General features: G+C 30.6%; 52 protein-coding genes and 1 other annotated feature (2 of these 53 cut by a window edge). Of the genes, 46 read left to right on the forward strand and 6 right to left on the reverse strand.

Annotated features, from left to right (window positions below; genetic code table 11):
* The 12 genes from ACWOBP_RS00255 to ACWOBP_RS00310 all read left to right on the forward strand — a co-directional run.
* Nucleotides 1-136: the 3' end of an aminotransferase class V-fold PLP-dependent enzyme gene (locus tag ACWOBP_RS00255; protein WP_455336961.1), read on the forward strand. The gene continues 1,439 nt to the left of window position 1, outside the view; 136 of the gene's 1,575 nt are visible here — the last part of the coding sequence; the start codon falls outside the window, past its left edge; the stop codon is at nt 134-136.
* Nucleotides 136-354, forward strand: a complete 219-nt coding sequence (locus ACWOBP_RS00260; protein WP_003144942.1) for a DNA-dependent RNA polymerase subunit epsilon — start codon at nt 136-138, stop codon at nt 352-354. The genes ACWOBP_RS00255 and ACWOBP_RS00260 overlap by 1 nt, the downstream gene beginning before the upstream one ends.
* A complete protein-coding gene (gene rnjA, locus ACWOBP_RS00265; protein ID WP_455336962.1) occupies nt 347-2,017 on the forward strand; it encodes a ribonuclease J1 in 1,671 nt (556 codons plus the stop codon). Before ACWOBP_RS00260 ends, rnjA begins: the two co-directional genes overlap by 8 nt.
* Nucleotides 2,018-2,019: 2 nt before the next feature.
* Entirely contained in the window at nt 2,020-2,688 is a 669-nt protein-coding gene (gene sdaAB, locus ACWOBP_RS00270) for an L-serine ammonia-lyase, iron-sulfur-dependent subunit beta (RefSeq protein ID WP_455336963.1), read from the forward strand.
* Nucleotides 2,689-2,699: 11 nt separating this feature from the next.
* Nucleotides 2,700-3,572, forward strand: coding sequence for an L-serine ammonia-lyase, iron-sulfur-dependent, subunit alpha (gene sdaAA / locus ACWOBP_RS00275; RefSeq protein ID WP_455336964.1), 873 nt, complete (start codon nt 2,700-2,702; stop codon nt 3,570-3,572).
* Nucleotides 3,565-5,574, forward strand: a complete 2,010-nt coding sequence (gene recG, locus ACWOBP_RS00280; RefSeq protein ID WP_455336965.1) for an ATP-dependent DNA helicase RecG — start codon at nt 3,565-3,567, stop codon at nt 5,572-5,574. The genes sdaAA and recG overlap by 8 nt, the downstream gene beginning before the upstream one ends.
* Nucleotides 5,575-5,583: 9 nt before the next feature.
* Nucleotides 5,584-6,219 (forward strand): class A sortase, encoded by a 636-nt coding sequence (locus ACWOBP_RS00285; protein ID WP_455336966.1) that lies wholly within the window; start codon nt 5,584-5,586, stop codon nt 6,217-6,219.
* Nucleotides 6,212-7,204 carry a phosphate acyltransferase PlsX gene (gene plsX / locus ACWOBP_RS00290; RefSeq protein ID WP_455336967.1) on the forward strand — a complete coding sequence of 331 codons (993 nt, stop codon included), beginning with the start codon at nt 6,212-6,214 and terminating at the stop codon, nt 7,202-7,204. The genes ACWOBP_RS00285 and plsX overlap by 8 nt, the downstream gene beginning before the upstream one ends.
* Complete coding sequence (locus tag ACWOBP_RS00295; RefSeq protein WP_294683610.1) at nt 7,204-7,434, forward strand: acyl carrier protein; 231 nt, start codon at nt 7,204-7,206, stop codon at nt 7,432-7,434. The genes plsX and ACWOBP_RS00295 overlap by 1 nt, the downstream gene beginning before the upstream one ends.
* Before the next feature lie 219 nt (nt 7,435-7,653).
* Complete coding sequence (locus ACWOBP_RS00300; protein WP_455336968.1) at nt 7,654-8,964, forward strand: isochorismatase family protein; 1,311 nt, start codon at nt 7,654-7,656, stop codon at nt 8,962-8,964.
* Between the two features lie 123 nt (nt 8,965-9,087).
* Entirely contained in the window at nt 9,088-10,254 is a 1,167-nt protein-coding gene (locus ACWOBP_RS00305; protein WP_455336969.1) for an ATP-grasp domain-containing protein, read from the forward strand.
* 11 nt (nt 10,255-10,265) lie between these two features.
* Nucleotides 10,266-11,348: a hypothetical protein gene (locus ACWOBP_RS00310; protein WP_455336970.1), complete on the forward strand. Its 1,083-nt coding sequence runs from the start codon at nt 10,266-10,268 to the stop codon at nt 11,346-11,348.
* Nucleotides 11,349-11,446: 98 nt separating this feature from the next.
* Here ACWOBP_RS00310 and ACWOBP_RS00315 read toward each other — a convergent pair whose 3' ends face one another.
* The gene (locus ACWOBP_RS00315; protein ID WP_455336971.1) at nt 11,447-11,959 is read right to left on the reverse strand and encodes a hypothetical protein; all 513 of its coding nucleotides are present in this window, start codon (nt 11,957-11,959) and stop codon (nt 11,447-11,449) included.
* A gap of 4 nt (nt 11,960-11,963) precedes the next feature.
* Nucleotides 11,964-12,308: a winged helix-turn-helix transcriptional regulator gene (locus tag ACWOBP_RS00320; protein ID WP_294681213.1), complete on the reverse strand. Its 345-nt coding sequence runs from the start codon at nt 12,306-12,308 to the stop codon at nt 11,964-11,966.
* 172 nt (nt 12,309-12,480) lie between these two features.
* Between ACWOBP_RS00320 and ACWOBP_RS00325 the strand changes: the two genes are divergently transcribed.
* The 9 genes from ACWOBP_RS00325 to mnmA all read left to right on the forward strand — a co-directional run bounded on the left by ACWOBP_RS00325 (nt 12,481) and on the right by mnmA (nt 20,265).
* Nucleotides 12,481-13,071 (forward strand): nitroreductase family protein, encoded by a 591-nt coding sequence (locus tag ACWOBP_RS00325; protein WP_455336972.1) that lies wholly within the window; start codon nt 12,481-12,483, stop codon nt 13,069-13,071.
* A gap of 241 nt (nt 13,072-13,312) precedes the next feature.
* The gene (gene tsaE, locus ACWOBP_RS00330) at nt 13,313-13,765 is read left to right on the forward strand and encodes a tRNA (adenosine(37)-N6)-threonylcarbamoyltransferase complex ATPase subunit type 1 TsaE (RefSeq protein WP_455336973.1); all 453 of its coding nucleotides are present in this window, start codon (nt 13,313-13,315) and stop codon (nt 13,763-13,765) included.
* Entirely contained in the window at nt 13,759-14,427 is a 669-nt protein-coding gene (gene tsaB, locus ACWOBP_RS00335; protein ID WP_455336974.1) for a tRNA (adenosine(37)-N6)-threonylcarbamoyltransferase complex dimerization subunit type 1 TsaB, read from the forward strand. Before tsaE ends, tsaB begins: the two co-directional genes overlap by 7 nt.
* Complete coding sequence (gene rimI, locus ACWOBP_RS00340) at nt 14,411-14,863, forward strand: ribosomal protein S18-alanine N-acetyltransferase (protein ID WP_455336975.1); 453 nt, start codon at nt 14,411-14,413, stop codon at nt 14,861-14,863. Before tsaB ends, rimI begins: the two co-directional genes overlap by 17 nt.
* Entirely contained in the window at nt 14,850-15,890 is a 1,041-nt protein-coding gene (gene tsaD, locus ACWOBP_RS00345; RefSeq protein WP_455336976.1) for a tRNA (adenosine(37)-N6)-threonylcarbamoyltransferase complex transferase subunit TsaD, read from the forward strand. The genes rimI and tsaD overlap by 14 nt, the downstream gene beginning before the upstream one ends.
* Nucleotides 15,891-15,979: 89 nt before the next feature.
* Nucleotides 15,980-16,789, forward strand: a complete 810-nt coding sequence (locus ACWOBP_RS00350; RefSeq protein ID WP_455336977.1) for a phosphotransferase family protein — start codon at nt 15,980-15,982, stop codon at nt 16,787-16,789.
* A 30-nt stretch (nt 16,790-16,819) separates the two neighbouring features.
* Nucleotides 16,820-17,881, forward strand: a complete 1,062-nt coding sequence (locus ACWOBP_RS00355; RefSeq protein ID WP_455336978.1) for a hypothetical protein — start codon at nt 16,820-16,822, stop codon at nt 17,879-17,881.
* Nucleotides 17,882-18,028: 147 nt separating this feature from the next.
* Nucleotides 18,029-19,150, forward strand: a complete 1,122-nt coding sequence (locus tag ACWOBP_RS00360; RefSeq protein WP_455336979.1) for a cysteine desulfurase family protein — start codon at nt 18,029-18,031, stop codon at nt 19,148-19,150.
* Between the two features lie 2 nt (nt 19,151-19,152).
* Nucleotides 19,153-20,265: a tRNA 2-thiouridine(34) synthase MnmA gene (mnmA, locus tag ACWOBP_RS00365; RefSeq protein WP_271965772.1), complete on the forward strand. Its 1,113-nt coding sequence runs from the start codon at nt 19,153-19,155 to the stop codon at nt 20,263-20,265.
* A 78-nt stretch (nt 20,266-20,343) separates the two neighbouring features.
* Here mnmA and ACWOBP_RS00370 read toward each other — a convergent pair whose 3' ends face one another.
* Nucleotides 20,344-20,712, reverse strand: coding sequence for a PH domain-containing protein (locus ACWOBP_RS00370; protein WP_314091096.1), 369 nt, complete (start codon nt 20,710-20,712; stop codon nt 20,344-20,346).
* 151 nt (nt 20,713-20,863) lie between these two features.
* On the opposite strand from ACWOBP_RS00370, the gene ACWOBP_RS00375 reads away from it, so the two are divergent.
* From ACWOBP_RS00375 to ACWOBP_RS00405, 7 genes are all read left to right on the forward strand, one after another.
* A complete protein-coding gene (locus ACWOBP_RS00375; protein WP_455336980.1) occupies nt 20,864-21,496 on the forward strand; it encodes a helix-hairpin-helix domain-containing protein in 633 nt (210 codons plus the stop codon).
* Nucleotides 21,497-21,498: 2 nt separating this feature from the next.
* Entirely contained in the window at nt 21,499-21,960 is a 462-nt protein-coding gene (locus tag ACWOBP_RS00380; RefSeq protein ID WP_003145233.1) for a ComE operon protein 2, read from the forward strand.
* Nucleotides 21,961-21,962: 2 nt separating this feature from the next.
* The gene (locus tag ACWOBP_RS00385) at nt 21,963-23,888 is read left to right on the forward strand and encodes a ComEC/Rec2 family competence protein (RefSeq protein WP_455336981.1); all 1,926 of its coding nucleotides are present in this window, start codon (nt 21,963-21,965) and stop codon (nt 23,886-23,888) included.
* Complete coding sequence (gene holA, locus ACWOBP_RS00390; protein WP_455336982.1) at nt 23,888-24,868, forward strand: DNA polymerase III subunit delta; 981 nt, start codon at nt 23,888-23,890, stop codon at nt 24,866-24,868. The genes ACWOBP_RS00385 and holA overlap by 1 nt, the downstream gene beginning before the upstream one ends.
* Before the next feature lie 70 nt (nt 24,869-24,938).
* Nucleotides 24,939-25,589: a DUF998 domain-containing protein gene (locus ACWOBP_RS00395; RefSeq protein ID WP_455336983.1), complete on the forward strand. Its 651-nt coding sequence runs from the start codon at nt 24,939-24,941 to the stop codon at nt 25,587-25,589.
* Between the two features lie 185 nt (nt 25,590-25,774).
* Nucleotides 25,775-26,860, forward strand: a complete 1,086-nt coding sequence (locus tag ACWOBP_RS00400) for an aminotransferase class I/II-fold pyridoxal phosphate-dependent enzyme (protein WP_455336984.1) — start codon at nt 25,775-25,777, stop codon at nt 26,858-26,860.
* Between the two features lie 12 nt (nt 26,861-26,872).
* Nucleotides 26,873-28,054 carry a MalY/PatB family protein gene (locus ACWOBP_RS00405; RefSeq protein WP_455336985.1) on the forward strand — a complete coding sequence of 394 codons (1,182 nt, stop codon included), beginning with the start codon at nt 26,873-26,875 and terminating at the stop codon, nt 28,052-28,054.
* A gap of 96 nt (nt 28,055-28,150) precedes the next feature.
* On the opposite strand, the gene rpsT is transcribed toward ACWOBP_RS00405, so the two are convergent.
* A complete protein-coding gene (rpsT, locus tag ACWOBP_RS00410) occupies nt 28,151-28,393 on the reverse strand; it encodes a 30S ribosomal protein S20 (protein ID WP_003145397.1) in 243 nt (80 codons plus the stop codon).
* Nucleotides 28,394-28,770: 377 nt separating this feature from the next.
* Between rpsT and ACWOBP_RS00415 the strand changes: the two genes are divergently transcribed.
* The 10 genes from ACWOBP_RS00415 to rplT all read left to right on the forward strand — a co-directional run bounded on the left by ACWOBP_RS00415 (nt 28,771) and on the right by rplT (nt 41,197).
* Nucleotides 28,771-29,298, forward strand: coding sequence for a QueT transporter family protein (locus ACWOBP_RS00415; RefSeq protein ID WP_299322633.1), 528 nt, complete (start codon nt 28,771-28,773; stop codon nt 29,296-29,298).
* A gap of 126 nt (nt 29,299-29,424) precedes the next feature.
* A complete protein-coding gene (locus tag ACWOBP_RS00420) occupies nt 29,425-30,162 on the forward strand; it encodes a MerR family transcriptional regulator (protein WP_455336986.1) in 738 nt (245 codons plus the stop codon).
* Between the two features lie 88 nt (nt 30,163-30,250).
* Nucleotides 30,251-30,383: a sequence feature (ribosomal protein L10 leader region), on the forward strand.
* 32 nt (nt 30,384-30,415) lie between these two features.
* On the forward strand, nt 30,416-30,916 hold the full coding sequence (gene rplJ, locus ACWOBP_RS00425; protein ID WP_003146331.1) for a 50S ribosomal protein L10: 501 nt from the start codon (nt 30,416-30,418) through the stop codon (nt 30,914-30,916).
* 52 nt (nt 30,917-30,968) lie between these two features.
* Complete coding sequence (gene rplL / locus ACWOBP_RS00430) at nt 30,969-31,331, forward strand: 50S ribosomal protein L7/L12 (protein ID WP_003146330.1); 363 nt, start codon at nt 30,969-30,971, stop codon at nt 31,329-31,331.
* Nucleotides 31,332-31,484: 153 nt separating this feature from the next.
* Complete coding sequence (locus ACWOBP_RS00435; protein ID WP_455336987.1) at nt 31,485-32,081, forward strand: class I SAM-dependent methyltransferase; 597 nt, start codon at nt 31,485-31,487, stop codon at nt 32,079-32,081.
* A 141-nt stretch (nt 32,082-32,222) separates the two neighbouring features.
* On the forward strand, nt 32,223-36,038 hold the full coding sequence (gene rpoB / locus ACWOBP_RS00440) for a DNA-directed RNA polymerase subunit beta (protein ID WP_455336988.1): 3,816 nt from the start codon (nt 32,223-32,225) through the stop codon (nt 36,036-36,038).
* Nucleotides 36,039-36,109: 71 nt separating this feature from the next.
* On the forward strand, nt 36,110-39,790 hold the full coding sequence (gene rpoC / locus ACWOBP_RS00445; protein WP_294682174.1) for a DNA-directed RNA polymerase subunit beta': 3,681 nt from the start codon (nt 36,110-36,112) through the stop codon (nt 39,788-39,790).
* Between the two features lie 235 nt (nt 39,791-40,025).
* On the forward strand, nt 40,026-40,553 hold the full coding sequence (gene infC, locus ACWOBP_RS00450) for a translation initiation factor IF-3 (RefSeq protein WP_003145601.1): 528 nt from the start codon (nt 40,026-40,028) through the stop codon (nt 40,551-40,553).
* A gap of 26 nt (nt 40,554-40,579) precedes the next feature.
* Nucleotides 40,580-40,774, forward strand: coding sequence for a 50S ribosomal protein L35 (rpmI, locus tag ACWOBP_RS00455; protein WP_003145690.1), 195 nt, complete (start codon nt 40,580-40,582; stop codon nt 40,772-40,774).
* A gap of 63 nt (nt 40,775-40,837) precedes the next feature.
* Nucleotides 40,838-41,197 (forward strand): 50S ribosomal protein L20, encoded by a 360-nt coding sequence (gene rplT / locus ACWOBP_RS00460; protein ID WP_003144917.1) that lies wholly within the window; start codon nt 40,838-40,840, stop codon nt 41,195-41,197.
* A gap of 104 nt (nt 41,198-41,301) precedes the next feature.
* Here the strand turns inward: rplT and ACWOBP_RS00465 are convergent, their stop codons facing one another.
* Nucleotides 41,302-42,120 (reverse strand): phosphotransferase, encoded by an 819-nt coding sequence (locus tag ACWOBP_RS00465; protein ID WP_455336989.1) that lies wholly within the window; start codon nt 42,118-42,120, stop codon nt 41,302-41,304.
* Between the two features lie 377 nt (nt 42,121-42,497).
* On the opposite strand from ACWOBP_RS00465, the gene yaaA reads away from it, so the two are divergent.
* From yaaA to ppc, 5 genes are all read left to right on the forward strand, one after another.
* A complete protein-coding gene (gene yaaA / locus ACWOBP_RS00470; RefSeq protein ID WP_003144994.1) occupies nt 42,498-42,713 on the forward strand; it encodes a S4 domain-containing protein YaaA in 216 nt (71 codons plus the stop codon).
* On the forward strand, nt 42,703-43,839 hold the full coding sequence (gene recF / locus ACWOBP_RS00475) for a DNA replication/repair protein RecF (RefSeq protein ID WP_455336990.1): 1,137 nt from the start codon (nt 42,703-42,705) through the stop codon (nt 43,837-43,839). The genes yaaA and recF overlap by 11 nt, the downstream gene beginning before the upstream one ends.
* 40 nt (nt 43,840-43,879) lie before the next feature.
* Entirely contained in the window at nt 43,880-45,796 is a 1,917-nt protein-coding gene (gyrB, locus tag ACWOBP_RS00480) for a DNA topoisomerase (ATP-hydrolyzing) subunit B (RefSeq protein ID WP_294681793.1), read from the forward strand.
* Between the two features lie 16 nt (nt 45,797-45,812).
* A complete protein-coding gene (gene gyrA, locus ACWOBP_RS00485) occupies nt 45,813-48,260 on the forward strand; it encodes a DNA gyrase subunit A (RefSeq protein ID WP_371452751.1) in 2,448 nt (815 codons plus the stop codon).
* Nucleotides 48,261-48,761: 501 nt separating this feature from the next.
* Nucleotides 48,762-51,452: a phosphoenolpyruvate carboxylase gene (gene ppc, locus ACWOBP_RS00490; protein ID WP_455336991.1), complete on the forward strand. Its 2,691-nt coding sequence runs from the start codon at nt 48,762-48,764 to the stop codon at nt 51,450-51,452.
* Nucleotides 51,453-51,735: 283 nt separating this feature from the next.
* On the opposite strand, the gene ACWOBP_RS00495 is transcribed toward ppc, so the two are convergent.
* Nucleotides 51,736-53,586 (reverse strand): glycoside hydrolase family 13 protein, encoded by a 1,851-nt coding sequence (locus ACWOBP_RS00495; RefSeq protein ID WP_455336992.1) that lies wholly within the window; start codon nt 53,584-53,586, stop codon nt 51,736-51,738.
* A gap of 333 nt (nt 53,587-53,919) precedes the next feature.
* Between ACWOBP_RS00495 and glgB the strand changes: the two genes are divergently transcribed.
* The 3 genes in view from glgB to glgD are tightly spaced (at most 27 nt apart) and all read left to right on the forward strand, a layout consistent with a single transcriptional unit that may run on beyond the window.
* Nucleotides 53,920-55,773, forward strand: coding sequence for a 1,4-alpha-glucan branching protein GlgB (gene glgB, locus ACWOBP_RS00500; protein WP_455336993.1), 1,854 nt, complete (start codon nt 53,920-53,922; stop codon nt 55,771-55,773).
* A 27-nt stretch (nt 55,774-55,800) separates the two neighbouring features.
* Nucleotides 55,801-56,973 (forward strand): glucose-1-phosphate adenylyltransferase, encoded by a 1,173-nt coding sequence (locus ACWOBP_RS00505; protein ID WP_455336994.1) that lies wholly within the window; start codon nt 55,801-55,803, stop codon nt 56,971-56,973.
* Between the two features lies 1 nt (nt 56,974).
* On the forward strand, nt 56,975-57,671 hold the 5' portion of the coding sequence (gene glgD, locus ACWOBP_RS00510; RefSeq protein ID WP_455336995.1) for a glucose-1-phosphate adenylyltransferase subunit GlgD. Its footprint extends 419 nt past the window's final position; only the first 697 of its 1,116 coding nucleotides appear in the window; the start codon lies at nt 56,975-56,977; its stop codon lies beyond the right edge, outside the window.

Genomic DNA, 57,671 nt, shown 5'->3' on the forward strand with positions numbered 1-57,671 from the left:
TATTTTTATTCATTACAAGAGTTCATACTTACAAGAAAGAAACATTATACAGTTTTCATTTATAAATATTAACACAACAAAAAATGAAATAGATTACACATTAAATATATTAAAACAAATGATAGGAGATTATTAATGGCAGTATTTAAAGTATTTTACCAAGAAAATTCAAAAGAGATTCCAGTAAGGGAGAACACTCAAGTATTATATGTTGAAGCTGATGGAGTACCAGCAGTTAGAAAATATTTAGATGATAGAAACTACAATGTTGAACTTGTTCAAGAATTAAGCGAAGCATACTTAGAGTTTGAAAAACAATCTGAAGACTTCAAAGTGGAGAAAGTTAATGGATAAGATCATTAAGAAAAATGAAGTAGGTGTAGCTGCCATTGGTGGTCTAGGGGAAATTGGAAAAAACACCTATGCAATCCAATATCGAGATGAAATAGTTATTATCGATGCTGGAGTTAAGTTTCCTGGAGATAATATTCTAGGAATTGACTATGTAATTCCAGACTACTCGTATATTGAGAAAAATGTTGATAAAATTAAAGCATTAATAATTACTCATGGTCACGAAGATCACATCGGGGGATTACCATTTTTACTTAGAAAGGTGAATTTACCAATTTATGGTGGGCCCTTAGCTATAGGTCTAATAAGATCGAAATTAGAAGAACATAATTTATTAGCTAAAGCTGAGTTGAATGTAATTGATGAGGATACAGTATTAAGTTATAAATATCTTAAAGTTTCATTCCACAATACAACTCACTCAATTCCTGATTCATTTGGGGTAATAGTAAATACTCCCCAAGGGAATATTGTTCATACTGGGGACTTTAAATTTGACTTTACACCAGTTGGTCAAGGAACTAACCTACATAAAATGGCAGCGATTGGTGAACAAGGTGTATTATGTTTACTATCTGACTCAACGAACTCAGAAAGAACTGAGTTTACCCAAAGTGAAAAAGAAGTAGGGAAAACAATTTCTAATATACTTCGTAAAGAAAAACACAGAGTAATTTTCGCTACTTTCGCTTCTAACGTATATCGTGTAAAACAAGTAGTAGAAGCATGTATTGAACACGGAAGAAAGATAGTAGTATTTGGGCGTTCTATGGAAAAAGCTATTAAAATAGGAACAGAATTAGGATATATTAAAGCACCTAAAGAAACGTTTGTTAATAGTAAATATCTAAACCAAGTAGATCCTAATAAATTACTTATTTTATGCACAGGTACTCAAGGTGAGGAGCTTGCAGCACTAAGTAGAATAGCTAACGGAACGCACAAGAAGATTACAATTATGCCGACTGATACTGTAATTTTTGCAAGTTCAGCTATTCCAGGAAATACATTATCTATAAACAAAAACATTGATTTATTATCAAAACTTGGTGCTAATGTCATTACATCAAGTGTAAATAATGTGCATACGTCAGGGCACGGTTCAAAAGAAGAACAAAAATTAATGTTTAGACTTATTAAACCTAAGTATTTTATGCCTATTCATGGTGAGTATAGAATGCAAGTAATTCATGCTCAAACAGCTGCTGAGTGTGATATTCCGCTAGAAAACTCATTTATTATGGAAAACGGTGAAGTATTAGCTTTAACTAGTGATAGTGCTAGGATAGCTGGTAAGTTTGATGCATCTGATGTGTATGTTGATGGGCTTGGAATAGGAGATATTGGTAGTGTTGTAATTAAAGATAGAAAAGAGCTTTCAGAAGAAGGGGTTATTGTGGTTTCTATTGCAATTGATTTTAAAAATAAAAAATTAATGAATAATCCAGATGTAATTAGCCGTGGATTTGTTAATGTTAATGAATCAACAGAGTTATTTGTAAAATCTAAGGAAGTTATTAAAGAAACAGTAGAAACAGTATTAACTACTGAAGAATGTGGTGTTTATCAAATAAGACAACAAATATTAGAAGCCTTAGGACAATTTTTAGAAAGTGAAATAGGAAGAAAACCTGTTATATTACCTACAATATTGGAGGTGTAAATATGAAATACAGAAGTGTATTTGATATTATAGGGCCTGTGATGGTAGGCCCATCAAGTTCACATACAGCTGGTGCAGTGCGTATTGGTTTATTTACAAGATATATCTTTGGTGAACAACCAGAAAATGTAAAAATAACATTATATGGTTCATTTAAAGAAACGTATAAAGGGCACGGAACTGACATAGCATTAATAGGTGGATTATTAGGGTATAACACGTCTGATAAACGTATAAGAACGAGTATGGAAGATGCAAAATTAGCAGGAATGGAGTTTGAATTTATAGAAAGTGGAATCGAACACATTCATCCTAATACTGCGAAAATAGAAGTTGAAGCAGGTAAACATAGTCTAGATCTTATTGGGAAATCAATAGGTGGAGGAAAGATGGTAATATTCGAACTTCTAGGTTTCGATGTGAATTTATCAGGAGATTTTCCTAGCTATTTCATATTTTATAAATTTAAAGATGATACTAAGAAAAATCTTTCAGTAAAAATTGAAGAAATATTCGGTGATTTAAAAGTAAGTGAGATGTATTCTAGTTCTATTCTAGAGGGAATAAACTTATTAGTAGTAGAATCACAAAAAGAATTAACTGAAGATAAGATTAAGAAATTAACTGAACTAGATTATATTAATGAAGTAAAATTTGCAGATAGATTGTAGAGGGAAGCAGGATGTTTACTAGTTTGGCAGAAATAGTTGAAAAATCAAAATTAGAAAATAAACCAGTTTCTGAATTAATGATAGAACAAGAAATTGAAGTGAATGGTGTTACACGTTCTGCAGTTGAAAAACTAATGAGAAGAAACTTAAATGTAATGATGCAAGCTGTCGAAGAAGGTCTGGCAGGTGTGAGTTCAAAAACAGGGCTTACTGGAGGAGATGCGAAGAAGCTACAAGAATATATAGATAGCGGTAAGTCAATTACGGGAAGTGATTTTCTTAATGGTGTTGCAGCAGCAATTGCAACTAATGAGGTTAATGCTTCGTTAGGTTTAATTTGTGCAACTCCGACTGCCGGTTCGGCTGGAGTTCTTCCAGGTTGTATTCACGCACTTAAACAAAAATTCAATATTGATGAAGAAACGCAATTAAAAATGTTATTTACAGCCGGAGCTTTCGGTTTTGTAGTAGCGAATAATGCTTCATGCTCTGGTGCAGAAGGTGGTTGTCAAGCAGAGATAGGTTCAGCAAGTGCAATGGCAGCGGCAGCTATTGTCGAAGCAATGGGCGGGGATGCTGAGATGAGTGCTCATGCATTCGCTATAGCATTAAAAAATATGCTTGGTCTTGTATGCGATCCTGTAGCAGGGTTAGTAGAAGTACCTTGTGTGAAAAGAAATGCAGCAGGAGCTTCAACAGCACTTATGGCTGCCGACTTAGCATTGGCAGGTATAAAGAGTAGAATCCCAGCAGATGAAGTACTAGAAGCAATGTATAAAATAGGATTAGAAATGTCTGCAACATTAAAAGAGACTGCCAGAGGAGGTCTTGCAATCACAAAAACTGGAGAAAAATATAGGAGTTTATTATTCGGTAATGATTAATATTTTAGAAAAATCAGTAGAAACTATAAAAGGTGTTGGAAAGAAATATTTACAGACTTTAAACGAACTAGAAATTTATACTATTCGTGATGTTCTGTATAATATTCCTTATAGAGTATCTAGTTCTACTGATTTTTCTTCTTCTGTAAAAGACAATGAAAAAGTCATAACAACTGGAAAGGTAGAAACTAGAGTTAGTACCCAGTTCTATGGAAATAAGAGAAGTAGGTCATTTTTCACATTATCAACTTCTTCTGGTAGTATAAAGATAGTATTTTTTAATCAACATTACTTGAAAAAAAATTTAATTGAAGGTAAAGATGTAGTTGTAAAAGGAACTTACAATGCTGTGAATAATACAATAACAGCATCGAGCGTAAGTTTCAACGTTGTTGATGAAAATCCTAAAGGTGATGCTATTGAAGTTTTTTATCATCTCAAACAAGGTATAACGCAGAAAAAATTTATCAAGTTAGTTGAAGAATCGTTTAATATGATAGATGGTGAAAATGTTATCTTAGATTTAGTTCCTGAAAACTTCAAAGGAATTTGGAAATTAGATAAGATTTTATATACGTTACACTATCCAAAAAATTCTGAGGAATTTGATAAAGCGAAGAAGATGTTTGCTTTTCATGAGTTGTTTAATTACCAGTTAAAATTACAGCTTCAAAATATAAATAGCAGGATAGAAGATAATAGATATTGTGTTGGAGTAAATAAAAAAGATATCGATGAATTTAAGAACAGTTTACCTTTTACGTTAACGGGAGCTCAAAGTCGTGTTATTGATGAAATAGTAGAAGATTTAAATAATCCTTATAAGATGGATAGATTATTGCAAGGGGATGTTGGTAGTGGTAAAACTGCTGTAGCTGCAGCGACTTTATATGCAACGATAAAAGCAGGTTATCAGACAGCGATTATGGCGCCAACTGAGATATTAGCAAATCAGCACTTTGAAACATTTTTTGAATTTTTTAAAGATTTGAATATCTCTGTAGCTCTCTTGACTAGTAGCACTCCTAAGAAAGAAAGAAATACTATTTTAAGTTTACTTGAGGTTGGTGAGATAGAATTATTAATTGGAACTCACTCTTTAATTCAAGAAGATGTGAAATTCAATAATTTAAAATATGTAATTACCGATGAACAACATCGATTCGGTGTAAAACAACGTCAATTATTAAGCAATAAAGGAGAAGCTGTTAATTCATTAATGATGACCGCGACTCCGATACCACGTAGTTTGGCAATTACTTTAATTACAGATATTAAAGTATCTACAATTGATGAGTTACCGGCTGGTAGAAAAAAAGTTCAGACTTATAAAGCTACAAATAAGAGTTTTTATAAAGTTCTAGATAATATTCGTATGGAACTCGATAATGGAAGACAAGGTTATGTAGTTTGTCCATTGATTGAAGAATCTGAGAAGATGGATCTGCAAAATGTAGAGGAAACATATGAGAATATTAAAAACTATCTACCAGACGACTATAAAATTGCAATTTTACATGGTAAAATGAATAATAAAGAAAAAGAGGCAATTGTAGAGAGGTTTCTAAATAAAGAAATACATATACTTATTTCCACTACTGTTATAGAGGTTGGAGTAAATGTCCCGAATGCTACGTTTATGATAATAGTTGATGCTCATCGCTTTGGATTAGCTACATTACATCAGTTAAGAGGTCGTGTAGGAAGAAGTAAGTTTCAATCATACTGTATATTAGTAACGGATTCTAAAAGTGAACGTATAGATATAATGTGCTTAGAAAATGATGGTTTTAAAATTGCTGAATTTGACTTAAAACAACGTGGACCAGGTGATTTTTTTGGTACAAAACAAAGCGGCGTACCAAGTTTTAAAGTTGCTGATTTAATTAATGATGTCGATTTAATGTATCTAGCAAAAAAATTAGCGGTGAAAATAATAGAAGTAACTAATAATAAAGAAAGACTATTGCAGTATGTTGGATTAGAAGAAACGATAATATAGGAGGATATAATGAATAAAAAGTTAAAAAATACTTTTTTAAATATTCTTATCGTGGTACTGTTATGTACATCGGTAGTATTAATATTCAAAAATCAAATTAGAGAATATTTAACAGGAAATGCCAATGATAAGATTATTACAGCTTATAAAAACAATAAAGGTGAAGTAGATATACCGTGGTGGCAGAAAATGTTTACAGATAATGAGTCAAAAATTAAATTAACTGACTCAATGTTAGGAATTTTAAAAATTGATAGTGTACAAATAGAAGAACCAATCTTCCAAGATGTTACTGAAATTAATTTAATTAATGGAGTAGCAACATCACAAGAACCGTCACATTTAGATGCACAAAATGTTGTTATCGCTGGGCACAGTGTGCAAGGTGTTGGAATAAGATTTAATAATTTAAACAAAATAAAAAATGGTGCTAAAATTCAAATTATTTCGAAAGATAAATTACGTACATATGAAGTAAACAAACTTTATGATGTAGTACCAACGCAAGTTGAAATTTTAGAACAACATGAGAACGAACCGAAAATATTAAAATTATTTACATGTGATAATTTTAATCCACAAACAGGTGAATGGGAAAGCCGATTTGTAGTAGAAGCAAAATTAATAGGAGAAGAAAGTGCGTAATATTATGAAAATAGGTATTGATATACTAGGAGTAGATGAGCCTGGTAGAATTATTAACTTTGTAAATAGTTATAAAGACGGTGAAGTAGAACTTTATGTCTATGGACTTGAAGAGAACTTAAATAAAATAACTAAAACAAAAAATATTATTAAGAATGTTTGTACAGAAGAGGTGTTAATGTCTGATGATGCAGCACGTGTTCATAGAAAGAAAAAAGACGCTTCAATGATTAGAATGTTATCTGATTTAAATAATGATGTTATCGATGTAGCAATTTCTGGTGGAAGTACTGGTGCTTTTATGGCTAGTTCGTTATTTATGTTAGGACGCATTGAGGGTATCTCTAAACCAGGATTAGCATCATTATTACCGACAAGGTCAGAACATAAATTTTTATTTACAGATTTAGGTGCAAATGTAGAAGCAAAACCTGATGATTTACTAAACTATGCTAAACTTGGTCAATTATATATGAAATATATCTATAATATAGAAACACCTTCGGTAGCATTACTTAATGTTGGTGTTGAAGAATCAAAAGGTAATAAAGTATATAAAGAAGCCCATAAATTACTTAAAGAAGATATTGATAACTTTAGAGGAAATATAGAAGCAAGAGAAATTCTTGAGCATAAATATGATATAGTTATTGCTGACGGATTTGCTGGGAATATCTTATTGAAATCTATAGAAGGTGTAGCAAGTTCTTTAGGAAAAATGATAAAAGGTATCTTCTTAGAAAATATAATTACAAAAATCTCTGCATTACTAGTAAAAAGCGGAATTTCAAAATTCAAAAAGAAATTTGACTATAGTGAATATGGTGGAGCATTCTTATTAGGAATAAAAAAACCAAGTATAAAAATTCATGGTTCGGCTGATGAAAATGCACTATATTATGCAGTTCAACAAGCAAAACAAATACATAAAACAAAACTTTATGGTATAATGATAGAAACGATGGAAAAAGGAGAAACAAATTAATGGCAATTTTCGAAGAAGTAAAAGAAATTATTACTAAGTATATTAAAATAGATGCAGATAAAATTACTTTAGAATCAAGATTAAATGAAGATCTTGATGCTGATTCAATTGATGTTGCTGATGTAGTAATGGATATTGAAGAAAAATACGGATTTGAATTTTCTGATGAAGATGCAGAAAACATCGTTCAAATTAAAGACTTAGTAAAAGTTATTGAAGAAAGAAAATAAAAAATTAATAAGTTCCTAGAGTTTTACAGATTGTAAAGCTCTAGTTTTATTTTGTTTTTTATATGATTAAAAATTTTTTTAACTAGTTATAAGTTTAATATGATAAGATAATTTTCAATATTATCTATATCATATATAATTTACCTATTTAGCTTTTAACTGGTTATAAAATATGATATAATTTATTAGTAAATAAATAAAAAGGAGAATAGTTTATATATGGAAATGTTATTTAAACTATTAGCTGAACATGTATATGTAATATTATTTGTGTCACTTATACTAGAGTTTGCAGCTCTTCCACTGCCGGGAGAAACGATGATGGTTGTAGCAGGTGTAATGGCATATAATGGTCATGGTAGTTATGTAGGGATGATTATAGCGAGTGCTTTAGGTACGGTAATAGGAATGCAATTCTCTTATGAAATAGGTAGAAGATTAGGAACTAAAGCTATTGATAAATATGGAGTGTATATTGGACTTACTCCATATAGAATGACTAAAGCGGCGGAATTTTTCAACAAGTTCGGTAATATAGTAATTGTTATAGCGTACTTCTTACCAGGTGTTAGACATATTCTTGGATATTTTTCTGGTATTTCACGTATAGATGCCAAAAAATTCCATATATATTCAACAATTGGTGGAGTATTCTGGGTAGTTGTGTTTATAACTCTAGGTTATGTATTGGGACCAAGTGCACCTCACGCATTTAAATTACTACATAAGTATGGAACAATGTTGTTCATTTTAGCAATAGCAGCATTATTTATCTACTTAATTTATAAAAAATTAGGTGTAAAAGATTTTGCTGTATATTTTGGAAAAAGAATGAAATATCTACTAGTTCTGTTATTGATAGATGCTGCTGTTTTAGTTAAGTTTGTAGTGTTAGATGAAATAACAAATCCGAAGTTCAAATCTGAAATAACATTTTATTGCTTAGGATTTTTAGCGTTGGTAGCATTCTTACTATATCTAAGAGTAATGTTAAAACATGATACGACTGAAAAATTACTTGTTGTAGTAGATTATCAAAAAGATTTTGTTGATGGTGCACTAGGTTTTGAAACTGCTGATCAATTAGATAAAGTCATTGCAAATAAAATTGATGAATATCTAAAAGCTGGTCAAGATGTAATCTTCACAAAAGACACTCACTATACTAATTATCTTACAACTAGAGAAGGTAAACATTTACCTATTGAACACTGTATAATTGATAGCGAAGGTCATAATCTATACGGAAAAGTAGCTGGATATGAAAAGCAAGCTAAGAAAGTCTTTAATAAAACATCTTTCGGAAGTATAGACTTAGCTAAGTTTATATCAAGAAGTGACTATAAAGAAGTAGAGTTTTGTGGACTTGTTTCAAATATTTGTGTATTAAGTAATATTATTATGACACAAACTTATAATGAAAAAGTAGAAATAATAGTGGATTTAAATGCTACTAAAGGATTAAGTGAAGAAGTAAATTCAACATTTAAAACATATTTACAAAATTTAACAGTAAATGTAAAAGAATAATATAAATAATGAATCATTTTCCGAACATTTAGGAGGTGATTCATATTTTTTTTATGTTTTCATTGGAAAATTAGTGAAGGTTATGATAAACTAATGAATAAAGTTAGGAAAGAAGGGATTATTATGAATTATTTATTAGTTTCACCAAATTTTCCAACTTCACAGGAAAATTTTGCTAAGAAGTTGGTAGAAAAAGGAGTTAAAGTATTAGGAATTGGTAGTGAAAGTTATGACAATCTTTCAGATGATTTAAAAAATGCTTTAACTGAATATTATAGAGTAAATGATTTAGAAAATTATGAAGAAGTATTAAGGGGCGTAGCGTTCTTAATCTATAAACATGGTGTTATAGACAGGGTTGAATCTAATAATGAGTATTGGTTAACGTTAGATTCATTAATAAGAGAACAATTTAATATCCCAGGAGTAAAACCTAAAAATTTAGATTTTACAAAGTATAAATCTAGGATGAAAGAAAGCTTTATAAAAGCTAAAGTACCAGTTGCTAAGGGGCAAGCAGTAAAAACCATTAAAGAACTTGAAAAAGTGATTAAAGATATTAAATTACCGGTAATAGCTAAACCAGATAATGGAGTGGGAGCAAATAATACATTTAAACTATTAACAAAAGAAGATGTAGAAATTTTTAAAAATCAATGGAACCAAGATGTTGTGTACTTCCTTGAAAGTTATGTGGATAATGGAGTCCTTTGTACGTATGACGGCTTGATTGATTCTAAAGGTGAAGTTGTATTTGAGACAAGCTTTTACTATACAAAACCTACTTTAGATTTATTAAACGACAGTCTAGATTATGGAAATATAATTTCTAAAGAAATTGATTCTAAACTAAAAGAATACGGTAGAAATATTGTTAAAGAATTTGGAATGAGGGAAAGGTTTTTCCATATCGAATTTTTCAAATTACCTAATAACGATTATATTGCGTTAGAATATAATAACCGAATTGCAGGTGGATATACAATTGATCTATATAACCATACTTATGAATGTGATTTATTTGAGATGTATGCTGATGTAGTAGTTGGTAATTCACCGAAGAAAGTCCAGCATAATTATAATGGAGTAGCCTTATCAAGACGTGATAAATATACTTATAAATATTCTAATGAAGATATTTATAATAGATATTCTAAGGAACTTCGTTTGATTGATAGAGTACCAGGAGTATTTGCAACAGCTATGGGAGAATGGATGTATATCTTAGTAGACGAAAATATTGAAAATATTAGCGAAATGATGAATTACATTCATAAGAAATTTGAATAGGAGGATTGTTTGTGAAGAATAAATTTATTAACGGACTTTTACAAATATTAGGAATTATGATTGTTGGAGCGATAATTGGATATTCTGTCGGTAAGATTGCAGGAGATACACTAGTAAGTGTTGATGCACCAAACATTATATTTCTATTTCTAGCAGGAGTAATAGCTTTTATTTTACAAGTTATAGTTCATGAAGCGGGGCATTTAGTTTTTGGAGTGCTATCAGGATATAAATTTATAAGTTTTAGAGTATTTGATTTTAAAATTATAAAGGATAAAAATGGAAAACTTAAAATTAGATTTGAAAGACTTGCAGGAACAGGCGGTCAATGTCTGATGAGAGCACCTAAATATGTTGAAGGAAAATTTAAGTATAAATTATACTTGTTAGGTGGAGTAACGTTTAATTTAGTATTTTCTATTGTATTTTGGTTAATTTTACCAAGTTATTATACATTATTATTTGCTTTAATAGGTTTTGCATTAGCTTTGCTTAACTTGATTCCGATGGGATTCAACGATGGTATGACCTATTATCATGCTAGTAAGGATGAAACTACTAGATTTATTCTATACTTACAATTAGAATACGTATATTATCAAAGTATCGGTAAGAATTTATTAATAGAAAAACCAGAAGTAGTGGAGAAAATAAATTCATTAGAAATAATTAATAACAATTATTTAACTGATTCATTAGAATTTATTAAACTAGATGGTCTAGAATATTTCTTCGAGTTTGATAAATTATACAACGAATCAAGGAAACTATATATTGAAAGAGACGATTTGTTACCAGTTTATAAAGTTGAACTTATGGCGTTGTTAGTAAAATTAATAAGCTTAGTAAATCCAGAAGATGAACTATTAGAAGAGCTTATGAATGATAAGAATTTAAAAGTTCGACTGAAACAAAATAATCCGCAAACGAAGAATATCCTGGCAACATATGAATATGGAGTGAAGTTAGATGATGAAAAAGCTTTAGACTTAATAGCCGAAGCTAGAAAAATAAAAAATAAAGCACCGAATTTATATGTTCAAAATTTAGAGATGAAATATTGCGATTATTTGGAGAATAATATCATAAAATAGAATAGATACCAATAGTTTAAAAAACTATTGGTATCTATTCTATTTTATAAGAAAATCTTGGTCATAGCTTAGTAATTAGATTTGTTTTTAGAATACAGTTATTTCGGTTTTTTAGAAATTAATGCAGAAAAATCTAAGTCATCGTATTTACTTTTATTAAGACCAGTTAATGAGTCAAAGTCAGTATCAGGGAATAATGGATCAAAATCATCTATACTAGTATTTGAGTGTTGGCTCGAAGAATCTTTGTTAAACTCACTTCCATTAGTATTCAATAATTTACTAGTTTCACTGTAATACTTAGGTTCCTGTGATTGAGTGCTTTCTTCATAATTATACTCAATAGAAACTTCTCCAAAATTTTCGTTAGTTGATTTTTGAGTGTTATAAAATAATACACCGTATTCCTCTAAAAGTTCTTCTTTTGAATAATTTTCTAGAGGATTTTCTATAGGGGATATTGTACTTTCATATATTTTTTTCACAAGATTTTCATCTGTTTGAATTTTATTGTCTTTAATTTTCCAAGTCGAAATAAGTCTATGTATTATATCTAATTGTTCATTTGAAAGTAGGTGAAGTTTTGATTTAATTTCGTTTAACTTATCCATAACTTTATACTGCTTCTTTATTTTCTTTTAAATATTCAATATAGTCATTTCCCCATATTTCTAATTCATTAAGTACTGATTGGAATTTTTTTCCAATATCTGTTAAGCTGTACTCAACTTTTGGTGGAATTTGAGCATAAACTTTACGATTTATTAATCCATCTTGTTCTAATTGTTTTAATTGTTTTGTTAACGTTGCTTGGGTAATTGTCCCTAGTGATCTTTGTAACTCATTAAATCTAACACTTTTATCTTCAAGTAGGTGAAGAATTAGTATTGTCCATTTTCCAGACAATATTTTTTGAGTTGTAAAAAAGGGGCATTTTCCAAAAGGTTCTTGTTGTTCCATAAAAAAATCTCCTTAAAAATTTATTGGTATTATCCAATTCTATCTTAAAAGATACTTACTATTGTAAAAAAACGTACTTGATAAAATTTTGGTAAATATTATAATTATATATATAACAATTATAAAACAAATAATAAAGTTTAGCAATAGCCAAAAAACGGAGGACATAATAATGACAGAAGCAAAAAATTTATATCAAAACAGAAGAAGTGTTTATGCACTAGGTAAAAACTTACCAATTTCAGAACAAGAAGCATTAGAAATTATTGATAATGCAGTTAAATACTCACCAAGTGCATTTAACTCACAAACTGCACACGCTGTAGTATTATTAGGTGAAAATCATCAAAAACTTTGGGATATTACTTTCGGAGAATTAGAAAAATTCTTACCAACAGAAGAAGCTAAAGCAGCTACAAAAGGTAAAATCGATAGTTTTGCTGCAGCATATGGAACAATTTTATTTTTCGAAAATCATGATGTAGTAAAAGGTCTTCAAGAACAATTCCCAGCATATGCTGATAACTTCCCAATCTGGTCAGAACAATCAACAGGAATTGCATCATTTGCAGTTTGGAATGCATTAGCAGAAGCTGGTGTTGGAGCTAACATTCAACACTATAACCCAGTTATCGATGAAAAAGTTGCTGCTGAATGGGATATTCCAGCAAACTTAGTACTACGTGCTCAAATGCCATTTGGTGAAAAATTACAAGAAGCTGCACCAATTGAAAGAACTTCAAGAGTAAGAGTAGTAAAATAAGATTTGATTTAACGACGGATTAAATGAGTAATAATAACGCTGAGATAGAAATATCTTGGCGTTATTTTAAATTATCAGTAGGCGTAAGTTTTAGCGAATGATTTATATAGAAAAAGACGCTTGATTTTATGATAAATGATTATTTCTATAAATATTATTTATACCTTTAGTTGTTGGAATATACTGGTAAATATGATATTATAGTAGTTGGTATATAAATAAAGATTTAGAAGGTTTAATAATGTTAAAAATAGTAATAAAAGATTTAGAAGATACTAAACGTTTAGCAAAAATAGTTAGTGAAGGTATTGATAGTAGATTAGTACTTCTGTTGAATGGAGATTTAGCAGCAGGAAAAACAACTTTTACTAAGTATTTAGCAGAATATTTAGGAGTTAAGAGTGTGGTTAACTCACCAACTTTTAATATTATGAAGGAATATAAATACCCTAATGGGAAATTATATCATATAGATGCTTATCGTTTAGAAGATAGCGATGAGGATTTAGGATTTGAAGACATTTTCTTTGAAGATAATGTTAGTGTTATTGAATGGGGAGAGTTTATAGAAGACTTTTTACCGAAAGAAAGATTAATTTTTAATATTCGATTAGTTGAGGATTGTAGAGAAGTTGAAATTATCTCCAGTGGTGAATATGAAAAAATAGAAGAAAGGATTCGCGAAAATTGGTAAGTTTAATTGTAGAAGCTTCGAATGGTGTATGTTCAATTGCATGCTTTGAAGAAAAAAATATTCTAGCCGAAAAAAACTTTGTATGTAGTAATAATTTATCAGCAGTGATTTTAGAAGAAATCGATAATTGCTTAAAAGAAGCAAATAAGAAAAAAACTGATTTAACAGAAGTAATATCAAGTGAAGGACCAGGTTCGTATACAGCAATTCGTGTGGTTGCAGCAGTATGTAAAACACTAGCATATACACTTAAGATTAAACTGAAAAAAGTTTCTTCTTTAAAATTACAAGCTTTATTGGAATTTGATAGTAATAAGCTACTTGTTCCATTTATTGATGCTCGCCGTGGAAATGTTTTTGGTGCGGTATATGAAAATATTGACGGCGACTTAATAGAAACATTAAAAGAAGGATATTATTCACTTGAAGAAATCAATGATTTCCTTGTTTCTCAGAACAAAGAATTTGTATATATCAGTAAAGATATAGAAAAATTAAATGAACTTCTTCTTGATGGATTAAAAAATGACGAAGTGGTTCGTGTTGCAAATGTTGTAAGAATTTATGATTCATTAGAAGAAGTCGATTGTTATAATATGAAGCCACAATACTTAAGAAAAACTGAAGCAGAAAGAGAGCTTGAAAATGATAAAAGTAGATAGAGTTGATGTAAGTAATCTAGATGTGTTATCAAAGATAGATACTGATAATTTTGATGATGCCTGGACAAAAGACATGTTTAAGTCTGAACTAGAACACGCTAATGCAGAATATTATGGATTATTTAACGATGATGAAATTATAGGCTTTTGTGGTGGTTGGCTAGTTGCTGATGAATATCAAGTTAATAAAATAGTTATCGACAAACCTCACCAAAATAAAAAACTAGGTCAAATTTTCTTCACTTACGTTATGCAACTTTTAAAATTAAAAGGTGTAAAAAAGGCGATTGTAGAAGTTCGTGTAAGTAATATGCCGGCGATAACTGTCTATGAGAAAGCAGGATTTAGTACTATAGATATAAGAAAGAATTATTACAAAAATAATGGCGAAAATGCTTATGTAATGATAAGGGATTTTAGCAATGAAAGAATTTAAGAATTTAGATAATGTGACTATATTAGCTATAGAAACAAGTTGTGATGAAACCAGTGTAGCCGTAGTTAAAAATGGTAAAGAAGTACTGTCGAATATAGTAAGTAGTCAAATTGAAACTCATAAGCAATTTGGTGGGGTAGTGCCGGAAATAGCGAGCAGACAACATATAGAAGTAGTGATACAAATTGTTGAGGAAGCTCTAGAAGAAGCGAAAACAACATTAGATGAAATAGATGCTATTTGTGTAACGAAAGGCCCAGGATTAATTGGTTCATTACTAGTTGGTGTTAATGTTGCAAAAACATTAAGTTATGCTTTAGATAAACCCCTAATTGCAGCACATCATATTGCAGGTCATATCTATGCTAGTAATTTAGACAATGATATAGTTTATCCATCATTAGCTCTTGTAGTTAGTGGAGGACACACAGAACTTGTCTATTTAAAAGATGAACTTGATTTTGAAATCATTGGTTCTACTCATGATGATGCTGTAGGTGAAGCCTACGATAAGGTAGCTAGACAGTTGAATCTCGAATATCCAGGTGGACCAAAAGTTGACAAACTAGCTAAATTAGGTGAAGATAAGTATAAATTTCCTCGTGCGATGATTGATAGTGATGATTATAACTTTAGTTTTTCAGGAATGAAGTCAGCGGTAATTAACTTTGTTCACAATGCAAAGCAACGAGGTGAAGAAATAGTTCCTGAAGATTTAGCATGTAGTTTCCAAACGGCGGTTGTAGAAGTTTTAATCGCTAAAACTAAGAAAGCTATTGTTAATTTAGGTGTTAAACAGTTGATTTTAGCAGGTGGAGTTGCGGGTAATAGTGAGCTTCGTAAGCAAATATTAGAATTAGAACAACAATTAGGAGTAGAAGTACTTATTCCGAAAATGAGTTATTGTAGTGATAATGCTGCGATGATGGGAGCTGTAGGATACTATTATTATAAAAATAATATATTTGCTAATCCATTAACGCTAAATGCTAAGTCAACATTAGATTTAGAAGAAGTTAAAGGATAAGAATTCAAAAAGGAGTTAACTCGAAAAACCGATTTTCTTGAAATTATGATTTTGAGTAACTCCCTTTTTAAGAATATTTAGGTGTGCTTATGAAAAGACAACTTAATGAATTATTAGATACAAACTTACAAAAAATAAATCATATTTCTGAAAATAAGCATTTTATAGGATTTTCTAAAAAATTAGGAGAAAGAGTATTCGTTAAAATTTTTAAAGATCCATTAAAATATGAACTAGAATATAAAGTATTAAGGGATAAAACTAATCTAATATTAGATTTACCTGAGTATTTTGCACTAGTACTAAAATATGAAGATTATATTCCATTAAATAAAGAAAGTGTAAATGATGAAGATATAGTAAAAATAGCCAAGCTAATATCTGATTTTCATGGAGGAAATGGATGCTCAATTGAAAATGACAAAGAAATTTCTTTGAAAAAAGTTTTAGAGAAAAATGTATATAGATTAGCAGATAGAAAAGAATATACTAAAATATATGAGCTTTATTCAAAGTTTCTAAGAAATATTAGTAAGTTAGATGAAGAATATAGAAAAACATTAGTTTTTATTCATGGTGATTTCGGTCTTAGAAACATTATGAGAAAAGACGATAATTTAGTATTAATTGATTTCGAAAGAGTTAAATATGCTAGTTATTATTTAGATTTTATTAAATATTTTTATCAAGATTTAGATAATGATAAAAGAAAAATAGAATTATTTTTAGAACATTACTATGAACATTCAAAAGAGAAAGTTCTTTCTAAGGAACTTGAATACTGCCTGATTTTCATCTCAGCACTAGGTATTTTAAACTATACCAAACGTGTTGAAGATAAAGAATTTGAGAAGTTAGGATTAAAGATGTTAGAAGATGTTGAAAATTATTATATTTAAATAACTATTAAGAAATAGGAGAGTTGAAGAGTGAATAATATTAATGAAAAAAAGCTAGAAGAAAATCGTAGACAAGCATTATTTTTAGTAAATAAGTTGAAAGAAAACGTTAATGATTTAAAAAGTATGCGAGAATTGTCAAAAATAGTTTCTAAGGATACAGAAATGAATGATGATTTTTGGATAGAAATTTGTAATATAGACTTTACAAAAATTGAATTTTTCCCAATAAGGTCGCTGTTGGCTGGGATATTAAAAAATAAACAAGATAATTCAAGTATTTCAAATATTTATAATTATTTGGTAGTAGAAAATACAGAGTATCTTAATAGAAACGGACAGAGTGCTTCTAAAAATACACCAGCAATGATAGTGTTATATTTTGCAGGTTTCTTGGGAGTAGGATTGTTTGTAATCGTTAATTTTATAATGTTAATGTTAGCTCGTGGAAATTTTGAAGAGGTTCTTTTTAATTTAATAGCAGGGACTTTTTTAAATGCCGTTATTCTTGAAGTAATTGATAGACAGTACATCTGGGAATGGGAAGTACCATATTTTGAAAATAGTAAATTCCTAGCGTATGTTTGGACATATATTCCGATTATAATAATGTACTTATATATGAATATTTCTACATTTATTACACAAGGGTCTAACTACAATATTAGTAATGAAATTAAACTTACTATAGGTACTTATATTTTTATTTTAATTATTGTTAATGGCTTATTCAAATTAAAAAATTCTGCGGATTTTATGTATACAGTATATACAATAATCTTTAAAATAATAGCCTTCATAAGTTTTATTTGTATCATTCCAGCTTACTTTTTCGGGAAACTACCAATCGATTGGATGTATATCCTGGTAACTGTTGTGATTGTAAGCAGTGTTAGAGTGTTAAAGAAAGTTAGTGCTGGAAGATCTGAAAAACTACTATTTTATCTAATGACGTTTTGTTATTTAGTATATACTCAACCACGAGTGATTAATACTCCTATTTTAGAGGAACAAAGTATATTGTTATATGTTTCAGGAGTATTAGCAATATTAATAATAGTCATAAGTAAACTAAGAGAAAAAACTAAATAAAATTAATATTAATCCCTTTCTAAAACCGTAAGAAAGGGATTAATAATTTTTATAACTAATAAATTTATAAAGTACAAAGTGGTTTTGATTTTATTTGACTATTATTTGTGTTAAAATATAATATGATTAATATTAGGAGGCGATGATATGGCGAATATTTATTTAGATTACGCAGCAACATCAAGAAAACATTTTGATATCATAGAAAAAAATATGAATATACTAAAAGAAGTCTATGCTAATCCAAGTAGTAGCCATACTCTAGGAAAGAAAAATGATAGGCTAGTTCGTGAAGGTCGCGAGAAAATAGCTAAAACTCTAAATGCAAGTAGTAATGAAATAATTTTTAATTCAGGTGGCACTGAAAGTAATAATACAGTATTTAATCATGTATTAACTAGATTTGAAACTGGAGAAATAATAATTTCATCTATAGAACATCCTTCTGTTAAAGCAAGTGCTAAGAGACTAGAAAGATTTGGATTTAAGGTTCATGAATTATCAGTAGATGAAAGTGGAGCTATATCTATAGATGAATTAAAAGAGAAGATTAATCCTAAGACGGTATTAATTTCAATTATGCTAGCAAATAATGAAACTGGGGTTCTAAATCCTATAAAAGAAGTTTCAGAACTTATTGCTGATAAAAATATACTATTACATAGTGATATCGTTCAAGCGTTAGGAAAAGTTGAAATTGATGTGAAAGAATTAGGATTGGATTTTGCTTCAGCGTCAGCGCATAAATTGGGTTCTCTTAATAATTTTGGATTTTTATATGCAAAAGATGGGGATGTTGAACCATTATTATTAGGTGGAGGTCAGGAAAATGGTCTTCGTTCTGGGACAACGGATTTATTAGGAATACTAGTTCTTAATGATTGTTTATCAGAAACATTAAATTCGATTCCTGTTCTTAGAGAATTGAAGAACTACTTTATAGCTGAACTTGAGAAAAATGGAGTTGAATTTGAAGTTAATGGTTCTATAGAAAATTCATTGCCGAATATATTAAATATTTATTTCAAAAATGTGGAAGCACAGCGACTGATTACATATCTAGACGCTCGTGACATTTATATTTCCGGCGGATCTGCTTGTAGTTCAGGAAATATTAAAGGAAGTCGTATAATTACAGAAATGTATAGTATTGAACGTGCTGCACATTCAGTAAGAATTAGTGTTGGATTTGATACTAGCAGAGAATTAATTGATGAAGTTGTAGAAAAAATTGTAACTTTAGAGAAAAGAATAAAAGAAAGGAACTAATAATGAATAGCAACAAAAAAGTAGTAGTTGGAATGAGTGGTGGAGTTGATTCATCTGTAACAGCGTATTTGTTGAAACAACAAGGATATGATGTTATCGGTGTGTTTATGAAAAACTGGGAAGAAAAAGATGATAGAGGAGTTTGTCTTGCAGAAAAAGATTACGAAGATGTAATTAAAGTTTGTGAACAATTAGATATTCCATATTACTCTATAAACTTTGAAAAAGAATACTGGGATAAAGTATTTACTTACTTTTTAGATGAATATAAAAAAGGTCGTACACCTAACCCAGATATTATGTGTAATAAAGAAATTAAATTTAAAGTTTTCTTAGAATATGCTGAAGATTTAGGTGCAGATTATGTAGCGACTGGGCACTATGCGCGAGTTAAAGATGTTGATGGAGAACGTTTAATGCTACGTGGTGTTGATAATAATAAAGATCAGACTTACTTCTTATCTCAATTAAAACAACATCAAATCAAAAATATCCTATTCCCTGTAGGAGAACTTGAGAAAAAAGATGTTCGTAAGATTGCTGAAGAAGCGGGTCTTGCAACAGCGAAGAAAAAAGACTCAACGGGTATTTGTTTCATCGGTGAGAAAAACTTTAGAGAATTCTTATCTCAATACCTACCAGCTCAAGGTGGTAAAATGGTTGATTTAGATGGTAATGTTCGTGGAGAGCACATTGGTTTAATGCACTATACAATCGGTCAACGTCATGGATTAGGTATTGGTGGAACTAAAGATACTGAAGGTGAAGCATGGTTTGCATGTGGTAAAGATCTTGAAAATAATATACTGTATGTTTGTCAAGGATTCCATAATGAAAAACTTTATTCAGATAGTTTACTAGCTAGTTCACTATCATTCACAACGAAAAATCCACAACCTAATAAATTCACATGTACTGCAAAATTCAGATATCGTCAACCAGATACTGAAGTTGAAGTAGAAGTATTAGAAGATAACAAAGTAAAAGTTGTCTATAAAGAACCAGTACGTGCTGTAACTCCAGGACAAGCTGTTGTTTTCTATGATGGAGATGTTTGCCTAGGTGGGGCAATTATCGACGAAGTATATAAAGATGGAGAAAAACTTCAACTATAATATATAAAATAGAATCCTAAAAGTTAGAGAAAAACTCTAGTTTTTAGGATTTTTAATTTTTAACTTTAAGTTATAAGATTACAGTATGTACTGTGCTAGTAATGTATCAAATCTACGAATATCGATATCTTTTTTAAGGTTGATTTTAATTTTTCCAACTTTAGTCCAAAGTTCTACTTCAGCATTCAAGTCGAAGATTTTACCGGCATTTTCAGTCGACCACATTAGTATTGAAGAGTATGGTAGTGAATAAATTTCTACTTTTTTCCCTGTAATTCCTTGTGCATCTTTTACAATAAGTCTTTTGTCTGTAAATACAGCAACATCTCTTATTGTTGCGAAAGCTGCGACAGGTTGTTCACCGTTTATTAATAAGTTTACTATATCTTGAGGAATAGCAACTTCTCTAAAAAATGTCCAGTTTAATAAATTCATTTCGTTAGCCATAATGTTTCTCCTATTTTTATAATTTGAATCTTGTGATTTTTTATCAGTATAACATAAAATACATGAAATATAAATAAGGTACTATAATTAGGTTTTCAGTACTAATATAATAAATTTAATGATATAATATAGGTACTAGGGGGAGAGAAATATGAATATTAAAAAGGAAGATGTTGTATTATTTTTTAGACAAAATGTTAAATCTATTATTTTGGCGTTTGTGTGTAGTCTTGTAGTAATAATCGGTGGTTTGTTTTATTTTAATCAGAGTAAGACAGAAGATTATAGTGGTGTTAGTTTTTCTAATACCAGCAGTGTGCCGATAAATAAGGATGAAAAAAATGAAGAAAAACACGATGAAAAGATTTTTGTTGATGTAAAAGGTGCAGTAAAACATCCTGGGGTATTTGAAACGACAAAAGATAAAAGGGTAAAAGATTTAATAGAAGAAGCCGGTGGACTTTTAGAGGATGCTGATACTTCTACTTTGAATTTAAGCCAAAAAGTAAAAGATCAGATGGTTATTTATGTCCTTAAACATGGCGAAAAGCCGAAACAAATATCTGATGGTGGTACTAGTTCATCTAGTGGCGATATGATTAATATTAATACCGCTAATTTAGAGCAACTTATGAAAATTTCAGGAGTTGGAAAAACAAAGGCCGAGGCGATTATTTCATATAGAGAAAAAAATGGGGATTTTAAAAAGAAAGAAGATATTACAAAAGTACGTGGTATAGGAAAAGCTACTTTTGAGAAAATTAAAGATAAAATAGAGGTATAGTTATGCAGAGAATTAGTTGGGATGAGTACTTTATGGCTCAAAGCCACCTATTATCACTTAGATCGACTTGCAGTAGATTATCTGTTGGAGCGACGATAGTTAAAGACAAGAGAATAGTTTCAGGTGGTTATAATGGTTCAATCAAAGGTGATGAACATTGTATAGATGTTGGTTGTAAAGTAGTAGAAGGGCATTGTGTAAGAACAATTCATGCTGAAATAAATGCAATTTTACAATGTTCAAAGTTCGGGGTTGGAACTGAAGGTGCAACTATTTATGTTACACATTTCCCGTGTTTGAATTGTACAAAATCTATAATTCAAGCAGGGATAAAAGAAATTTGCTATGCAAATGATTATAGAAATAATGAATATGCTCGAGAGTTATTAGAAAAATCAGGGGTTGTCGTAAGAAAAGTAGATTACGACGTAAACAACGTAGTAGAAAGGTTACTAAATAAATAGTAATGATTTATTTACAACTTTCTTTACTAGCATTAGGGGCGATATTATTAAATTATAATATAATAATATCTATGCTATGTATTGTTATTTTTCTACTGATAACTTGGAAAAATAAAAATCTTAATGCTAGGAAAACTATTATTTGTGTAATAGTCTTCTTAGCTTTTTTTATTCGGGGAGCATATGAACAAAAGAATAACATTACGCATCTAGGTAATGTTGAAAATAAAAATTTAGAACTAGCAGTTTCTGATAGATTTGATGTTAATGGAGCCTATGTGTCTTCTATTGGCTCTCTTTCAAATGAGAAGGTGCTAGTAAGTTATATAGTCAAGAGTGAAGATGAAAAGAAATTTTTCAAGGAAAAATTTTGGGGTGGAAAACTATTAGTAAATGCTAATATAGAAGATGTCTCAGAAAAGACTAATTTTTATTCATTTGATTATAAAAAATATAATGAGAATAGGGGGATTTTTAAAAAGATAACTATTAATGAAATTTATGAGATTAAGAATATAGATTCTGTATATTTTAAATTCTTAACTCTTAGAAACAAATTAAGTTTAAAAATTAATAAAGAACTAACCTTTGATAAAAGTGGTTATTTTCAAGCTTTAATTTTCGGAGATAAAGGATATTTATTAAAAGATGATATAAATTCTTTTAAAAATTTAGGAACAAGTCATTTATTAGCAATCTCAGGGTTACACATAGGTATACTTATTTCTCTAATTTACTTTATCTTATTAAAATTTAGAGTAAGTGTTGATTATATAGAGAAATTCATCTTGATTATAATTCCACTGTATATGTTACTTAGCGGAGCTAGTGCATCTGTTCTTAGGGCAGGTTTTATGATTGTATTTTACATCCTGTTAAGAAGAAAAAATATAGATAAACTTGGAAGTTTGTTGCTGACTTTTCTAATTTTGCTAATTTATAATCCATTACTTATTTTTAATATTGGTTTTCAATTATCGTTTTTAATTACATTTTGTCTATTGATGTCTGGAACATATATAAAAAATTCTAGAAATAAAATTTATGGTGCATTCAGAATTAGTTTAATTTCTACACTAGGTAGTATTCCTATTTTATTGTATAATTTTTATACTATAACTTATATTTCTGTATTTAGTAATATTATTTTAGTACCAATTTTTAGTATTGTGATTTTTCCGCTAGTAATTTTTAGCTATATTGTATTCTTAATAAATGGTCAGTTGTTTAATATTATCTGTAGACCGATATTAAATATTACTTTCAATTTATTCGATAAAATTCAGGAGCTTTTTCTAATAGCTCGACCTATTCGCATAGGTAAATTAAATATATTTTTTATAATTATTATATTTATTATTGTTCTAACTATATTGATAAACTTGAATAAATCTAAATATATGAATACTGTTTATGGAGTTCTTGGGATAATTCTGATTTGTATAGGAACTACATATACACCTAAAACATATATTGAAGATGTAAAAATAGGAAAAGAGAGTGTTTTATATATTAGAGAACGTAAGAATAATCTCTTGATAAATACATCTAATAATATTCAAAATTTTTATACAGATTACAGAAAAAAAGACAAGGATTATGATATAATAAACCAGTACGATTTACTTTTGGATTATGAAGGAAAAAATAAATTTGAGTATTTGTTTTTGACTTCTGCGAAAAAGAATAAAAGTGGTTACTCTATAGATCTTTTAGCAAGAAATCTAGTAGGGAAAGTTATTGTAATAGATAGTTTAGAAAATAAATTATCAGAAGTAAAAAATATGGCACAGTATAAAAAAATAGATTATATTGTCCTTAAAGAGAATACAGAGATGAAATTTGGAGAGAATTCTATTTATTATTATAATAAAAAAGTTAGAGTAAAAAACAAGAATTCTGAATTTGAAATTGAGGTAGATAATTAATGAAAAATGTCTATGTAATATATGGTGAGAATTTTGAAGCTATCAATGATTATGAAAAAAATATAGCAAAAAAGTATTTAAAAGAATTGGATGAATTTAATTATATAAAAATAAATATGCATGAAAATACTTTGGAATCTTTAGTGTATGAATGTAGAAGTAGTGGTTTATTTGGGAATGAAAAAGTAGTAGTTGCAGAAAATTGTAATTTTCTACTTGCTAAACCTAAGAAGATTAAAGTAGAACACAATGTTGATACGTTAATTAGTTATTTGGATAATATTAGTGAAGAAGTTGTATTAATTTTAAAGATTTCTGACAAGATTGATAGCAGAAAAAAACTTATAAAGAAAATTAAAGAAGTAGGAGAAGTTAAGGAGTTTTCTAATTTCAATGAAAAGGAAATAGCTAGCTATATTGTGAAAACTGTTGCTGATGCTAATTTTAAAATTTCAAGAGATGATGCAGAATTTCTTGTGAATTATACACGTTTAGATTTTGCTAATATAAAAAAAGAATTAGAAAAACTACTCCTTTATTGCGATGAAAAGAAAATAATTACGCGAGAAGATATTGAATTGCTCGCAACAAGAAGTTTAGAATACGATGTGTTCAGTTTAACTAACGAGTTATTCGGGAAAAATTATTCGAAATTAAGAGTAGTCTATAATTCTTTAGTATTAAAAAAAGAAGAACCGATTTTCTTATTATCACTTATTAGTGGACAATTAAGGATGTATTATAAAGTAAAAGTTCTACTAAATGAACACTATTCACAAAAAGATATAGCTAAAGAATTGGGAGTTCATCCATATAGGGTCCAGTTAGCTGCACAAGGAATTAGAAATTATAGTGTGAATAAAATTATGAAGACATTAATTTTAGCTGCGGATTATGATAAGTTATTAAAATCCTCATATATGGATAAATACCTTATATTAGATTTGTTTATTAATAAACTAATTGAGGAACTAAAATAGTACTTTGTTTTTGCAATCCTATACTAATTATGCTAGAATAAGTACAATTATGTAGTAGAGGAGATTGTTGATGAATAGTAAGAAGAGTATAGTAAATGCCGGAGCACTTATATTTATTTTAAATGGTCTATTCTATTTAACTTGTGAATTTATTGTAGCTTTCGGTACTGGATATCCTTTGAAAGAAGTATACTTTAAGCATTTTATTAGTTCGCTAGGAGTCTACACTTATCAAATAGTTGAAGGTGTTCCTGATGGATTTTCAGAATTTGCTATGCTTATGAATATTAATTTTATAGTCACTGGGATAGGATTCTTTATTGCTTACTATTTATTGATTTTTGATAAATTAAAAAATAGAAAATTAGGCATATTATCTATATTAACTCCATTCATATTTGCTATGGGGGGTGTTTTGGTTGGAGTATTCCAAGGTGGAGTTCCTAGTGAAGATGGATTTCATGGTTTAGGTGCGAGATTATCATTTTTAGGTGGGAATTTTACGACTTTATTAAGTGGAATAGTATTATTTAGAGAAAATAAAAAATATGCTATTGTTTCAACTTTGCTGGGGATTATAGGTTTAGTTAGTGCAGTACTTATGAATAATGCAATTAATAACAATCTTTCAGACGTTGTAGCTATTTATGAAAGAATGACGGTTTATCCAATAACAATGTGGCAGTTGATAACAGGTATTGTGTTTTTAAGGAAGAAGTAAGAATTAAGAGGAAGATCATTTGAATCAGATTCAAGTGATCTTTTTTTGTTTCAGATAATTGAAGTTAGTTAATTAAAAAATATTCATAAAAAAACAAAAAATTCAGATAAATTAGTTTATTCTGAACAAATATAATGTTATAATAGTAATGTTGAAAAGAAATTAATAAAATGAGGTATTGTTTAATGAAGAAAATTGAAACTAAGTTAGCTCAATTAGGAAATAGAAAAGATAAAGTAACTGGTGCGATTGTGACACCGATATATTTATCGACAGCTTATGCTCATCCTGGACTAGGTGAGAGTACAGGTTATGATTACACAAGAACAAAAAATCCTACTCGTACAATTTTAGAGGAGGGATTATGTGATTTAGAAGAAGGCTGTCGTGCGATAGCGACTAGCTCAGGTATGAGTGCTATTCAATTAGTTTTTGAATTGTTTGAATTGAATAGTGAATTTCTAGTTTCTAGAGATTTATATGGTGGAAGTTTTAGATATTTTGATGAATTGGAGCGTAAAGGTGCACAGAAATTTATCTATTTCACTGATGAAGAAGATCTCGAAGTAAAAATTACAGAAAATACTAAAGCTGTATTTATAGAAACACCAACTAATCCATTAATGCAAGAAGTTGATATTGAAAAAGTTGCAAAAATCGCTAAAGAAAAAAATGCGTTATTGATTGTTGATAATACTTTATTAACACCATTAAGACAGAAACCATTAACAATGGGTGCTGATATTGTTGTTCACTCAGCTACAAAATATTTAACAGGGCACAACGATATTTTAGCTGGAGCTGTAATTACTAATGATGAACAAATTGGAGAAAGATTAGCTTGGATTTCTAATACTACAGGTGCGGTATTATCTGCATTTGATAGTTGGTTATTCGTTAGAAGTTTAAAAACTTTACCGTTACGTTTTAATCAACAAGAAAAAAATGCTGAAAAGCTTGCTGAAGAATTAGAAAAAAATCCAAATGTTAAAGAAGTACTATATCCGAAAAAAGGTGCTATGTTAAGTTTTAAACTTCATGATGCTTCTAAGATTGATGCGTTTCTACGTTCATTAAAGGTTGCAACATTCGCAGAAAGTTTAGGTGGAGTCGAAACACTAGTAACGTATCCTACAACTCAAACTCACTTCGATATCCCGGAAGAACTACGTCTTTCTTATGGTTTAACACCAGATTTATTGAGAGTATCTGTAGGGATTGAAGATATTGAAGATTTATTAGAAGATTTTGCACAAGCTTTAGAAGTATAGAGGACAGAAATAATGAGTAGAGTAGAAGAATTTGTAAATAAGTATTACGTTGAAAGAAGAAATACAAATAGTTTAAAATGGGATGCTTTAGAGGAAAGATTTGGAGATAAAGATCTTCTTGCTATGTGGGTAGCTGATATGGAATTTAAAACTCCAGAGAGTATAAGAGAAGCATTGATTGAACGTGTAAATCATGGAGTTTTCGGATATACTAAGTTGCCTGAAAGTTATTATGATCAATATAAAAAATGGCATAAGCAAAAATACGATATCAATGTAGAAAAACAATGGATAAGATTTGCTCCTGGTATCGTTCAAGCAATTTTATGGGTGATTCACGCATATACAAAAAAAGAAGATTCAGTTATAATTATGCCACCTGTATATTATCCATTTGCTAATTCTATTAGAAATAGTGGTAGAAAACTAATTGAAGCACCATTACTTGAGGAAAATGGTGAGTTTATAATAGATTTTGCTACATTCGAAAAAGAGATTCGTGATAATAATGTAAGATTATATATTCACTGTTCACCTCATAATCCAGTAGGTAGAGTCTGGACATTAGAAGAACAAAAACGTGTTTTTGAAATTTGTGAGAAGTATAATGTTCTTGTATTATCTGATGAAATTCATCAAGACTTCACATATGAAAATCATAAACAAATTTCAGCGTTAGCGATAGAAGATGGAAAGTATAATCATCGGCTTATTGTAGCTAACTCAGGTTCAAAAACATTTAATCTTGCATCATTAGTTCATGCAACTATATTAATTCCTGATGAAAAAGTAAGAATAGTTTTTGATAAGTACAAAAAAGAGAACTTAGAAGCGGAACCAAGTCTATTAGGACAAATTGCTTTAGAAGCAGGATATAGAGAAGGCCATGAATGGCTTGAGGGATTGAAGGAAACCGTACAGTATAATTACAATCTACTTCTTGAAACTCTAGCAGAAAAAGTACCTGAAATTAAAGTTTATCCGCTAGAAGGAACGTATTTAGCATTTGTTAATTTAGAGAAAGTTCTAAATGGGAAAACAACAAAAGAATTCATACAAGATGAGTGTGGTTTAGCGATTGATTTTGGCCGCTGGTTTGGTAAAGGTTACAATAAGTATATTAGGATAAATCTAGCGACTAGTCCAGATAATGTAAAAGAGGCTATTGATAGAATTATTAAAAATTGTAACTAGTAGAATTAAAAAAGAAGGAAGAGCTTAGAGAGGATTTCTAGGTTCTTCCTTTTATTTCAATAAAAAACTACTCAGTAGTCTGAGTAGTTAATAAAATTATTTAGCTAGGTTTGATTTATATCTAGCAGCTGCGTTTTTGTGGATTAAGTTAGTTTTAGCAGCTTTATCGATTTTTTTGTAAGCAAGGTTTACTAACTCTGCAGCGTTAGCAGCACCTTCAGATTTAGCTACTTTAGCTTTTTTAATAGCTGTACGCATTTCAGATTTTTTAGCTGTGTTAGCAGCATTAGTTTTAGCATCTTTTCTTACGCTTAATACTGATGATTTAATGTTTGGCATTCGATTCACCTCCTGATTATAGTTTTTATTACTAAGAAATATTAATTAATATTCTTAATTACAATGAATTAAGTGTTGTTAGATACAACTACCTCATTTTAACATATTAAAATTGTAAATGCAAGATATTTTTATAAAAATTTTAGCATTACATTATTTTTTTATAATTTTTTTATATTTTTATTGACTAATGGATATAATATGTGATAGTATAAATGACGTTGATATTTAATTTTACATAGGTAAGGTTATTTGTCTTCTGACTTTATTATAATAAAAGATGTTTGAGAGATCCATCTATAAAAAAAACTTGAAGTACTGATTTCTCTTAATCAGTACTTCTTTAATTTCTCTTAAACAAGACAAGGAGATATATAATGAGAAATAATACAGTTAAAGTATTAACTATTCAAGCATTAATAGCAGCTATCTATGTTGTTTTAACAGTTGCTATCGCACCATTTTCATACGGTGCTATTCAATTACGTATTAGTGAATCACTATCACAATTAGTGGTATTTAGTAAAAAATATTGGTTCCCTATAACTTTAGGTGTAGCAATAGCAAATATTTTTAGTCCACTTGGTATAGTAGATGTGTTCTTTGGGACATTAGGAACAGGTTTAGCGTTAGCTATCAGTGTTTTTGTATTCAAATTCGTAAAAAATAGAATCGCTAGACACATCCTTAATATTGTTATTTACTTAGTGGTTTGTATGCCAATAATTGCATATGAAATTGCTATTTTTAGCGGTGAAAACTCTGCAAGAGTGCCATTCGAGTTTGAAGCGTTCACAGCAATTTATGGATCGCTTTTATTATCACAAGTTGTTGTAATGGTAATCGGTATTGTTATTACAGAAGCCCTAAATAAAGCTATTGATCTAAAAAAAGTATTTGAATAATATTTATAAAAAATCGTTAAGGAATTTCCTTAGTGATTTTTTTATTTTAGTATTGACCCTTACGTTACGTAATAGTATATAATAGGTATATCACTGGTGAAATATATCAAGGATTTAGGAGCGGAGATGAGAATAAATGAAGTCGCAAAACTTACAGGAGTGAGTGCAAGAACATTGCAATATTATGATGAGATAGGATTATTGATTCCAAAAAAATTAAATAATGGGTATAGAGATTATTCAGATGAGAATTTAGATAAACTTCAAAAGATTTTATTTTATAGATTTCTAAAGTTTAAGTTAAATGATATAAAAGAATTACTTGATGGAGATATTGATAGTTTAAAAATACTTGAACAGCAACGGGAATTAATTTTAAAAGAAAAAGAGAAGTTTGAAGTAATTCTTCATAATATAGAAAAAACAATAAAAACACATAAAGGAGAACAAAAAATGACTATAGAAGAAAAATTTAACGGATTTAAAAAAGAGGACTTAAATAAGTATGAAGATCAAGCAATAGAAAAATATGGGAAAGAAACACTAGAAGAATCTAAAAAAAGACAGAGCGGTAAAGAAGATATCGTTGCTGAGAAATTTAATAGTGTTTTTCGTTCAATGGCTGAATACAGAAAAAATAATATAGATATAGAAGAAAAAGAAGTTCAATCGAAAGTCGAAGCATTATATAACTATATGAATAAGTATGCTTTTGATTGCAGTGTAGAAGTATTCTCATATATAGGAAAAGGATATTCTCAAAATCCAGAATTTAAAAATAATATAGATAAATTTGGAGAAGGGGTAGCTGAATATACTTCTAAAGCCATAGATGCATATTGTAAAAGTAGATTAAACAAGTAATCCATAGAAGAAATTACTAATTTATAATTCTTTTTAAAATTTTTTAAAAAAACTATTGACAAATAAAATTATATATATTAGAATGAATAAGTCAGTTGAAAATGTACCGTAGACAGTAGGGGGAGAAATCCTTAATTAACCTACCGAGGACAAAATTCGAAAAGAAACTTATGTGCCTTTTTGTATGTTCTCGCATGCAAGAAGGTTTTTTTAATGGTACTGAAATTGATAAATCTACTTAGGAGGAAGTTCAATGTCAAAAGCTATTGAGAGAAAACAAGAGTTAGTAAATCAAATCGCAGAAGAAATTAAAGCAAGTTCTTCAGTTGTTATCGCTGACTACCGTGGATTAAACGTTGCGGAAGTAACAGAATTACGTAACAACATGCGTAACGAAGGTTTAACTTTTAAAGTTTATAAAAACTCATTAGTTCGTCGTGCGATGGAGCAAGCAGGAATTGAAGGATTAGACGAAGTTCTAACTGGACCAAATGCTTTTGCTTTCTCAACAGACGATGCTGTAGCTCCTGCTAGAGTTTTAAACGATTTCGCTAAAGAACACGAAAACTTAGAACTAAAAGCTGGTGTTATAGAAGGAAAAGTTGCAGATCAAGCTGAAATTAAAGCTATCGCTACATTACCAAGTCGCGAAGGATTACTTTCAATGTTACTATCTGTATTAACAGCGCCAATGCGCAATACTGCTTTAGCTGTTAAAGCTGTTGCAGACCAAAAAGCTGAACAAGAAGCTTAATAAATAAAAAAATACTAAAAACATATAATTTAAAAATCGGAGGAAATTTATAATGACTAAAGAACAAATTTTAGACGCTATCAAAGAAATGTCAGTTTTAGAATTAAACGACTTAGTAAAAGCAATTGAAGAAGAATTCGGAGTAACTGCTGCTGCACCTGTAGCTGTAGTTGGTGGAGCTGCTGCTGGAGCTGCTGAAGAAAAAACTGAATTTGACGTAGTTTTAGCTAACGCTGGAGACTCAAAAATTAAAGTAATCAAAGTTGTTCGTGAAATCACTGGAGACGGACTAAAAGAAGCTAAAGAAAAAGTTGATGGTGCGCCAGCAACACTTAAAGAAGGAGTTTCTAAAGAAGAAGCTGAAGAAATCAAAGCTAAATTAGAAGAAGTTGGAGCAACTGTCGAAGTTAAATAATTTCTATTCTAAGTAGATAAAAAGATAGATGTAAATAAACAATAATATTCTATTTGAGAATATTTGATACGATGATAATAACAAAAATAGTATATCTCAAGTGTCTAGCTATGGGATATACTATTTTCTTTCATTTTAAGAGGTGTCTTTATTATGGAACATTATTATACAAATAATCCGACGACAGAAAGTCGTGAAAAAATTATCAACTCAATAATAGCGGATGAGAATTTGAAATTTTATACAGATAATGGAGTATTTTCTAAAGAGAGTGTAGATTTTGGAACTAAAACAATGTTAGAAAGTTTCACTACAAATAAAGAAAATGCTAAAGTTGCGGATATTGGCTGCGGCTATGGGGTTATATCTATATTCCTCGCAAAAAAATATCCGACATATAAGTTTACTATGGTAGATGTAAACAATAGAGTATTAGAATTATCTAAAAAAAATATTGAACTTAACAAAATAGAAAATAAAGTAGAAGTACTAGAAAGTAGTTCCTTTGACAATGTTGAAGGAAACTTTGATATAGTTTTAACAAACCCACCAATAAGAGCTGGGAAAAAAATTGTACATAAAATAATGACAGATAGTTATGAACATCTAAATTCTCAAGGAGAGCTTTGGGTGGTTATACAAAAAAAACAAGGAATGGCTAGTTGTAAAAAATTATTAGAAGATACTTTTTCGATGGTAGAAGTAGTTTCAAAAAATAAAGGATACTATATCCTGAAAGCCGTAAAATAATTGACAACTTGCTATGACTATGATAAAATGATATATTGCAAGTAATTCTATTTTCTTTTAGATAGAATTGCCAAAATTATATAAGTAAGTAAGAGAAAATGTATATATTTTCTTTTTAGTTTTTAAGAGAAAAGCTGAGAGGTGACACAGTTGCAAAAAGTTAAATTTGGTAAGCACAGACAAAGACGTAGCTATGCTAGAATATCAGAGGTAATTGATTTACCGGACTTAATTGAAATTCAAACCTTATCTTATGATAAATTTTTAGAAACTGGTCTAAAAGATGTTTTTAAAGATGTATCACCAATAGAGGGTAATAATGATAAATTAAGTTTAGAATTTATCGACTATAAATTAGGAACTCCTAAATATGATGTTGATGAGTCTAAAGAACGTGACGCTACATATTCAGCACCTTTAAGAGTGCGCGTACGTTTAATTAATAAAGAACGTGACGAAATTAAAGAACAAGAAGTATTTATGGGTGAATTACCGTTGATGACTGAAACTGGAACGTTTATCATCAATGGTGCAGAACGTGTAATTGTATCTCAATTAGTACGTTCGCCTTCTGTATATTTTACAGAAGATGACAAACTTAAAGTTAAAAATATTCCAAATGCCTATAAAACAACTGTTATTCCTAACAGAGGAGCTTGGTTGGAATTTGAAAAAGATATTAAGGGATTAGTTTATGCTCGTATTGACAGAACTAGAAAAATTCCTTTAACAACGCTTATTAGAGCGTTAGGTTTTGAATCTGATGAATCAATTATTAAATTATTCGGAGAAGATACAGAACTATTAAACACATTAGAAAAAGATGAAAACCTAGACACAGGAACTGCGTTAAAAGTAATTTATGATAAATTACGTCCTGGAGAACCAGCTAACGTAGAAACTGCCAAAGCGACTTTACACGGTAGATTCTTCGATCCAAGAAGATACGACCTTGCTAAAGTAGGACGTTATAAATTAAATAACAAACTTCACGTTGGTGAACGTCTAGAAAACCAAATTCTAGTTGAACCAATCGTTGATACAGAAACAGGAGAAATCTTAGTAGAAAAAGGTACTAAGTTGACACGTGAAATCATTGATGGAATTTATGAAGAATTAGGAACTACAGCTAACGTAGTAGAGTTCGATATGAATGAAAGTCTTGATGGAAGCGACAGTCTTAAATTACAATTATTCAAAATTGTAAACCAAGTAAAAGTAGGGAATGACTTCGATATCGATGAATTAACTGATGATCAAGTATTACACGTAATTGGTAATGGAGCACCTAATAAAGATGTTCTAACACTAACAATTGCTGATATCGTAGCAAGTATTAACTACTACCTATTATTAATTAGAACTCGTAGAAATAGCGATGGATTTGAATTTGAATTAATCGGGCGTGTAGATGATATTGACCACCTTGGTAACCGTCGTCTACGTTGTATTGGTGAATTATTACAAAACCAAATTCGTGTAGGTATTTCTCGTATGGAACGTGTTGTGCGTGAACGTATGAGTATTCAAGATACAAATGAAATTACTCCACAACAATTAATTAACGTAAGACCAGTTACAGCAATTATTAAAGAGTTCTTTGGAAGTTCTCAACTTTCACAATTCATGGACCAAGTAAACCCATTAAGTGAGCTTACTCACAAACGTCGTTTATCTGCACTTGGGCCTGGTGGTTTAACAAGAGAGCGTGCAGGGATGGAAGTTCGTGACGTTCACTACTCACACTATGGTCGTATGTGTCCGATTGAAACACCAGAGGGACCAAATATCGGTCTTATCAACTCACTTTCATCATTTGCTCGTATAAATGAATTTGGATTCATTATGACTCCATATAGAAAAGTTGAATTTGATGGAGAAGGTCGTCCATACGTAACTGAAAACGTACAATATTTAACAGCTGATCAAGAAGATAAATATGTTGTAGCACAATCAACTGCTAATGTTGATGAAAAAGGTTACTTCGTAGATGAAGAAGTAGTATGTCGTTTCAGAGGGGATAACACAGTTAAACCTCGCGAAATGATGAACTTCATGGATGTATCACCTAAACAGGTAGTTTCTGCTGCCACAGCATGTATTCCGTTCTTAGAGAATGACGACTCTAACCGTGCTCTAATGGGAGCGAACATGCAACGTCAAGCAGTACCTCTAATGATTACAGAAGCACCATTCGTTGGTACAGGTATGGAGCACCTTGCAGCACGTGACTCAGGAGCGGCTGTTATCGCTAAATACCCTGGTATCGTTGAATATGTTGATGGAGCGAAAATTAAAGTACGTCGTATTGAAACTCTAGAAGGTAAAGAAATTAAAGGGGATTTAGATACATACGTAATTCACAAATTCGTACGTTCTAACCACTCTACAGCTTACAACCAAAAACCAATTGTTAAAGTTGGTGATAGAGTAGAACCTAAAGATATTCTTGCAGATGGACCATCTATGGATAAAGGAGAATTAGCTTTAGGTAAAAACCTTGTAGTAGCATTCGTAAACTGGGATGGATATAACTATGAGGATGCTGTTATCATGAGTGAACGTCTTGTAAAAGATGATGTTTATACTTCTATTCACGTAGAAGAATATGAAACAGATGCTCGTGATACTAAACTTGGGCCAGAAGAAATTACTCGTGAAATTCCAAACGTAGGTGAAAATGCACTTAGAAACCTAGATGCACGTGGAATTATCCGCATTGGGGCTGAAGTTAAAGATGGAGATATCTTAGTAGGTAAAGTTACACCGAAAGGATTAACTGAACAAACTCCAGAAGAAAAATTATTATATGCTATCTTTGGAGCTAAATCTAAAGAAGTACGCGATACTTCATTACGTGTACCTCACGGTGCTGATGGAGTAGTTGCTGATGTTAAAATCTTTAAACGTGAAGATGGTGCTGAATTACCTAACGGTGTAAATGAACTTGTACGTGTATTTATCGTTCAAAAACGTAAAATCCGTGTAGGGGATAAAATGGCCGGTCGTCACGGTAACAAAGGGGTTATCTCAAATATCTTACCAGAAGAAGATATGCCTTACCTACCAGATGGTACACCAGTTGACGTAATGTTAAACCCACTAGGGGTTCCATCTCGTATGAACATTGGACAAGTATTAGAGCTACACTTAGGTATGGCTGCTAAACAACTAGGAATCCACGTAGCAACACCAGTATTCGATGGTGCTACTGATGAAGATGTTTGGTCTACAGTTGCTGAAGCTGGAATGGCTAAAGATGCTAAGACAGTTCTTTATGATGGACGTACAGGTGAACCATTCGACAGCCGTGTATCTGTAGGTGTAATGTATATGATTAAACTTGCACACATGGTTGATGATAAACTTCACGCTCGTTCAATTGGACCATACTCATTAGTAACACAACAACCACTTGGAGGTAAAGCTCAATTTGGTGGACAAAGATTTGGTGAGATGGAGGTATGGGCACTTGAAGCTTATGGTGCTGCATATACTCTTCAAGAAATTTTAACGTACAAATCAGATGACACTAATGGTCGTGTTAAAACATACGAAGCTATCGTTAAAGGTGAAAATATTCCACGTCCAGGAGTTCCTGAATCATTCCGAGTACTTATGAAAGAACTTCAAGCACTAGGTATGGACTTCAGAGTAATGGATAATGAAGATAACGAAGTAGACATGGGTGATATAGATTTAGGAGATACAATTGATTTCCACGAATCACACCATCACAACCACAATGAAGAAGAAGTAAAAGAAACAGAAAAAGCTTCAAAAGAAAACACTGAAAATGGATATCAAAGTTTAGCTAACTTAATTCTATCTGATTCAGAAGAAGATGTTGAAGAAGAATCAAGTGAAGAAACTTCAGGATATCAAGCATTGGCTAGTCTTTTAATGTCAGATACAGATGAGTATGAAGACGTTGAAGATGATACTGATGAAGAATAATATAAATTTTACAATTAATCACAAAGAACTATTCAAGGCATTTATACAAAAAAATAAAGGAGGTATGCTCCTTGATAGACGTAAATAATTTTGCATATATGAAAATTAGTTTAGCTTCTCCTGAAAAAATCAGAAGTTGGTCTTATGGAGAGGTTAAAAAACCTGAAACAATTAACTATAGAACTTTAAAACCAGAAAATGATGGACTATTCTGTGAAAGAATTTTTGGTCCAACAAAAGACTGGGAATGTGCTTGTGGGAAGTACAAAAGAGTTAGATATAAAAACATTAAATGTGATAAATGTGGGGTTGACGTAACTTTAGCTAAAGTTCGTCGTGAAAGAATGGGGCACTTAGAATTAGCTGCCCCAGTCAGCCACATTTGGTATTTCAAAGGTATTCCAAGTAGAATGGGTCTTCTACTTGACCTTAGCCCAAGACAATTGGAAGAAGTAATTTACTTTGCTTCTTACATTGTTATTGATCCAGGTGAAACTGACTTCATGAAGAAACAAATTGTTTCAGAACGTGAAGTACGTGAAGCACGTAGCACATTTGGAGCAAACTCGTTTGTAGCTAAAATGGGAGCTGAAGCAATTCGCGATCTATTAGCTGAGTTAGATATCGAAAAAGAACTTAAAGACCTTAAAAATGAACTTAAAGAATTAAGTGAAAGTAACTATAAATCTGGTCAAAAAGTTGTAAAAATCATCAAACGTGTTGAAGTATTCGAAGCGTTTAAACACTCTGGCAATAAACCAGAATGGATGATTATGACTGTACTACCAGTTATTCCACCTGAATTAAGACCTATGGTTCAATTAGACGGTGGACGTTTCGCAACAAGTGACTTAAACGATTTATACAGACGTGTAATTAACCGTAACAACCGTCTGAAAAAACTTATCGAACTTAAAGCACCAGGGCTAATTGTACAAAACGAAAAACGTATGTTACAAGAAGCAGTTGATGCATTAATCGATAACGGACGTCGTGGTCGTCCTGTAACAGGTCCTGGTAACAGAACATTAAAATCATTATCTAATATGTTAAAAGGTAAACACGGTCGTTTCCGTCAAAACTTATTAGGTAAACGTGTTGACTACTCTGGACGTTCAGTAATCGTAGTTGGTCCAAACCTAAAAATGTACCAATGTGGATTACCTAAAGAAATGGCACTTGAATTATTCAAACCATTCGTAATGCGTGAATTAGTTAAACGTGAGTTAGCTAATAACATTAAAAATGCTAAAAACCAAATCGAAAGAATGGAAGATCATGTATGGGATATCTTAGAAGATATTATTCGTGAGCACCCAGTATTACTTAACCGTGCCCCGACTCTTCACAGACTAGGTATCCAAGCATTCGAACCAATCTTAGTGGAAGGACGTGCAATTCGTCTTCACCCTCTTGTTACAACAGCGTTTAACGCCGACTTTGATGGTGACCAAATGGCCGTTCACGTACCTTTATCAAAAGAAGCACAAGCAGAAGCACGTATGTTAATGCTAGCTGCTCAAAACATCCTTAACCCTAAAGATGGTAAACCAGTAGTTACTCCATCTCAGGATATGGTATTAGGTAACTACTACCTAACACTTGAAAGACCTGGAGCAGTAGGGGAAGGTATGATTTTCAAAGATGCCGATGAAGCAAGAATAGCATACCAAAATGGATATATTCACCTTCACACACGTGTTGGTATCGCGGCTAAATCATTTGAAAATCCAACGTTCACAGAAGAACAAAACAAAAAATTACTTGTTACTACAATTGGTAAAGTAATCTTTAACGATATATTACCAGAAGGATTCCCTTATCTAAATGAACCTACAAAAGATAATTTAGAATCAGCGACTCCTGATAAATATTTCGTATCACCATCTGATCTTGCAGAAGGTGGATTAAAAGCATACATTGCTGAACAAGAAGCTGTAACACCATTCAAAAAAGGTTTCTTATCGAAAATCATTTCTGAAATCTTTAACAGATTCCATATTACTGAAACATCTATGATGTTAGACAGAATGAAAGATTTAGGATTCAAATACTCTTCAAGAGCTGGTATTACAGTAGGGGTAAGTGACGTATTCGTCTTACCTAATAAATATGAAATTTTAGCAGACTCGCAAGCTAATGTTGATAAAATCACAACATTATACAGACGTGGTCTATTAACTGAAGAAGAAAGATATCAAAACGTTATTGCTCAATGGGCAAAAGCAAAAGATATCATCCAAGATCAACTTATGGACTCTCTTCCAGCTACTAACCCAATCTATATGATGAGTGACTCTGGAGCCCGTGGTAACGCGTCTAACTTTACTCAGTTAGCCGGAATGCGTGGTCTGATGGCATCTCCATCAGGACGTATCATGGAAATGCCTGTACGTTCATCATTTAAAGAAGGATTAACAGTATTAGAGTTCTTCATCTCTTCTCACGGTGCGCGTAAAGGTCTTGCCGATACAGCGCTTAAGACAGCCGACTCAGGTTACTTAACTCGTCGTCTTGTAGACGTTGCACAAGATGTTATTGTTCGTGAAAACGACTGTGGTACATCTCGTGGATTAAGAGTTGCAGCACTTAAAAATGGAACAGATGAAATCGAAAGCTTACAAGAACGTCTTGAAGGTAGATACAGTAAAGAAACTGTGGTTCACCCAGAGACAGGAAAAGTTATCGTTGAAGATGGTCAATTAATCACTCTAGATACAGCTAAAGAAATTGAAGCAGCTGGAATCGAAAGTGTTGTAATCAGATCAGCATTTACATGTAACTCTCGTCATGGAGTTTGTGAGAAATGTTATGGTAAAAACTTAGCTACAGGTGAAAAAGTAGAAGTTGGTGAAGCAGTTGGTACAATTGCCGCTCAATCTATCGGAGAACCTGGTACACAGCTTACAATGCGTACGTTCCACACAGGTGGGGTTGCCGGTGCCGATATCACTCAAGGGTTACCTCGTATTCAAGAGTTATTTGAAGCGCGTAATCCAAAAGGTAAGGCATTAATCTCAGAAGTAGATGGAACAGTTACAAAAGTTGAAATCGATAATAATCATGTACGTAGAATTTACGTATTAAGTGAAATCGGTGAAGAAAGAGAATATCAAGACTACGGTGCAAGCCGTATGTTAGTTAAAGAAGATGACAAAGTTAAACGTGGTCAAGCTTTAACTGAGGGTTCTATTGAACCAAAAGAATTACTATCAATTGCTGGTTTAGAAGCAGTACAAAGTTACTTATTAACTGAGGTACAAAAAGTTTACCGTATGCAAGGGGTAGAAATCAGTGATAAACACGTTGAGGTTATGGTACGTCAAATGTTAAGAAAAGTACGTGTAATCAATGCTGGAGACACTGACTTACTTCCAGGTTCATTAGTTGATATTCACAAATTCACAGATGAAAACAAAAAAATCCTTGCGGTACGTGGAAACATGGCCACAGCTAAGCCTGTAATTCTAGGTATCACTAAAGCTTCATTAGAGACTGAAAGTTTCTTATCTGCAGCTTCATTCCAAGAAACTACTCGTGTTCTTACAGACGCAGCAGTTAAAGGAAAAGTTGATAGACTTATGGGACTTAAAGAGAACGTTATTATTGGTAAGCTAATTCCAGCAGGAACAGGAATGCCAAGATACAATGACGTAGATATCAAAGTTGAAAATGAACTTGAATTAGAAATGGATAACGAATTAAGTAGACCAATTGAAGAAGAATTACACGAAGAATTAGGATCTATTTAATTTAGAACATAGAAAAGTTAATAGGAATATAAAAAAATCTTATATTCCTATTGACAAATCTATAAAAAGTATGTAAAATAGATAATGTTGAATACAAAAGTAGAAGCACCCGTTTCTCACCTGCCAATGTTGATTGTTCAGGTTTATGTAGATGAAATGTAGAATTTTATGCTGGGTGTTTTGCACTCAGTTTTTTTTAATGCTTTTAGTATTTAATGAAATTTATAAATAGGAGGTGCTGATCATTAGTAAAGATACTGCACAAGTAAATGAAGGTATTAAAGCGAAAGAGTTTCTTTTAATTAGTCAAAATGGAGAACAATTAGGAGTTAAAACTAAGGCAGAAGCAATGCAAATTGCAGAGCGTATGAACTTAGATGTTGTTCTAGTAGCTCCAAATGCTAAAACACCAGTTGCTAAAATTATGAACTACGGTAAGTTCAAATTTGAACAACAAAAGAAAGAAAAAGAAGCACGTAAGAAACAAAAAATCGTAACAACAAAAGAGATAAGATTATCTCCAACAATTGAAAAACACGATTTCGAAACTAAGTTGAAAAATGCACGTAAATTCTTAGCAAAAGAAGACAAAGTTAAAGTTTCTATTCGTTTTAAAGGGAGAGCAATCACCCACAAAGAAATTGGACAGAAAGTTTTAGAAAACTTTTCTAACGAAGCTAGCGATATAGCTACTGTCGAACAAAAACCTAAAATGGAAGGTCGCAGTATGTTCTTAGTTCTAGCACCAAAAAAAGAGAAATAAAGGTTTAATATAGGAGGAATTTGATAATGCCAAAAATGAAATCTCACCGTGGTTTAGCAAAACGTGTGAAAAAAACAGCTAGCGGTAAATTAAAACGTAGCCGTGCTTATACTTCTCACTGGTTTTCAAGAAAAACTACTAAACAAAAACGTCACTTACGTAAAGCTTCATTAGTATCTCGTGGTGATTACAAACGTATTAGAACTTTATTAGTTAAATAATATTAAAGAAGATTAATTATAGCGTAAATACTTATTTAAGTTATACATAAGGAGGAATTAGATATGCCACGTGTTAAAGGTGGAACTGTGACTCGTCGTCGCCGTAAAAAAGTTTTAAAACTAGCTAAAGGATATTTTGGTTCAAAACATACATTATTCAAAGTTGCTAAGCAACAAGTAATGAAATCAGGAATGTATGCTTTCAGAGACCGTCGTCAAACAAAACGTAACTTCAGAAGATTATGGATCGTTCGTATTAATGCAGCTGCAAGATTAAATGGATTATCTTACAGCCGTCTAATGAATGGACTTAAAGTTGCTGGAATCGATATTAACAGAAAAATGTTATCAGAAATCGCTATCCACGACGCAGCAGCATTCACAAGCATTTGTGAACAAGCTAAAGCAGCTTTAGCTAAATAATTAAAGAAAATTTAAAGAATACTTGCATAATTTTGTAAGTATTCTTTTTTTATAATTAAACACCTTAGAGAGTCATTTTTCGGCTCTTTAAGGTGTTTTATTCATTAATAGACTATTTTTCTAGGGTTATTTAATCTATGGAGTTTTGCTTGAGCGATTTCATTGTACACTTCTTCATTTCTTTTTTCGTATAATAAAATAGCCCATGTGTACCATAATAAATCACAAAACTGTAAGAATACATCTAATTTATCATAACGGCAATCTTTTTCGCTAAAATACGCTTTTAAGAAGGTGATTGTTTCTTCATAGTTCAAATCATTTTCTGATATAAAACTCGCAATATCGAAGTAATAGTCGTTATATCCAGCATATTCAAAATCTATTAAGTATAATTTATCTTTTGTAAATAAGAAATTACCTTCAACTAAGTCATTGTGACATAGTCTGTCAGGCTCATAGAACTCTTTAAAATTAGCTATGATGTACAAATATTGTTCAAGAATATTCTGTTTTTCATCAATTTGGTTATAATAATTATAAAATTGCTTAACAGGATCAAACATATGCTCAGCTTGAAATTTTTTCGAATGAAAGTTATTAAGAAGTTTTCCTATTCTTATAATACTTGATAATTTTCTTTGTGAAATAAATGTTTTTGGATTAGGTTGAAATTCTGTAATTAGGTTATCATTGTTGAAGAATATTGGTTTAAGAAAGTAATCCTCATCGGCAAGAAGACTAATAGCTTCTTTTTCGTTATTTTTATTTACAATACTTGTAGAATCTTTAGAAGTTCTATAGAAATATTTATTATTATCTGTTGTAATAATATAATTTTTATTAGTAATTCCATAACTTGTTTCTTCTAGTGAGATTACTTTTTCATTTAAGATTTTTTCTAATTTATCTAAATTGTACATATCAATATCCTCCTTAATTTCTGAAATATAAAATCCTTTTTCACTATAATTATATAATAAACTAACTAAAGTTGAAAGAAAAACGATTACATTGTTTATAAATTTAATTTTCGAATTTTTATTAAAATACTATTTTTTTTCATAATATATTTCCATTAGGCTTGAAATAAATTTATAAATATACACTATATTATTTATGTGAACTTAAATTGATACTAATCTTTAAAAATACCTGGTATATATAGATATTTTAAATTAAAAATTTATAAAAAAAATGGTGATTGTTGAAAAAAAACAAGAAATTTGATATAATTATAATGTATAAAATATATTTATATACACAGAGTTTCATTTTTAAATATCATAGGAGGTGTGAAATGAAAGAAGTTTTTATTAATAGTGAGTATATTACATTAGCTCAATTCTTAAAATTAGAAGGTTTTATAGGTTCAGGAGGAGAAGCTAAATACTTTTTACAAGAAGTAGAAGTCGAGCTTAATGGAGAGCTAGAAAACAGACGAGGGAAAAAATTATATTCAAATGATGTAATAAAATTAGAAGGAAACGAATTTATAATAATTAATGAAAATTAAAAGTTTAAAATTATTATACTTTCGAAATTATTTATCTACGAATATAGATGCACATCCCTCGCTTAATGTTTTAGTAGGAAACAACGCGAATGGAAAAACTAATATTATAGAGTCTATTTTTTGTTTGGCACTTGGGAAAAGCTACAGAACAAAAAGTGATAGCGAGTGTATTATGTTTGGAGAAACAGCAACAGCTATGTCTTGTATCGTGAATAAGAATGATAAAGATCTGGACATAATGTTAGGAATTAATAATAAAGGTAAAAGTGCAAAGATTGCTGGAATAAAGAAAACTAAGCTAACTGATTTTGTTGGTGAACTAAATGTTGTTCTTTTCTCTCCAGAAGATTTGCAGATTGTTAAAGGTTCTCCATCATTACGTAGAGAATTCATGAATCGTGAATTCTATCAATTTTCACGTATTTATCATAAATACTACTTAATGTATCAACATCTTTTAAAACAACGTAATTCATATTTAAAAGATATGAGGAAGAATCCGAAAGATGAGATGTCTCTAGCGTATCTAGAAACTCTTACATCTCAACTCGCGAAAGTAGCACTATACATTACAAAAGAGAGAGTGTCATTTGTTCAAGATATTTCTAAGTTAACATATAAAAATATGTTAAATATATCTAATGGGCAAGAAACTTTAAAAATTAAATATAAAAGTTCAGTATTAGATGCATTGAATATTTCAGAAATGAACGATGAGTTCTTTACTGAAGAGAACTTGACTAAAGTCATGATGAAGAAATCTTTTGATGATATTATGCGAGGTAGTACAAAAATTGGACCACAGCATGATGATTTAGAATTTTATATAAATGATCTTGATGCGAAAATGTATGCATCCCAAGGTCAACAGAGAAGTATAGTATTATCACTTAAACTTGCTGAAATAAACTATCTAAAAGAAAAAACAGGAACATATCCTGTATTACTATTGGATGATGTGCTAAGTGAGCTGGATAAAAATAGACAATTGAAATTATTAGATGCAATTAATGAAAATGTGCAAACATTCATTACGACACCTTCAATATCAGATATTAAAGAAGATTTATTAAGAAAAGCTAAAGTTTTCAAAATAGAGAATGGAAACATTAGTGAAATAGTCTAGAAAATTTATTTATGAATTTACTAAAATGAAAGGAAAAATCATGGTAGAAAATAAAAAAACACAAGAATATAATGCCGATCAGATTCAGGTCCTTGAAGGATTAGAAGCTGTTAGGGTAAGACCAGGTATGTATATCGGTTCTACATCTAGTAAAGGTCTACACCACCTTGTTTGGGAAATAGTAGATAACTCAATAGATGAAGCCTTAGCTGGATATTGTAATACGATAACAGTAGCAATTGAAGAAGGAAATTGGATAAGAGTAGAGGATAATGGTCGTGGGATTCCTGTAGATATTCAAGAACAAACAGGTAAACCTGCACTTGAAGTAATCCTTACAGTACTACATGCCGGTGGTAAATTCGGAGGCGGCGGATATAAAGTATCTGGTGGTCTTCACGGGGTTGGTGCCAGTGTAGTTAATGCTTTGTCAACTAACTTAGAAGCCTCTGTTCATCGTGATGGAAAAATTCACAGTATGAAATTTGAGCGAGGAGATGTAGTTCAAGGCATTACTGTAGTTGGAGATACTGATAGAACTGGAACAACTATTCGTTTTAAAGCAGATCCAGAAATCTTCCAAGAAACGACAGTATATGAATACGATATTTTAAGAACACGTATTAGAGAACTTGCTTTCTTAAACAAAGGAATAACAATTATTCTTAAAGATGAAAGAGCAGGACAAGAAAAAGAAGAAACTTTCTGTTATGAAGGTGGATTATTAGAATATGTAGAGATGTTAAATGAGAATAAAGATGCTTTACATGAAGCTATCTATGTTCACGGTGAGATGGATGGTAAAGAAGTAGAAATCTCAATGCAATATAACACTGGATATTCAAATAATGTCTTAAGTTATGCAAATAACATTAATACGCATGAGGGTGGTACTCACGAAAGTGGATTTAAAACTGCACTTACAAGAATTATTAACTCTTATGGTAAAAAGAATAAACTTATTAAAGATAAAGAATCTTTAACAGGTGATGATGTTCGTGAAGGGCTTGTTGCGATTATCTCTATTAAACACCCAAATCCACAGTTCGAAGGACAAACAAAAACAAAATTAGGTAACTCAGAAATGAGTACTATTACTAATAAGCTATTCTCTGAAGAATTAGATAGATTCTTATTAGAAAATCCAAAAACAGCGAAAATAATCGTTGAAAAAGGACTTCAAGCATCACGTGCGAGAATCGCAGCGAAAAAAGCTCGTGAATCTACGCGCCGTAAAAATGCTTTAGAGTTTACTAATCTACCAGGAAAACTTGCAGACTGTTCAAGTAAAGATGCAGCTGAATGTGAATTATTCCTAGTCGAAGGGGATTCTGCGGGAGGAAGTGCAAAACTTGGACGTAATAGTAAATTCCAAGCTATTTTACCGCTTAAAGGTAAAATTCTGAACGTAGAGAAAGTTAGAATTGATAAGGTATTAGCTAACGATGAAGTTCGTTCATTAATTACAGCTATCGGTATGGGTATTGGTGAAACATTAAACATCGATAAACTTCGTTATCACAAAATCGTTATTATGACCGATGCCGATGTCGATGGAAGTCACATTAGAACATTATTATTAACATTCTTCTTCAGATATATGAGAGAATTAATCGATGCAGGATATGTATATATCGCTAGACCACCTCTATATGGATTAAAAGTAGGGAAGAAAGAATTCTACTGCCACACAGAAGAAGAACTGAAACAAAATATTGAAGAACATGCTGGAGATAAAAAGTACACTGTTCAACGATACAAAGGTCTTGGAGAGATGAACGCAGAAGAACTATGGGATACAACAATGGATCCAGAACACCGTTTAATGTACCAAGTAAGTGTTGATGATGCTCAAAGAGCAGATGCTGCTTTTGATACATTAATGGGTGAAAAAGTAGAACCAAGACGTAAATTTATCGAAGATAATGCGCTAAATGTTATAAACTTAGACATTTAGAAAGAAAGGATAGAACATGGAAGATAATAAAAATAATATTACCTTAAGAAACATAACAACTGAAATTGAAAATTCATTCTTAGATTATTCAATGAGTGTTATTGTATCGCGTGCATTACCAGATGTTCGTGACGGGTTAAAACCAGTTCATAGAAGAATACTTTATGCTTTTAATGATTTAGGGTTAACATATGACAAACCTTACAAAAAAAGTGCCTTCGTTGTAGGGGAAGTTATGGCGAAGTATCACCCTCATGGTGACTCTGCAACATATGGAACAATTGTACGTTTAGCACAAGATTTCAATAGTAGATATCCTTTAGTAGATGGTCAAGGGAACTTTGGTTCTATTGATGGAGACGGTGCTGCTGCGATGCGTTATACTGAAGCTAGAATGAGTAAAATAGCTTCTGAGTTACTACGTGATATTAACAAAGATACTGTTGATATGCAAGATAACTACGATGGAACAAAACAAGAACCAAAAGTATTACCAGCAAGAATTCCAAACTTATTAGTTAACGGAAGTAGCGGTATTGCTGTAGGTATGGCGACTAATATTCCACCTCATAACTTAGGTGAGGTTATCGATGGGGTAATCGCATTAGCTGATAACTCTGAAATAACAATTGCTGAATTAATGTCTAAAATTAAAGGACCTGACTTCCCAACAGGATCATTCTTATTAGGACGTAGTGGGATAGTTAAGGCTTATACAACAGGACGTGGTTCTGTAATTATGCGTGGTAAAACTGAAATTGAGCAAATGAAAAATGGTAAGGAAAGAATTGTTATTACAGAAATTCCTTATCAAGTAAATAAAGCGAAATTAGTTGAAAAAATTGCTGAACTAGCTCGTGATAAGAAAATTGAAGGTGTTACAGACCTTCGTGATGAAAGTAACTTAAAAGGTATTAGAATTGTAATTGAATTACGCCGAGATGTTAATAGTAACGTAATTTTAAACAATTTATACAAATTAACACCATTACAAAGTTCATTCGGTGTTAACATGATTGCCCTTGTAAATGGAGTACCTAAGTTATTAAATCTTAAAGAAGTACTTTACTACTACTTAGAGCACCAAAAAGAAGTAGTAGTTAGAAGAACTAAATTCGATCTTAAAAAAGCACAAGCTCGTGCTCACATATTAGAAGGGTTACGAATTGCTCTAGATAATATCGATAGAATTATTAGTTTAATTCGTGGATCTCAAACTGCAGAAGAAGCGAAAGCAGGATTAATTGATCAATTTGGATTAACTGAAATTCAAGCCCAAGCTATTCTAGATATGCGTCTTCAAAGACTTACAGGTTTAGAACGTGATAAGATTGAAGAAGAATATAGTAAACTTATGGAACTTATCGCTGACTTAGAAGACATTCTAGCTAAACCAGAACGTGTAATTCAAATCGTTAAAGATGAGTTATTAGAAGTTAAGGAAAAATTTGGAGACAAACGTCGTAGTGTAATTATTGAAGGACAAGTAGATCAAATTGAGAACGAAGATTTAATTGAAAAAGAACAAATCATAATTACTCTATCTCATAACCAATATATTAAACGTCTTGCTGCAAGTACATATAAATCACAAGGACGTGGTGGACGTGGAGTAAACGGTATGACTACAAATGATGAGGATAACGTAGCTTACATGCTAAGTTGTTCAACTCACGATCATATCCTATTCTTCACAGATAAAGGTAAGGTTTATACTCTTAAAGGTTATGAAATTAACCAAATGAGTAGACAATCTAAAGGAATACCGATTATTAACCTATTAGAGATTGAAAAAGAAGAAAAAGTAAACTCTATTATTGCAATTTCTGATTTACAAGAAGAAGATACAAACTTAATCTTCTCAACTAAATATGGTATCATTAAGAAATCTAAATTAGGAGATTACGCAAGTATTCTTAAGAAAGGTAAGATTGCCCTTAAACTTGATGAAGATGATGCATTAATCGATGTTCAAAGAATTACAGATGATCAAGATATTATGATCGTTACAGCAAATGGACAAGCAATTAGAATTAATGCTGAAAAAGTTCGTACAATGGGACGTGTAAGTCGTGGAGTTAAAGGTATTACACTTTCTCCAGATGACTACGTTGTAGGTATGGAAGTAGTCGATGAATCTAAGAAAATTTTAACAGTAACAGAAAATGGTATTGGAAAAATTTCTAAATCTACGGAATTCAATGTAATTAACCGTGGAGGAAAAGGTGTTAAAGTAGCAAAAGTTACGAAGAAAACAGGTAAGATTGTAGCGGTTAAATCAATCGCAGGAAATGAAGACTTAATGATAATGACTGATCAAGGAATTATTATTAGAATAGATGTTTCTACAATCAGCACATTAGGAAGAACAGCGACTGGAGTTAAAGTTATTAACCTAGTTGATGATCAAAAAGTAGCGACTGTAACTTTAGCAGCTAAAGAAGAAAGCTACGAAGACGAATAGGAATATTTAGATAAAAAATAAGGATAACTTTATAAGTAGTACTTCACTATTTATAAAGTTACCTTTTTTTATTATGAAAATAAAGTATTAAATAGGGAGTGACTCAAAAATTGTGATTTCGAAGAAGTCGATTTTGTCGAGTCATCCCCGCAACAGTTTATTAGATATCTAAAAAGTTTTTATAAAGCGATTTTAGATATCAATAAACCACTGTGTCTATGAGTTCTCATATACACTTTGTTAAAATTTAAGTCTTTTGGGTCACTCCCTGATGTAAAAATTATAATATAATAAAGGTTTATAAGTTAAAGAAAATAATTAGATACAGTAAAATAAGAACAATAAAAAGAGATTTTTAAAAAAAGTTAGTAAAATAATTAAGAATATAAAAAAAATGGCCAAAATTCATTGTTTTATTAGAAAAAAAGTTTTATAATGGAATATGTAGTTAAAACTGATAAATATACTTTATTAGTAAAAAACTTATCAAGGAGTAACTAAATGCAAAACACAAGATTAGAAAGCAATGTGAATGAGAATATTATACAAGAAGAGATTCAAATTCTTACAGAAATGCTGTTAAAAGCTACACAGAAAATGATTTCTGAAGATACATTTGAAAAAATTGTAGAATTAAAAGCATTAGCAGATGAAAAAAATTACGAAAAATTAAATCTTATTATCAAAGATTTAACTCAAGAAGAAATGGAAATTGTTGCAAATTTCTTTTCAATTTTACCATTATTAATTAACATAGCTGAAGATGTCGATCTAGCTTATGAAGTTAACTATAAAAATAATATAGGTGAATCATATGTAGGTAAATTATCTGAGTCTATTAAAAATATTAAAGATAAAAATATCTTAGAAAATATTAATGTAGTACCAGTATTAACAGCTCACCCAACACAAGTTCAACGTAAAACAGTTCTTGATTTAACAGAAAAACTTCATACTTTATTAAGAAAACACCGTGATGTAAAAAATGGTTTAATCAATGAAAGAAAATGGAAAAACGCAATTCAAAAACACATTGAAATATTAACACAAAGTGATATTATTCGTGAGAAAAAATTAAAAGTAGCTAACGAAATTACAAACGTATTAGAGTATTATAACTTATCATTTATTAAAGCAATTGCAAAATTAATGACTGAGTATAAATTATTATTAGAAGAAAATAATATAGAATTAAAAAATGAAACACCTATAACAATGGGAATGTGGATTGGTGGAGACCGTGATGGAAATCCATTTGTAACAGCTGAAACATTAAATTTATCAGCTATGAAGCAATGTGAGCTTATTACAACGTATTATATTGAAAAGTTAAATAGTTTATACAGAACATTCTCAATGTCCTCTCATGTTACTAAAGGAAGTAAAGAACTAGAAGAATTAGCAAATCGTTCAAGTGATACTTCTGAGTATAGAGAAAAAGAATTATACAGAAAAGCAATATCGTACATTAAAGAAAAACTTGAAAACACAAGAGAGTATTTATTACAAGATAAAGAACTTGAAGATAAATATCTTACAGCTGATGAATTTATTGATGATTTAACAATAATTGAAAAATCATTATTAGAAAACAAAGGTGAAATATTAGTAACTGGCGAATTTGAAGAATTACTTAATGTGGTTAAAATCTTTGGATTTTATTTAGCGAGTATTGATATGCGTCAAGATTCAAGTGTCTATGAAGCATCAGTGGCTGAATTATTAAGTAGTGCCAATATCGAAAAAGACTACAGTTCACTAAGTGAAGAAGAAAAATGTGAACTGCTATTAAAACAATTAAAAGAAGATCCACGACCACTAAGTATAAATGATGAAAACAAACAATCAGAAGAATTAAGAAAAGAATTAGCAATATTTAGAATAGCTAGAAAATTAAAAGACAAACTTGGGGATAATGTTATTAAACAAAACATTATTTCACATACAACAAGTGTTTCTGACTTATTAGAACTTGCAATTATGCTAAAAGAGGTTGGATTAGTGGGAAGTGACTTTGCAAGATTACAACTTGTACCATTATTTGAAACAATTGAAGATTTAGAAAATTCATATGAAGTAATGGATAAATATTTAAGCTTAGATATCGTGAAAAAATGGGTAAGAGATAATAGAAGTTATCAAGAGATTATGTTAGGATACTCAGATAGTAATAAAGATGGTGGATATCTATCATCTGGATGGTCACTTTATAAAGCTCAACAAGAGTTATCATCACTAGGAGAAAAACACAATATTAAAGTCACATTCTTCCACGGTCGTGGTGGGACTGTTGGTCGAGGTGGTGGACCAAGTTATGATGCGATTATTTCTCAACCTTTAGGAAGTGTACAAGATAGAATACGTCTTACAGAACAAGGTGAAATTATCGCAGCTAAATATGGAAACAGTGATGCGGCATACTATAACTTAGAGGCCTTATTCTCAGCCGTAATTCAAAGAATGAATGCTGATAAAGTGAATACAGATATCAGAGATATACCTGAAATCCAAGTTATTATGGATGAAATAGTAGAAGATAGTTATAACAAATATCGAGAACTAGTATTTGAAAATCCTAACTTCTATAATTACTTCTTTGAAGCAACACCAATTAAAGAAATTTCAAGTTTAAACATCGGTTCACGTCCAGCGTCACGTAAGAAAATTACTGATATCGGTGGATTAAGAGCAATTCCATGGGTATTCTCATGGTCACAAAGTAGAATTATGCTTCCTGGTTGGTACGGAGTGGGAACAGCATTTTCAAACTTTATAAACAAAGATAAAGGAAATATTGAAAAACTTCGTAAAATGTATAAAGAATGGCCATTCTTTACATCATTACTTTCAAATGTAGATATGGTTATGTCAAAATCTGACATGGATATAGCAAAAGAATACGCAAATCTATGTAAAGAAGAGGAAACTAAACAGGTATATGAAGAAATCTTAAGAGAATGGAATTTAACAAAACAAGTAGTTTTAGAAATTTCAGAACATAAAGAATTCTTAGAAGATAATACTTATTTAACTCGAAGTTTAGAAAACAGGTTACAGTACTTTAATACATTAAACTTAATTCAATTAGAGTTAATTAAACGTTCTAGAGAAGGTAAATTACCAGAATCTCAAATTAATACAATTCATATAACAATTAATGGAGTTGCTACAGGACTTAGAAACTCAGGATAATAAAAAATGGAGTGACTCAAAAATCGCGATTTCTTAAGAAACAAGATTTTATCGAGTCCCTCCCATACAGTTTATTAGATATCTAAAAGCTTTTACAAAGAGAATTTAGATATCAATAAACCACTGCGTCTATGAGTTCTCATATCAATATTGTTAAATTTTAGTACTTTTGGCCCAGTTCTTTTTCAAAAAATTTAATGCTTAACTAGATATAATTTAGCGATAAATTATGAAGATGTAAATAAACACACAATCCTTATTTTTAAGAATTGTGTGTTTTTAATTATTTAATTTTCATAGCAACATAACTACTAGGTGGAACAACTGTTCCGAATGGAGTAGAAAAGATTCCGTTATTTCCAAATAGTTTTTCTCCAGAGTAATTCTCAATAAAATGAGCTTTAGAATCAAGATTTACAATACAAAGAACATTATTTCGTCTATATGCAACACATTTGTTATTTGTATAAATAAATTCGAAGTTTGTAATAAAATCATCTTTATTTTTATTTCTAAAGTTTGATAATTCAATATAGTGATTTAATAAGTCTTCATCTTTTTTATCATGAGTAAATCCTAATCTATTATATGGATCTCTGAAGCCGTACATCCCGATTTCATCACCATAGTAAATACAAGGAACACCTGGTAGAGTAAACTGAATGAAACTAGCATACTTAAGGAGTTCTTTAGCTTTAGTGTATTGATTGTCAGACATTTTATATGTAGGTCTTTCGTGAACAGGAACATCTTCAGGATTATCGAATGCTAGCATAGTTAATACTCGTTCTGTATCATGACTTCCTAATAAATTCATAACAGCATCAAGAGCTGGGCGAGGATAATTTTCAACAAGTTTTAAGATTTCAAGTGTAAAATCTTCTGCATTTTTATTTTTTACAAAATTAATAATTGCATTTTTCCAAGGATAGTTCATAACGCTATCAAGTTGATCTCCTAAGAAATAACGACGACGAGTATTGTATGAAATCTTATTAGTTGCGTCTTCCCAAACTTCACCGATGATTAGAGCATCTTTGTCATAGTATTTCGCACTTTCACGAATTCTATCTAAAAATTCATCAGGAAACTCATCAGCAACATCAAGTCTCCATCCAGCAATTCCAAGTTTTTGCCAAAAATTGACAACCCCACTATCCTTATTATTAATAAAGTCGCTGTATTCTTTATTTTCTTTAACTACAGTTGGTAAGTTATCAAATCCCCACCATGAATGGTATTCGTTAGGAAAATTTATAAAATTAAACCAAGAATAATATGGTGAACTTTGTGAATTATAAGCTCCGATACTGTCATAATTATTATATCGATTGAAATAGATACTATCTGAACCAGTATGGCTAAATACACCATCTAGTATGATTCTAATATTATCATCTTTAAAGTCTTTACAGAACTTTTCAAATTGTTCATTAGTTCCAAAATAAGGATCAATATTAAAATAATTTGAAGTTGAATAACGATGGTTTTCCGGACTTTCAACAATTGGATTAAGATAAATACTTTCAATATTTAATTTTTTGAAATATTCTTTCTCCTCCTCAATACCTAGTAAATTTCCCATTAGAAAATCTTTAGCGCCATAATTTTCATGAGTAATAGATGAATGAGGAATACTATTCCAATTTTCATGTCTAATTCTCACATTTTCATTTTTTGCGACTTTTGCAGTATATTTCTCGCTACGTTTAAATCTATCTGGGAAAATTTGATACATTATAGAACCTTTATACCAATCTGGTGTAGTGAAGTTTTTATCGTAAACTGTCAACTGCCAATCAGGTAATTCATCTTTGCTATTTACTAACTTGGAATCAAGTTTATCGTTTTTTAAGTAAACATAAAAACTATCAAAGTGAACTTCAAAATGATAAAAATAAAGACCGGTATTAAATGGTTCAAAAGTTACATGATAAGTAGAGTAGTTATCTTTAGCTTTTTCTTTAAACTCTAAACTCTTAGAAATAAGTTCGCCCGTATATTCATTTTTAATAATTATTTTAAAGTCATTAAAGTAAAAATCATCTTTAACGAATACTTCAAAGTAAAAATTATCATTGTTTTTTAAAGCCCCCTGAGGGTATTTATTTTTTACTGGATTAAATCTAATCATACTTTTCATCTCCGAAATATAAAATTTTCATCATTAATTTATTTTTCAAAATTAATCATTTTTATTTTAATATAAAAGTATTTAAAAGTAAATATTGCGTTTATAAAAAAACAGAAAATAATTAATATAAAAGCAATGTAAGGGGTACAATTGTTTAGAATGAAACTATAAAGAAAACATTTACAATAATAATGGTTTATGTTATACTATAAGTATAAAATAAAGAAATAATTAGTTATAATATAAACTATTTTTATTATTTATTCTTTGCATAATTAAATTTTTTTATTTATAAAAGTAAACGTTTACTTTTATTGGGAAGGGGGTTATTTAGTGAATAATAATATGGCGGAATATTTATTCCATGAAGGAACTAATTACCACAGCCATAAATTTTTAGGTTCGTTTTTAGATGGAGATAAATGTACATTTAGAGTATGGGCACCGAATGCGAAAAAGGTATTTGTAACTGGTGAGTTTTGTTCGTGGAACCCTCATGCTAATGAGATGAAATTAGCTAATGATAAAGGAATTTACGAAATTGAACTTTTTGGTATCAATCAATATGATGCATATAAATATGTAATAGTTACTAAAGGTGGGACTGAATTGTGGAAGGCAGATCCTTATGCAAAACATGCGGAAACTAGACCTTTAACTGCTTCAAAAGTTTATTCACTACCTAGCTATGAGTGGAAGGATAGTAAATGGATGAAATCTAGGGAGGTTCCTTATCATCGACCAATGAATGTTTACGAGGTGCATTTAGGTTCTTGGAAGCATCATGAAAATGGTAGGGAATTAAGTTATAGAGAATTAGCACATACTTTAGTAGATTATGTTAAAGAGATGCATTATACGCATATAGAATTACTTCCAGTCACAGAATATCCTTATGATAAATCCTGGGGATACCAAGTAACAGGTTATTTTGCACCGACATCAAGATATGGAACGCCAGAAGACTTTATGTATTTTGTTGATTGTTGTCATCAAAATAATATAGGTGTAATTTTAGATTGGGTACCAGGTCATTTTACAAAAGATGCACATGGATTGTATGAATTTGATGGAACACATTGTTATGAGTATTCTGATACGAGAAAGATGGAACATGAAGGTTGGGGAACTAGAGTTTTTGATTATGGTCGTAATGAAGTAAAATCATTTTTAAAATCAAGTGCAATTTCTTGGATTGAGGATTATCATATTGATGGTATTAGAGTAGATGCCGTCAGTTCGATGATATTTTTAAATTACTGTCGAGATGAAGATAAATCTGCAAGAAATATTCACGGAGGATTTGAAAATTTAGAAGCAATTGATTTCTTAAAAAATTTAAATCTTTATATTAAAGAAAACTATCCAGGTGTTTCTATGATAGCAGAAGAATCGACAAGTTATCCAAAAGTAACAGCTGCTGTTGAACATGGTGGTTTAGGATTTGACTTTAAGTGGAATATGGGATGGATGAATGACAGTCTTGATTATTTAGAAACAGATCCTTTCTTCAGAAAAGGAGTACATAACAAATTTACTTTCTCAATGCATTATGCATTTTCGGAAAACTTTATCCTACCAATTTCACATGATGAAGTGGTACATGGTAAAAAATCGCTATTAGATAAAAGTCCAGTTCCTTACGAAGATAAGTTTGGAAACTTCAAGGCGTTTTTAGGGTATATGTATGCACATCCTGGTAAAAAACTAACATTTATGGGAACTGATATTGCTCAATTTATTGAATGGGATGAAGAAAGAGAATTAGATTGGTTATTAATGCTTTATCCTAAACATGTATTCACACATAGATATGTAAAAGAGCTTAACAAATACTATAAATCTACACCTGCATTATGGGAAAATGATAATGATTGGGATGGATTTAAATGGCATGTTGTGGATGATAGCAATAATAATGTTTTTGCATTTTCTCGTAAAGATAGAAAAGGTAAGGAAGTATTAGTGGTAAGTAATTTTTCGAATCAAGTGTTGGAACATTATGAAATTGGAGTAGATACTTGGGGAAGCTACAAAATAGCATTGAATTCAGATGCAAAAAAATATGATGGAATAGCAATAACAAATAGAAATTTAAAAACTATTAATAAAAAGAAAAATGAATTTAAATATACTTTAAGTATAAATATACCACCTTATACGACGATGTATATAGAAAAGAAATAATAAGTTTAGAAGAAGGGGGTCAAATTTATGGCACGAAAAAAAGAAGTAGTAGCTATGCTACTAGCAGGAGGACAAGGTACGAGGCTTCAAGTATTAACTAAAGATATGGCTAAACCAGCTGTACCTTTTGGTGGAAAATATAGAATTATTGATTTTCCATTATCAAACTGCGCGAACTCTGGAATTTCAACAGTGGGGGTTTTAACGCAGTTTATGCCACTTGAGCTTAACTCATACATGGGTAATGGTCAACCATGGGACTTAGATAGAATGGACGGAGGACTATCAATTCTTCCGCCGTATACTGCAGGTAAAACAGGAGAGTGGTACAAAGGAACAGCGAATGCTATTTATCAGAATATCAAATATATAGAGCAATATAATCCTGAATACGTACTTATCTTATCAGGAGATCATATTTACAAAATGAATTACAAAGAAATGTTAGATTTCCATAAACAAAAAGGAGCAGATTTAACAATTGCACATATTAATGTTCCTATCGAAGAAGCTAGTCGTTTTGGAATTTTGAATACAAATTCAGATTTAAAAGTAACTGAGTTTCTAGAAAAACCAGAAAATCCGATATCAACAAAAGCCTCTATGGGAATTTATATCTTTAGTTGGCAACAACTAAGAGAATACTTGATTCGAGATGAAGAGAATCAAGATAGTGAGAAAGACTTCGGTAAAAATATTATTCCAATGATGTTAAATGAGGGTAAAAATATATATGCTTATCCATTCTACGGATATTGGAAAGATGTGGGAACAATAGAAAGCTTGTGGGAAGCTAATATGGACCTTATTAAAAATAAAGAAAACTTCAATATTGATGATAGACTATGGAGAATTTATTATCGTCATGAAGGGGCTATGCCTCAATACTTGGGTCATAGTGCAAATGTTAAAAATTCAATGATTTCTGATGGTACTGCTGTTTATGGTACTGTTTCTGAGTCTATTATTTCTTCAGGTGTTAGAATCGAAGAAGGAGCAGAGATAGTTGGAAGCATAATAATGAAAGATGTTCTAATAGAAAAAGGTGCTAAAGTTTATAATTCGATTATTGCTGAAGGTTCGATAGTTAAAGAAAATGTAGAAGTTGGCCACAGAGACATTACCTTAGGAAAAGAACAAATAACGGTAATCGGTAGAGATGAAGTTGTAAAGGATAATAGGAAAGTAGAGGGAAAATAATATGGTAAATGCGTTTTGTGTATTGTTTGCAGATAACTATCGTAATGATGATTTGCAAGGATTAGTTAGAAATAGAACACTAGCATCTTTAGCAGTTGCATCAAGATATAGAATGATTGATTTCATGTTATCTTCGTTAGTAAAAGCTGAAGTATCAAATATAGCAGTAGTAACAAATTATCACTATAAATCATTAATGGATCATTTAAGTTGGGGAAAAGACTGGGACTTAAATAGAAAAAATAGTGGTTTGAAGTTTATAACTCCAATGTCAAATCATCACTCAAATCGTGTGGCTCAAAACAAAATTGAAGCATTAGGGGATGCTTCGAAATATGCGGATACACTATTAGAAGAGTACTGTATTCTAGCTGATGGAAATATTGTGGGTAACATAGATTTTAAAGATATGGTAAAATATCATAAAACTACAAATGCAGATATAACTCTAGCTTACACCTATAGAAAACCTCAGCAAAGAGAATCTCAAATAATTTTTGATGATAAAAATAGAGTATACGATAGTTTATATCATTATGATGGTTTTGAGCAAGTATGTCCAACTCAGGTTAAGATTTATGTTATGTCTAAACAAATGTTTAAAGAATTAGTTAAAAAAGGGACAACACTAGGATGGCAAGATCTTCTATTAGACTTTATTACTAAGAATTTCCATCGTTTAAATGTTTATGGATATG

It is taken from the genome of Gemella parahaemolysans (genome assembly GCF_053758945.1).

What these genes read in the sequence shown, in the direction of transcription:
- ACWOBP_RS00465 (WP_455336989.1), bottom strand. Translation starts at nt 42,120, where the DNA reads ATGTACAATTTAGATAAATTAGAAAAAATCTTAAATGAAAAAGTAATC.
- sdaAB (WP_455336963.1), top strand. Translation starts at nt 2,020, where the DNA reads ATGAAATACAGAAGTGTATTTGATATTATAGGGCCTGTGATGGTAGGC.
- yaaA (WP_003144994.1), top strand. Translation starts at nt 42,498, where the DNA reads ATGAAAGAAGTTTTTATTAATAGTGAGTATATTACATTAGCTCAATTC.
- ACWOBP_RS00405 (WP_455336985.1), top strand. Translation starts at nt 26,873, where the DNA reads ATGAGTAGAGTAGAAGAATTTGTAAATAAGTATTACGTTGAAAGAAGA.
- ACWOBP_RS00375 (WP_455336980.1), top strand. Translation starts at nt 20,864, where the DNA reads ATGAATATTAAAAAGGAAGATGTTGTATTATTTTTTAGACAAAATGTT.
- ACWOBP_RS00505 (WP_455336994.1), top strand. Translation starts at nt 55,801, where the DNA reads ATGGCACGAAAAAAAGAAGTAGTAGCTATGCTACTAGCAGGAGGACAA.
- ACWOBP_RS00370 (WP_314091096.1), bottom strand. Translation starts at nt 20,712, where the DNA reads ATGGCTAACGAAATGAATTTATTAAACTGGACATTTTTTAGAGAAGTT.
- rimI (WP_455336975.1), top strand. Translation starts at nt 14,411, where the DNA reads ATGATAAAAGTAGATAGAGTTGATGTAAGTAATCTAGATGTGTTATCA.
- ACWOBP_RS00415 (WP_299322633.1), top strand. Translation starts at nt 28,771, where the DNA reads ATGAGAAATAATACAGTTAAAGTATTAACTATTCAAGCATTAATAGCA.
- rpmI (WP_003145690.1), top strand. Translation starts at nt 40,580, where the DNA reads ATGCCAAAAATGAAATCTCACCGTGGTTTAGCAAAACGTGTGAAAAAA.
- ACWOBP_RS00350 (WP_455336977.1), top strand. Translation starts at nt 15,980, where the DNA reads ATGAAAAGACAACTTAATGAATTATTAGATACAAACTTACAAAAAATA.
- rplJ (WP_003146331.1), top strand. Translation starts at nt 30,416, where the DNA reads ATGTCAAAAGCTATTGAGAGAAAACAAGAGTTAGTAAATCAAATCGCA.
- ACWOBP_RS00420 (WP_455336986.1), top strand. Translation starts at nt 29,425, where the DNA reads ATGAGAATAAATGAAGTCGCAAAACTTACAGGAGTGAGTGCAAGAACA.
- rnjA (WP_455336962.1), top strand. Translation starts at nt 347, where the DNA reads ATGGATAAGATCATTAAGAAAAATGAAGTAGGTGTAGCTGCCATTGGT.
- ACWOBP_RS00435 (WP_455336987.1), top strand. Translation starts at nt 31,485, where the DNA reads ATGGAACATTATTATACAAATAATCCGACGACAGAAAGTCGTGAAAAA.
- sdaAA (WP_455336964.1), top strand. Translation starts at nt 2,700, where the DNA reads ATGTTTACTAGTTTGGCAGAAATAGTTGAAAAATCAAAATTAGAAAAT.
- ACWOBP_RS00295 (WP_294683610.1), top strand. Translation starts at nt 7,204, where the DNA reads ATGGCAATTTTCGAAGAAGTAAAAGAAATTATTACTAAGTATATTAAA.
- ppc (WP_455336991.1), top strand. Translation starts at nt 48,762, where the DNA reads ATGCAAAACACAAGATTAGAAAGCAATGTGAATGAGAATATTATACAA.
- tsaD (WP_455336976.1), top strand. Translation starts at nt 14,850, where the DNA reads ATGAAAGAATTTAAGAATTTAGATAATGTGACTATATTAGCTATAGAA.
- ACWOBP_RS00315 (WP_455336971.1), bottom strand. Translation starts at nt 11,959, where the DNA reads ATGGATAAGTTAAACGAAATTAAATCAAAACTTCACCTACTTTCAAAT.
- ACWOBP_RS00395 (WP_455336983.1), top strand. Translation starts at nt 24,939, where the DNA reads ATGAATAGTAAGAAGAGTATAGTAAATGCCGGAGCACTTATATTTATT.
- gyrA (WP_371452751.1), top strand. Translation starts at nt 45,813, where the DNA reads ATGGAAGATAATAAAAATAATATTACCTTAAGAAACATAACAACTGAA.
- recG (WP_455336965.1), top strand. Translation starts at nt 3,565, where the DNA reads ATGATTAATATTTTAGAAAAATCAGTAGAAACTATAAAAGGTGTTGGA.
- ACWOBP_RS00325 (WP_455336972.1), top strand. Translation starts at nt 12,481, where the DNA reads ATGACAGAAGCAAAAAATTTATATCAAAACAGAAGAAGTGTTTATGCA.
- rpsT (WP_003145397.1), bottom strand. Translation starts at nt 28,393, where the DNA reads ATGCCAAACATTAAATCATCAGTATTAAGCGTAAGAAAAGATGCTAAA.
- ACWOBP_RS00495 (WP_455336992.1), bottom strand. Translation starts at nt 53,586, where the DNA reads ATGATTAGATTTAATCCAGTAAAAAATAAATACCCTCAGGGGGCTTTA.
- gyrB (WP_294681793.1), top strand. Translation starts at nt 43,880, where the DNA reads ATGGTAGAAAATAAAAAAACACAAGAATATAATGCCGATCAGATTCAG.
- ACWOBP_RS00300 (WP_455336968.1), top strand. Translation starts at nt 7,654, where the DNA reads ATGGAAATGTTATTTAAACTATTAGCTGAACATGTATATGTAATATTA.
- ACWOBP_RS00285 (WP_455336966.1), top strand. Translation starts at nt 5,584, where the DNA reads ATGAATAAAAAGTTAAAAAATACTTTTTTAAATATTCTTATCGTGGTA.
- ACWOBP_RS00320 (WP_294681213.1), bottom strand. Translation starts at nt 12,308, where the DNA reads ATGGAACAACAAGAACCTTTTGGAAAATGCCCCTTTTTTACAACTCAA.
- holA (WP_455336982.1), top strand. Translation starts at nt 23,888, where the DNA reads ATGAAAAATGTCTATGTAATATATGGTGAGAATTTTGAAGCTATCAAT.
- ACWOBP_RS00385 (WP_455336981.1), top strand. Translation starts at nt 21,963, where the DNA reads ATGATTTATTTACAACTTTCTTTACTAGCATTAGGGGCGATATTATTA.
- ACWOBP_RS00380 (WP_003145233.1), top strand. Translation starts at nt 21,499, where the DNA reads ATGCAGAGAATTAGTTGGGATGAGTACTTTATGGCTCAAAGCCACCTA.
- tsaE (WP_455336973.1), top strand. Translation starts at nt 13,313, where the DNA reads ATGTTAAAAATAGTAATAAAAGATTTAGAAGATACTAAACGTTTAGCA.
- ACWOBP_RS00400 (WP_455336984.1), top strand. Translation starts at nt 25,775, where the DNA reads ATGAAGAAAATTGAAACTAAGTTAGCTCAATTAGGAAATAGAAAAGAT.
- ACWOBP_RS00305 (WP_455336969.1), top strand. Translation starts at nt 9,088, where the DNA reads ATGAATTATTTATTAGTTTCACCAAATTTTCCAACTTCACAGGAAAAT.
- mnmA (WP_271965772.1), top strand. Translation starts at nt 19,153, where the DNA reads ATGAATAGCAACAAAAAAGTAGTAGTTGGAATGAGTGGTGGAGTTGAT.
- recF (WP_455336990.1), top strand. Translation starts at nt 42,703, where the DNA reads ATGAAAATTAAAAGTTTAAAATTATTATACTTTCGAAATTATTTATCT.
- rplL (WP_003146330.1), top strand. Translation starts at nt 30,969, where the DNA reads ATGACTAAAGAACAAATTTTAGACGCTATCAAAGAAATGTCAGTTTTA.
- ACWOBP_RS00360 (WP_455336979.1), top strand. Translation starts at nt 18,029, where the DNA reads ATGGCGAATATTTATTTAGATTACGCAGCAACATCAAGAAAACATTTT.
- rplT (WP_003144917.1), top strand. Translation starts at nt 40,838, where the DNA reads ATGCCACGTGTTAAAGGTGGAACTGTGACTCGTCGTCGCCGTAAAAAA.
- ACWOBP_RS00260 (WP_003144942.1), top strand. Translation starts at nt 136, where the DNA reads ATGGCAGTATTTAAAGTATTTTACCAAGAAAATTCAAAAGAGATTCCA.